Genomic DNA, 56,045 nt, shown 5'->3' on the forward strand with positions numbered 1-56,045 from the left:
TATAATGATCTATACAAACAGGCAAGACCGATCGAACCGGATGAGCCCAGAATGAGCGCCAGCGACGACGTGCCGATGACGGCCCCTCTCGATGCGGGCCTGCCTTCCGCCGATCCGCTCGACGACGTCGCGCGCGGCACCGGCGTCGCGCTGTGGAAGCAGATCGTCGAGCGCATCGAGGCCGACATCGCCGACGGCCGGCTCGCACCGGGCGTGCGGCTGCCGCCCGAGGTGGAGCTGGCCGAGCGTTTCGGCGTGAACCGCCACACGCTGCGCCGCGCGCTGGCCATGCTCACCGAGCAGGGACTGATCGAGGCGACGCCGGGCCGCGGCACCTTTATCAAGGAGCCACCCCTGCGCTACCCGATCGCCGCGCGCACCCGCTTCTCCGAGATCGTCTCGCGCGAGGGGCGCGCCCCGGGCGGCAAGCTGGTCGGCTCGCGCATCGAGGTGGCGACGCCCGAGATCGCCGAGGCGCTGCGCCTGCCCCCGGGCGCGGAGGTGCTGCGTGTCGACATGGTACGCGAGGCGGACGGCGTGCCGCTCACCGTCGGCAGCCACTGGTACGACGCCGAGCGATGCCGCGACCTCGACCTCGTGGTGGCCGCCACCGGCTCGGTGACGCGCGCGCTGGAGACGCTCGGCCTCGGCGACTACCGCCGGCTCGAGACCCGCGTCACCGCCCGCCCCGCCGACGAGGAGGAGCGCCGCCTGCTCAGCCTGCCGGCCGGGCGCACGGTGCTGGTGGTCGATTCGATCAACGGCGATGCGCAGCGCCGCCCGATCCAGTATTCACGGGCTCGCTTCGCCGCCGATCGGGTCCAGCTCGTGGTGAAGAACTGAAGGGGGTCCCATGGCGCGCATCACCAGCCTCGACGAGCTTCGCACCCGCTATGCCGCGCCGCGCGAGCGCAGCCGGCTGAAGGTCCTGCCCGCGCTCGATACGCATTGCCGCCACTTCGTCGGCCTGTCGCCGCTGGTGATGATGGCGAGCTTCGGCGCCGACGGGCGGGCCGACGTCACCCCGCGCGGCGACGCGCCGGGCTTCGTCGCGGTCGAGGACCCGCACACGCTGCTGATCCCCGACCGGCCCGGCAACAACCGGCTCGACACGCTCATCAACCTGCTCGCCAACCCCTCGCTCGGCCTGCTCTTCCTGGTGCCGGGCGTCGACGAGACGCTGCGCGTCAACGGCACCGCCGAGATCCATGACGACGATGCCCTCGCCGCCCGGTTCGAGGTCGAGGGCCGGCGCCCGGCGACGGTGCTGCGCGTCACGGTCGAGGAAGCCTATCTACACTGCGCCAAGGCGTTCATGCGCTCGCACGCCTGGGACCCGGCGCATTTCACGCCGCGCGCGAGCCTGCCCAGCATAGGCGAGATGCTGCGCGACCAGCTCGGCCTCGCCACCGCGGAGACGCAGGCGGAGATGCTCGCGCGCTACCGCGAAACGCTCTACTGAGCCTCGCGCCACAGCACCTGCGGGCCGATCTCCTGCAGCCGCGCGCAGCCGGTGAGCACCATCGCGATCTCCAGCTCGCAGCGCAGCAGGTGCAGCACATGGGCGACGCCCGCCGGCCCGGCGACCGCGAGCCCGTAGAGGCAGGGCCGCCCCACCAGCACCGCCGAGGCGCCGAGCGCCAGCGCCTTCAGCACGTCCGTGCCGCGCCGGATTCCCCCGTCGAGCAGCACCGGCACCCGGCCCGCCACCGCCCGCGCGACGGAGGGCAGCACGTCGAGGCTCGCCGGCACGGTGTCGAGCACCCGCCCGCCATGGTTGGAGACGATGATCCCGTCCGCCCCGACCTCGATCGCCCGCACGGCGTCCTGCGGGCTGACGATGCCCTTCAGCAGCACCGGCAGCCGGGTGAGCGCGCGCAGCCGGGCGATGTCCTCCCAGCGCGCGGTGACGTCGAGAAAGCCGCGGAACATCAGGCTTTCGCCCAGCGGCGCATGGGCGACGTAGTCCGTGTGCAGCCCGCGCAGATTCGCGTGCTCGGAAAGCTTGGGCGGCGTGTAGCCGGCGCGCTGCTCGCGGTTGCGCAGGCTGTGCACCGGCGCGTCGACCGTGACCACCAGCGCGCCATAGCCCGCCGCCTCGGCCCGGCGCACCAGATCGGCGGTGAAGCCGCGATCGTGCTGGATGTAGAGCTGGAACCAGAGCGGGCCGCTGGCGCGCGCGGCGATCTCCTCCAGCGTGAAATCGGATTCGGTGCTCGCCACCATCCCCGCCTTGGCCCCGCCGGCGCCGATCACCGTGCCGAGCTCGCCCTCGGGCGCGGCAAGCGTGTGATGCGCGGTCGGCGCGACCATTATGGGATGGGCGAAGGACTGGCCGAACAAAGTCAGCGCGGTGCCGCCGCCCGCGAAATCGGCGAGCACGCGCGGCACCAGCGCGTGCCGCTCAAACGCCTCGCGGTTCCAGCGCAGGCTCACCTCGTCCGCCACGCCGCCGGCGAAATAGGCCCACGCCTCGGGGCTCAGGCGCTCGCGGGCGAGGCGCTCATAATCCTCCAGCGCCACCGCGTCCTGCGGGATCTCGAAGCTTCTCGCCATATGCTCGCTTTCCCCCGGCCCGGCTCCCGCACGCTTCTTAGCGGCGGCCGACGGCGCGCACAGCCCTCACCGTGCGCGAACCGCCCATTAACCGCCGCAGTGTTACCATCGTTTATGCGGATGACGCTTGAGGCCGGCGCACGGATGCCGGGATTCGGGCGCCGGGATTCGGGGCGGGGGTTTCCACCATGGACGATGCCGACCGCACGCGCGGCGACGCGACCGGACTGTCGCTTCGCGAGGCGCTGCGCTCCGCGCGGCAGGAAGCGGCAGAACGCTCCGGCGTGATCGTGGAGCTGCGCGACGCCAGCCTGGCGCGACTTTCCATGCTCAACGAGCTGCTGGACCCGATCTTCGCCGAGGTGCCGCCCGAGCATGCCGACCTGTTCGACCGCGGCCTGATGCCGGGCGAGACCCCTCGCCTGTTCGTCGACATGGTCGCCCATATCGCGTTGGGGCGCGACCGGCGCACCTATCGCTTCCTGCAGGACACGCGCGCCGGGCGCCGGGTGCTGGCGGAGAGCGCCGACCCGCGCGACATCGCCGAGGCGGTGACGCGCTATGTCGCCCGCCGCCTGGTCGCCCGCGAGCAGGCGCTGGTGGCGAGCTCGGCACCCGACGACATCGCCCCGCGCCCCGCACCGCACCACCCCGCGCCCGCGCCCTCCCCGGCCGAGCCGGCGCGCGGCGGGCGCTTCGGCGTGTTCGTGCTCGGGCTCATTCTCGGAGCGATCGCCTTCGCCGCGGCGACGGCGCTGGGCGTCAACGTCACGCTGCGCTGAGGGCGTCGCGCCCGCAGGTTCAGGAGGCGCCGGTAACGGAGCTGAGCACGCGGACGGTGCGGGTGTCGACGTCGACCTCGCCGCTCTTGAAGCCGCGCGCTTCCATGGTGCAGCGCCACGGGAAGCTGGCGTCCGGCAGCCGCTCGATGCGGTAGAGATTGTAGCCGCCGGGCCAGTGGCGATCCTCCGGCCCCGCCGCGAAGGACGGCGCCTCGACCACCGGGATCAGGCCGCCATTGGGGCCGGGAAGCATCTCGACCATCGGCACATGGTCGTGGCCGCAGATGACGAGCTCCGCGCCGTGCCGGGCGAGCACCGCGCGCACCTTCTCGCCGTCGATCAGCCGCTTGTGCGCCCCGCGCAGGCCGCAGGGCGGATGGTGGATCAGCACGACCCGGAACAGTCCCTCCTGGGCGAGCCCGTCGAGTATGTGGCCGAGCCGCTCGCGCTGGCCGGTGCCGACCCGGCCGGTCGCCATGAAGGGATGCGTCGGCACGGCGGTCGAGACGCCGACCAGCGCCACGCCGTCGCGCCGGCGCACGAAGGGAAAGGCGTTCTGCGCCGTGACGTCGCCATTGACGCCGTCGCCGCGCATGTAGTCGCCCCAGTTCAGCAGCGCGTGATGCGCGGTGGAGCGGACATAGGCGTCGTGATTGCCCGGCACGACGGTGACGTCCTTCCCCTCGCCCAGCGTCTTGAGGAAGTTGAGCCCGGTCTGGAATTCGGCGGCGAGGCCGACATTCACCAGATCGCCCGTGACCGCGATATGGTCGGGCGCCATCGCCTTGATGTCGGCGACCAGCAGATCGATCGTGGCGATGTTGAATCGGTGCTGGCGGCCGCGTCGCCAGTTGATGACGCCAAGCGCGCGCTTGCCGGCGAGCTCGGCGAAGCGGGCGCGCGGCAGGGGACCGAGATGGGCGTCGGTGAGATGGGCGAGAACGAACACGAGGGTTTCCTTATCAGCCCCACCGGGCCGGAGGAAGGCCGCCCGCTTGCGCCTTTGCGTGAGGCGGGTTCGGCGGCGCCCGCCCCGGCGCTGGGACCGCGCTGGGGAAGGCCGCGCCTGTTCACCCGGGTCGTCCATGGCTGGCGCCGCCTCGCCCATGGCATCACGCTCGGCGTGCGCGCGGTGGTGGTCGACGAGGCGGGCCGGGTCCTGCTGCTGCGCCATTCTTATGTCGCCGGCTGGCACCTGCCGGGCGGCGGCGTCGATGTCGGCGAGACCGCCGAGGAGGCGCTGGCGCGCGAACTGCTGGAGGAGACGGCGGTGACGATCGCCGGCCCGGTGCGCCTGCACGGGCTGCTGCTCAACACAAACCTCGCCGGCCGCGACCATGTGGCGGTCTATGTGGTGGAGCACTTCGTCGCGGGCACGCCGCAGGTGCCGAACCGCGAGATTGTGGAGGTCGGCTTCTTCCCGCCCGACGCCCTGCCGGAAGCGACGACCGGCGCCACGCGCCGGCGCATCGCCGAGGTGCGCGCGGGCGATCCCGCCTCGTCGCACTGGTGAGGCGTGTCGCGGGCGGGCGCGGAAAGCCGGCGGACGCGCCGCCCGCACGCGTCGACGGCGCTTGTCCATGGCACGCGTCGCCTCGACCGACGCCAAGGGCGTGGGCATCGCGCGCACGCGCCTTGACACCGTCCCGGCCCATTCCTTATATCGCGCCACTTCGCGGATCGGCCCCGGCCGGTTCGTCGTGGCGGGGTAGCTCAGCTGGTTAGAGCACGGGAATCATAATCCTGGGGTCGGGGGTTCAAGTCCCTCTCCCGCTACCAAGTACCCTCCTCGGGCGTCCCGGACGGGGGAGTATGGCGCGCCGGTGCCTTTGGCAGTGATCGCCGGCACCTTTGGCAGCCCCATCAGTAGACGTCCGTCATGTCCGCTCCCTCATGGTTGCCGTGCGGATTTACCGCTGCCATAACGAGCCGCCGGCGCGGGAGGCGCACACGCGCCATGATTCCTGCCCGGCGAAAAGGCATTCGTTCTCGCGGTTGGCGAGCAACGAAACACCGGCGTTGGCGTTGTCTAGCGATGCGCAACTTGGCGCATCGTTCTAGTTGGGAGGGTATCGTCGATGAAAATCCTGTCGGTACTAAAGGTCGGGCTTCTCGCATTGGCGACGCTCATCGGCGCCGCATCCTTGGCGAATGCCGCTGAAGGCTCGATCAGCATTCGTCTCGTGAAGGCCGGCTTCGTGGTCGGCGGATCGGCCGGAGACGGCGTGCTGACGTTTCAGGGCCGCAAATATCCGCTCTCGGTCGGAGGGCTGAGCTATGGCTTCACCTTCGGCGCTTCGGAGACTCGCCTGCACGGGACGGTCAAGAATATCCGACGCCCGTCTGACATTGCCGGTGTCTATGCCCAGGGCGGCGCCGGCGCCGCGCTCGGGAAGGGCGCGCAAGTCGTCGTCCTGACCAACCAGAACGGCGCCATTCTGGAGCTGAGCGGCGAGCAGAAGGGCGTCATCGTCAGCCTTGATCTGAGCGGACTGGCCTTGTCGCTGAAGTGAGGTTTTCGATGGAGTTTCGGCGCGGCGACGAACGCCGCGCACGTCTTCATCCGCCCAGCGACATCGCCCGCCGGTCGCCTCCGCGGCCGCTACTCACCCACAACGGTCGCGCGGACTTCTTTCGCGCGACCGCCATGGCGTATAGTCCCCGCGAAACTCGATCAGCCAAGTGGGGACATGTCCATGGCGAAGGCCTATTGGGTGGCGACCTATCGCTCCGTCAGTGATCCCGATGCACTGGCCGCCTATGCCAAGCTGAGCGGTCCCGCGATCGTCGCTGCGGGCGGGCGGATCTTGGTGCGCGGGGTGCCCAGCCACGTCTATGAAGACGGCCTGCAACAGCGCACGGTGGTGATCGAGTTCGATTCCGTCGATCACGCCAGGGCAGCTCACGACGGCGCTGCCTATCAGGAAGCGTTGAAGGCGCTGGGAAATGGCGCCGAGCGCGACATTCGAATTGTCGAAGGCGTCTGAGCGGCGCGGGCCGTCATAAGTCCCGAATCCTGCTAGCGGTATACGTCGCGCACCCGCGCGCCGACGGGGCGTTATTTGAGGTCGATGACCACCTCGTCGATGCCGCCGGTGAAGCGGAAGGGCGGCTGGTAGCTGTTCGCCACGGGCGATCCGCTGTCCTCGCCGATGCCGAACGTTTCGATGCCGAAGCGGCCGGGCACCGTCTTGTGCACGGGGCCGCTGCCGACCTGCCGGTCGTTCACATGGAGCGTCACGGTCCCGCCCTTCCCCGTCTCGCCCGAAGCGCCGTCATAGGCGAAGTCCATCCGGACGGTGGACTTGCCCGCGGGCACCGGCTCGGCCGAGACGATCTCGCTGCGATCCTCGTCGAACCAGTTGTAGTGGTAGACGAGCTTTCCTTCGCGCACGAACAGCGCAAAGCCGGAGGAAATGCCGCCTTCCGCGACGATGATCCCTTCCGCACCGTCCTGCGGCACCTCGATCCCGGCCGTAATGGTGTGCGACTTGTTCTTGGTGTTGGGCGCGGCGGTCTCGGCGAGCCGCGTGGCACCGGCATAGAAGACGAAATGCGTGCGGCCGGGGTCCGAGGGCGTCGGCTTGGGCTCGAGGAGCCGCTGGGCGCCGCGGTCGTCGAGGGGATAGACGTGGTATTTGTCCGCCTCCTCCCTGAAGAGTGCCTTCATCTCCTTGAGCTTGTCCGGCATCTCGGCCGCCAGATCGACGGACTCGCTGTAGTCTTCATTGAGGTTGTAAAGCTCCCAGCGATCGAGATTCCAGTTGCCGGGCGCGTAGTCCTGGCGCCAGGGCAAGGTGTGCTGGGCATTCGCCTTCCAGCCGCCGTCATAGATCGACCGGTTGCTGAACACCTCGAAATATTGCCGGGTCCGCACCTCCGGCGCCTCGGCGCTCTCGAATGTCGAGAGGAACGACACGCCATCCATGGGCTTCTGCTCGATTCCGTCCACGCTCTTCGGCGCCGGCAGGTGCGCCGCCTCCAGCACGGTCGGCAGGACGTCGATCAGATGGGTGAACTGCGGCCGGATTCCTCCGGTATCGCGGATGCGCGCGGGCCAGGAGACCACCATCGGATTGCGGGTCCCGCCGAGATGGGAGGCGACCTGCTTGACCCACTGGAACGGCGTGTTGCCTGCCCAGGCCCATTCCACCTGATAGTGAGGCTCTGTCTTGGGGCCGCCGAGTTCGTCGAGATGCGCGGCGATCTCGGAAAGGTCCTGCTTGGCGAAGCCGTTGAAGATCTTCACCTCGTTGACGGTGCCGTCGAACCCGCCCTCCGAGCTCGCGCCGTTGTCGCCGACGATGTAGATGACGAGCGTGTTGTCGGCGTCCGGCAAGGCGTGGATGGCATCGACCAGCCGGCCTACCTCATGGTCCGTAAAGGCGAGATAGCCGGCATAGTTCTCCATGAACGCGGCATAGACCTTGCGCTGGGTGTCGGTCAGGCTGTTCCACGGCCGCGCCCAGTCCGGGCGCGCCGTGAGCCTGGTCCCGGGCGGGACCACACCCAGGGCGAGCTGGCGCTTGAAGGTCTCGTCCCGCATGGCGTCCCATCCGGCGTCGAACTTCCCCTTGAACTTGTCGCGCCACTCTGTGGGCGGCTGGTGGGGCGCGTGGGCGGCTCCCGGAGCGAAATAGAGGAGGAACGGCTTCTGCGGCGCGACCGACTTCGAATAGCGCATCCAACCGATGGCCTTGTCGGTCATGTCCGTCATGAAATGGTAGCCCTGAGCGGGCGACCTGGCCGGCTCGACCGCGGTCGTGTTCTCGAACAGGACGGGATAGTACTGGTTGGTCTCTCCACCGATGAAGCCGTAGAAATAGTCGAAGCCGAGGCCGGTGGGCCAGCGGTCGAACGGCCCGACGACGCTGCTTTCCCAATCCGGCGTGTTGTGGTTCTTGCCGAACCACGCGGTGGAATAGCCGTTATACTTCAATATCGAGCCGATCGTCGCGGCGCTGCGCGGGATCAGGTTGTCATAGCTCGGATAGCCCGTCGCCCATTCCGCCAGGAAGCCCGATCCCGAATTGTGATGGTTGCGTCCCGTGATCAGCGACGCGCGGGAGGGCCCGCAGATGGCGGTGGTGTGGAACTCGGTGAAACGGAGCCCCTCGGCGGCGAGCGCATCGAGGGAGGGGGTCGGCACGGGTCCGCCGAACGTGCTCGTCTGCCCGTAGCCGACATCGTCGAGCAGGATGAGCACCACATTGGGCGCCCCTTGCGGCGGCGTTGGAAGCTTCGGCCAGTCCGCCGTCGATTCCTTGTAGGTCTCGCCGATGGTGCCGCCAAATGGCGGAAGCGGCATCGGCAGCACCGTGCGGTCCGGTTGAAGTGTATCGGAACCCGTTCCCTGAGCGCTCGCGCCCGTCGCGCCGAAGCTGGCGAGTACGAGGCTGACCGCGAGACAAAGCGTCTTCATAACACCCCCCGTGGAGATGCCGCGCCTGTTGTCGGCTCATTCTTCGCGCCGACAGCTTATATCCAAATCGAACCCGCGAAAATCTCTAAACGTCCGGGTGAATACGAGCGCTATTACCGGACTTACCGGGCGGAGATCTCACCACGCCTCCAGCGTCCGCTACGGCAGATCGGGGCCATTCTCATCGCTGTCGCCGATATGTCTGCCTGTCCCGCCGCGCGTCGGCCAACCCCTTCCGGATAATCGGCTTCGGCGGACGAAGCGGGCCGCCTCGCTCGGCAACCGGTGCGCTCGCATGCGGGCATCCGGACCGAGGCCGCGTGCGGATGGCTCCTGGAGATCGTCATGCGCGCCCGCAAGCACGCTGCCAGCCTCACGTGCCGCGCGGCGGGTCGATTCCCCAGGCTCTAACGAAGCCCAGACCGCATTCCAGGGATGGCAGGTGACTCGCCGCCCCTTGCGGCGTCGAGCGCGCGCGAAGGGGGCGTGGCGGGTGGGCCGTCGGGAAAGGGAGAAGGCGCCGCGACGATTCCCGCGAGGCCGGTCATTGTCAGTCAGCGCTGCAGCCGGCGGAATTCTTCCATTCGTTCGCGCGTGTCAGGTGGCGGCGTCGGTCCTCTCGGGTCGACCGCACCGCCATTCATCTCAATCGCGACAGCCGGCCACAGGCGTTCCACCAGGGCAGGTATGTCCGCTTCCGCAACGCGGGCGCGTCGCAGGTCGAGCTCGCACTGAGCCCGAGCCCGCTGCTCGGATTTGTCCATTGTTTCAATCGAAGCGTTGCCGCCGGCGAGCGCCCGGCGTGGGTAGGTGAGCCCGATGCACGGCTACACGCCCGGCGGGCGCTTCGTCACGGGCACGGCAATCGGCCGCTACCGCCCTCCGGGCCGCCGGCAGAACTGCCGGGCCGGGTCCGCCGCGTGGTCCCGATTGGAGGCGGGACGATCGATCACGGCCGGAAGAAACAACGTTAACACGATACCCGATGTCTGCCTAATGCCGGATGCGCGAGCGCACCTCGGCCCGGACATCGTATTCCGCCTCCCGGGCGTCGAAAGCCCGGACGGCGCAAGGGGCGGAGATCATTGCGTCCGCACCACGTGGCGGTAGCGCTCGGTGAGGTGGTCGATCTCCTCCGCCGAGAACGGCCATTCGCCTTCGACGGTCTGTCCCTGGTAGATCTCGGCGGCGATAACCGGCCAGTACTGATCGACGAGAGTCGCCAGTTCCTCTCCCGAATAGCCCACGCCCTGCAAATCGACCGCGCACAGGGCGCGGGCTGTCGCTTCAATCCTCTTCATTTCGTGAAGATTAATTCTTTCGTCGCACCCTCACTGCCCACTAGTGCGCATAAGGGCGGCGATATTCTACCGCCCGTCCTTTTCCCGCGAGAGCCGCTCGGGATGGAGCAGGCGGAACGTAAGTCCGGCCGGGGTGAGATCGCGAATCTCGATCGGCGCCGAGCGCTCGGAAGCCAGCACCAGCGTGGCGCGGCGCGCGGCGCGCGCCTCGATCATGATCGTCACCTCCGCCCGCAGCACGCCCTCGGCAAAGGAGGGGGCACCGGCCGTGTCGGGACGGCGCAGGGTGATCTCGTAATCGGCAGTCGAGGAAGCGAAGGCCGTGCGCAGCCATCCGCTCCCGGCCAGCACGGTGGTAGGCATGGGATGTCTCCCGGAGACGGTCCCGATGGATTCGGGCCGATTTGTTTTCGTTTTGAAGAAGGCAAACGCGGGACCCTGGTCCTTGTTCCGGGCGCGCAGGACGAAATGAAAGTACCGCTCGCCGGCACGCGCGAGCCCTCGCCCGCGCTTTGGCCGCAAGGCGCGCATCGCCCGTTGCCGGGGGCTGGACGAAGGCCCGGCCGCCCCGCTCGAGCTTCGAGCCCGAAGATGGCGGGGCCGACCCTGCCGACCGCCTCAATAGGGCACGCGGTCGACCTTGTTCTTGTACTTCTTCCACACCTCGACCGCCTCGGGCTGCATGATCTGCACGCAGGTGATGGAGCGCTCGGCGGTGGGCTTGCGGAGCTCCTCGTAGATCATGCTGTCGTCGAAGTCGCCGTATTCCAGCGCGTCCGCATTGGTGGAGGCATAGAAGACGCGCTCGATGCCGGCCCAGTAGCAGGCCGCCATGCACATCGGGCAGGGTTCGGCGCTGGTGTAGAGCGTGGAGTTGGGCAGCTTGAAGCTGCCGACCTTCTTGCAGGCCTTGCGGATCGCTTCCATCTCGCCGTGCCAGGTCGGGTCGTTCTCGGCCACGACGCGGTTCGCGCCCTCGCCGATGATCTCGCCATCCTGCACGATGACGCAGCCGAACACCCCGCCGGCGCTGTCGACCAGCGCGGTCTTTTCGGAGAGCGCGATGGCCCGGCTCATGAACTTCTCGTCGTCGGCGGTCATTTCGGGTTCCTCGTTGACAGGGGTGCTGCACGTCCGCGCCGTGATCCTCACAGGAACAGCAGCGACATCAAGCCCAGTTCGCCGGCATAGATCGTCAGCACCGCCGCCGCCCCCAGCGCCTCGATGCGCGCGCGGTGCCCTTCCGTGGGCCGCAGCCACCATCCCATGCCGGCGCGCGCCAGCCCGACCAGCGGCCAGGACACCAGCGCCACGCTGATCGCATTGCCGACGAAGGTCGCCACCGCGACGGGAAGACCGGCCAGATGCGGGGCGAGGAAGCGGATCTCCAGCATCACCACCGGAAACAGCACCATCAGCACCAGCGCCGTCTGCTTCCATGCCGGGGCGCCGCCGGCCTGCGGGGAGAACCACTCGCCGAAGCCCGCCGCGAGGCGCCGGCTGTGCCAGTGCGACATGGCGGGGTCGGCCCGGCCGAGCAGCGCGCCGCGCTCGGGCGAGTTCATCCAGCCGTCGAGCGCGGCCGGCGTGTCGAAGCGGACCAGGGCGGTCCAGCAGGGGATTTCGGATGAGAGCGGGGCCTGCACGAGCGTGCCCATATAGCCGGGAAAGCGCGCCTGCGCGGCCTGCATGGCCTCGCTCCAGCCGAGGAACTCGGCCTCACGCCCCGGGGCGACGGTGGTGGTGATGACCTCCGTCACCGCGGCGGCGGCGTGGAAGTCCGGGGCCGCCTCCTCGACGATCGGCACGTCACCGTCCTCGCCCATCGGCGCCAGGCCGGCGAGGAGCGCGACCCGGCCGGCATCGCCCATCCAGCCCTCGAGCGCGGCATGCGTGCGGAAGCGCTGGATCACCTGCCAGCGCGTCGCGCGGGCATAGGCGGGAATGAACTCGATGCTGAGGAAACCCTCGAAGGACGAGGCATGGCGCGCGAAGGCGGCCTGCCAGTCGGCGAACGGCGCCTCGGCGCCCTCGCGCAGCGCGACGCGGGTCGCCACCGCGCTGACGGCAGCGCGCGCGAGCTCGGCCGTCATCCACCTTCCCCCCGCCCCCGGCAACGGCGTCGCCGCGCGCGTCATAGTGCTGGAGAAAGGCCTCATCCCGCAATGGCCTTGTCGGCCGCGGGCGGACGTTTCACACAGAAGGCAAGGCACCCTCCCGACATGGCTGGAGCCCGGCGGGAACCGGGCTCCAGTGTCACGTCAATGACGGGTTCGGGCGATCGCTCAGTAGGGCGAGACGCACTGCTGGCGCGGCCCGTTATAGGGCTGGAACGTGTTGTCCGAGACCCGGTAGGAGCGATAGCGGTTCTCACACCACGCGATGTGCGCATTGCCGCCGCTGGGCGCCGCATAGCGCGGGGCCGCAGCCGCCGCACCGAGCGCCCCGCCGATCACCGCACCGGCGGCGAAGGCGCCGGCCGGGTACCACCAGCCATTATAGCTGCGGTAGCCGGGACGGTAGTAGTTGTACCCGCGATATCCGTTATAATAATGACGGCCGCCGTGGTAGTAATAGCCACGCCCCCGGTGAGGACCGGGAGGGCCGTAGCGTACCGCTCGGACCTTTTCGATCTGGGAAGCGGGTGCCGCAACGGCATTCAAGCCGAACGATGCCGCGGATGCAGGAGCTAGACTTGACGTAACGGCAATCACGCCAGTCGTCAGCGCAATCATGATCTTCTTCATTGTATTAAACCTCCGAAGATACGACCCATGCTTTAAGGCTACCGAGGTGCAGATGAATGCGGCCTGAATGGATTCTGTTCGAGTCATGGCGGGTCGTTTGCCGGTCTTCGCAAGATAACTCCGCAAGGGGCCCGTCGGTTTCATCACGGCTTCACCAAGTCCCGACACGGTCGGTGTGAGTGCCCGGAGCAAGACAATATGCGCATTTCCATCGTCATCCCTGCCCTCAACGAAGCCGGCAACATCGGCCGGCTGGTCAGCGAGACGTTCCAGACCGTGCCGGCGGACCAGCTCGGCGAGATCATCGTCGTCGACGACTGCAGCGACGACGGCACCGGCGCCGAGGTGAAGGCGCTCGCCGCGACCCGCGACGGGCTGCGCTACCTGCGCCACGCCAGCCGCGCCGGGCAGAGCGCGGCGCTGCGCACCGGCATCCTCGCGGCGCGTTTCCCGGTCATCGCCACCATGGACGGCGACGGGCAGAACGATCCGGCCGACATTCCTGCCCTGCTCGCCCGCCTCGCCGCGCCCGGCACCGATGGCCCGGCGCTGGTGGGGGGCATCCGCGCCAAGCGCCGGGCCACCGGCTCGCGGCGCGTCGCCTCGCTGCTCGCCAACCGGCTGCGGGACTTCCTGCTCAAGGACGACTGCCCGGACACGGGCTGCGGCATCAAGGTGTTCTGGCGCGAGGCCTTCCTGCGCCTGCCCTTCTTCTCCGGCATGCACCGCTACCTGCCGGCGCTGTTCATCAGCTACGGGCGCGAGGTCGCCTATGCGCCGGTCGGCGACCGGCCCCGGCTCGCGGGGCAGTCGAAATACACAAATCTCGGCCGCGCCCTGATCGGCATCTACGACCTCGTCGGCGTATCCTGGCTCAGGAAGCGCACCATCGTCCCGCTGATCGCCGAGGACAGCGGCGCGGCGATCCCGCTCAGGAATGGCGCCGCCCAGCCGAATGACGGCCACGAGACCGCCGGGAGCGACACCCGCGCCAGCAGCAGCAGGACGGCGGCGAGCACGGACGATGCCGCCGCGCCCACCGGCACGAGCTGAGCGCCCAGCGCCGCTCCGCCGCGCTCCAGGCCCCGGCCGACGCCGGAGAGCAGCGCGGCGAGCGCCCGCGCATGGGCGGACCTGTTCGCCCGCCATTCCAGCCCGATCCGCGTCAGCTCGGCCTCCAGCCGCTCATTGGAGAAGAGCCCGGCGTGGTCCTCGTGGAAGATCCGCCGCAGCGCGACCGCGAGCGTCAGCGTCAGGCCGATCGAGATGGTGATGTCGGACATGAAATGGGCGCCGGCCACCACCCGGTTCATCGACACCACGGCGACGGCGACGACCAGCATCGCTCCCACCGGGCGGCGCCAGGGGCGCGGCGCGTAGAGCGCGAGCGGCAGCAGGCAGGTGGCGATCGCCGCCTCGCCGGAGACGAAGGAGCGGTTCACGAACAGGTGCTGGCCCATCGACCAGGCGTCGACGAAGGACAGGTCGCCGCCGAAATCGGCGACGTTCTTCGGTCGCGGCCGGCCCCAGAAGGTCTTCAGCACGCCGTTCACCAGCAGCGCCGGGCCGAGCAGGTAGAGGCTGACGAAATAGAGCGAGAAGCGCGGGGGGAACAGGCACGGGCGCAGCGGATAGACCAGCTTCATCCCCAGCCCGATGCCGAGCACCGCCACGAAGCCGACCGAAAGGTCGCTGGCCGCCGAGCGCAATTCGCGCAGCAGGCCGATATGGGCGAGCGGGAAGCCCTCGCCGGGAACGTAGAACTGCCGCGTGACCGTGAGGTCGACGCAGGGCGCGATGATGAACAGCGCCGAGAGGCCGATGGTGAGATAGAAGACGACCAGCGCCGTGTTGTCGCGACAGAAGTCGTGGACAGCCCCCACGACCGCCTTCAGCACGCTCATCCCGCCTCTCCGCACAGCCGCCCGACCCGGGGCCAGAGAAGGGCATGCGGATGAAGCGCCGATGAAAGATGGATGAAGCGGGGATAAAGGCCGGGGTTTTCCCCCGGGCGCGTCATTCGTGTCGCAGCGCGCTCCGGATCGGCAGCCTTGCGGGAATCAAATGCCGGGTTCGGCGCCGGCTTCCTCGACGGTGCGGCCGGCGCGCTCGCGCAGCACGAAATAGATGTTGCGGGCATAGATCAGCAGGCCCGCTGCCTGCCCGACCATGAACACCGGGTCGCGGCGGTAGATGGCGTAGGCGAGCAGCGTCAGCCCGCCCGCGAGCGAGAAGCCCCAGAATGCGACCGGCACCACCGAGCGCCGCGCCCGCTCGCTGGCAATCCATTGCACCAGGAAGCGCATGGTGAACATGGCCTGGCCGAGAAAGCCGATCAGCAGCCACGGCGTGAGGGAAAGCGACATGATGCTCACGGCCCTTTCGTGCCGGCGCCGTCGGGCGCGACGAGAAGATCGAGTGTCAGAAGGCGGCCATTGCCGAGATTGAGGCCCTTCACCGTGTCGAGCGTGCGGGCGGCGTGGCCGAGCTCGGCGAGCCGCGCGTCGAAGCCCGGGCGCTGGCGCTCATCCACCACCGCCACCCGACAGCCGGGCCCGGCGAGGAAGTCCGCCGCCTGGGCGCCGCCGCCGGTCTGCGTGCCGGTGCCGATATCGAACAGCAGGCTCGCCTCGGAGAAGCCCGCCACCATCACCTGCGGATCGGGGCAGGCGACGTCGGCGGCGATGGCGGCGGCGAGGCGCGGCGAGGTCCACAGCAGGTCGAGCCGGGGCGCCACCACGCCGAAGCCGAGCGTGTAGAGCACGATCGCCTGCGCCAGCAGCACGCGGTAGGCGCTCGCCATGCCGGCGCGAACGGCCTGCCAGATCACGATCGCGCCGATCGCCGCGGCGAGGATGGCGAGCACCACCGCCTCAGCCGGCACGCGCGATTCGAACCAGTAGAACGCCGCCGCCAGCGCGAGGCCGGACACGATTCCCCCCACCGCTGCCATCACCACCAGCGTGCGCATCCACCAGGACGGCCGGTCGAGCCGGCCGGAGGCGAGAGCCGCCCCGGCGAGCAGCGCGATCGCCGGGTAGGCCGGCAGCGTGTAGTGCGGCAGCTTGGTCGCGGTCAGCTCGAACACGATCCAGAACGGCACGATCCAGGCGAGGCAGAAACGCACCGCCGGTTCGCCCCGGTTGGCCCACACCCACGGAATCGCCGAGACGGCGAGCGCAGCGCCGGGCCAGAAGATGACGAGGAAGGCGGCGAGATGCGCGCCCGGCGGTGCGCCATGCGATTCCTGCCCGGCCGCGACCTTGCCCAGCAGGTCCTTGCCGATGGCCTCGTGGAAGAAGTCGGCGCCCGAATGCGCGGCGATGGCGATCAGCCACGGCAGCACGATGGCGAGCATCAACGGCACGCCGACCAGCGGGCGCAGCCCCTTCAGCCAGCGCCAGTCGCGGTCCCACAGCGAGACGCCGATGGCGGTGAAGGCGGCCAGCATCGGCGCGATCGGCCCCTTGATCAGGATCGACGCGCCCATCGCGCCCCAGAACAGCAGCGGCCAGCCGAGGGCGAGCCGTTCACCCCGAGCCAGATAGAGCCGCGCCAGCACGAACTGGCCGGCGAGCGCGCAGGCGAGCAGCGTCGCGTCGGTCTTGGCGAGGCGCGATTCGCCGCCGAGCACGATGCAGGCCGCGAGCAGGCTCGCGCCCCAGAAGGCGGCGCGGGCCCCGAACAGCCGCAGCCCGACCGCATGGGTCAGCAGCACGGCGAGGCAGGCGGCCAGCAGCGAGGGGATGCGGTAGGCCCAGATCGGCGCCTGCGCGCCCATGCCGGTCATCTCCACCGCCGCCGCCTGCAGCCAGTAGATGCCGATCGGCTTCTTGTAGCGCGGCTCGTCGCCGAGGCGCGGCGTGATGAAGTCGCCGCTCTCCACCATCTGGCGCGTCGCCTGGGCGAAGCGCGCCTCGTCGCGGTCGATCACCGGAAGGGTGAAGAAGCCCGGCAGCACGCAGGCGAGGAAGAACAGCACCAGCAGCAGCCGGGCGCGCCAGACATGCGCCTCCTCGTCCACCCGGATCGCCGACGGCACGCGCCCGCGTGCCCGCGCCTCATCCGCGCGCGGACCGGACTCACGCGCCCCAAGCTGCGCAGCTTCGCTCATTGCCTCTGCGACCCCGAAAGCCCTTCGCGCACTTGTCCGCCCCACCGGCGCGCAGTCTAACCGACAAAGGGCTTCCTTGCTGGCTTCGCGTGACCACGGTGTGACCGCCGCGCGGCACAAACGCGGCGGAGACCGCGGCACCGCCCCGCAGGCCGGCGCCGCAGTCGCCCGAATTGAGTGCGGCGCGCGTCAGTCGGCGCCGGGATCCGCCGTGAAGCCGGCCGCCGCGATGCCCGCGCTCGCCGCCGCTTCGTCATTGTCGGAGGTGTCGCCGGAAATGCCGACCGCGCCGAGCAGCGCACCGCCGGCGTCGCGGATCAGCACCCCGCCCGGCACCGGCACCAGCGCGCCGCCGGCGACATGGCTCACGGCCGCCACGAAGAAGGCCTGCTCCTTGGCGCGCTTGAAGATCGAGCGCGAGCCCATGCCGAGCGAGAGCGCGCCGAAGGCCTTGCCGTGGGCGACCTCGAAGCGCTTGAGGCTGGTGCCGTCCTCCGCGGCGGCCGCCTTCACCGCGCCGCGCGCGTCCAGCACGACCACGGCCATGGGCTTGAAGTTGCCCTTTCGGCAGTGGTCCAGGGCGGTGGAAAGAATGGTCTGGGCGGCGGCGAGGCTGAGGTCAGACATGCTTTTTTCCTATCTCGGCAGGCGTCGTTGAGGGCCCCGAATGTCTCTTTCGTCCCTCATGCGTCAAGTCTCGCCTTGCCTTCCGCGCGGATTTTTGCATTCATAATTAGTAGTGCGGAATGAGCGTCACCGTCCCGAGGGGATTCACGCCGTCCACGCCACACAACGAGACCGGAGGAAATCCGGCCCGTCGAGGAAACCAAGAGGAGCTTGTCATGATCCGCTTCGCGCGAATCGTGTCGGCGGTTGCCGGCACCGTTCTGCTTGCATCCGCCGCGACTGCAGAACCCATCGAGATCAAACTCGGCCATGTCGGCGAACCCGGCTCGCTGTTCGACCAGACCGCCCAGGAATTCGCCAAACGCGCGAACGCCAAGCTGGGCGATGAAGCCAAGGTCGTCGTCTACGGCTCCAGCCAGCTCGGCAACGACAGCGAGCTGCTGAAGAAGCTCAAGCTCGGCACGGTCGATCTCGCCCTGCCCTCCACCGTCATGACCACGGTGGCGCCGGAATTCGGCCTGTTCGAGATGCCCTATCTGGTCAAGGACCGTGACCACGCCGCGAAGATCCGCGAGGCGATCATCAAGCCGGTGCTGGTGCCGATCGCGGAGAAGAAGGGCTACACGATCCTCGCGACCTGGGAGAACGGCTTCCGCCAGATCACCAACAACACGCGCCCGATCGTGAAGCCCGAGGACCTCAAGGGCATCAAGCTGCGCGTGCCCAAGGGCGTGTGGCGCGTGCGCATGTTCCAGGCTTACGGCGCCACGCCGAGCCCGATGGCGCTCTCCGAGGTCTTCGTCGCGCTGCAGACCGGCGTGATGGACGGCGAGGAGAACCCGCTCGCCCAGATCTATCCCTCGCGCTTCCAGGAAGTGCAGAAGTACCTGTCGATGAGCGGCCACGTCTACACGCCGGCCTACCTCACCGCCGGCCGGAGCTGGTCGCGCCTGCCGCCCGACGTCCAGAAGAAGATCGCCGAGACCGCGGTCGAGATGGAGCCGGTCGCGCTCGAGATCGCCGCCAACCTCGACAAGGAGCTGCTGGGCAAGCTCAAGGAGGCGGGCATGCAGGTGAACGAGGTCGACAAGCCGGCCTTCATCGCCGCCAGCAAGCCGGTCTACGAGGAATTCGCCAAGGAAGTCCCGGGCGGCCAGAAGCTGATCGACGACTCGCTGGCGCTCGCCAACGGCTCCTGATCCCGCTCGCCTGACAATTCCGGCGGGGGCGACGCCAGTGCGTCCCCGCCGCCTTCCGCCGTCCCGCCGCGGCGCGACCGGCGGGCGTTCGACGCCACGGCCCATGGAAGAAAAATATGCATGCAATCAGAAGGATCTATGACCGGATCCTGGAAGTGATCGCCGCGCTGCTGATGGCGGGCTTGACCGTCATCATCGTTCTCGGCTTCGTATTCCGGACCCTCGGCATCTCGCTCGTCTGGTATGACGAGGTCGCCTCCATCGGCTTGTGCTGGCTGACCTATTACGGCAGCGCGCTGGCCGCCCTGCGTGGCGCCCACATCGGCTTTCCCGGCATCGTCAACGCCTTCCCGCCGGGTCTGCGCGTCGCAGCGACCATCTTCTCCGAACTGGTGGTGCTCGCCTTCTTCGGCATCCTCGCCGTCACCGGCTACGAGGTGCTGGACATCCTCCAGGGCGACACGCTGGTCTCGCTTCCCTCCGTCTCGCTGGTGGTGACGCAGTCGGTCATCCCGATCACCGCCGTGCTCATCATCATCGCCGAGCTCCTGCGCTTCCCCGATGATCTCGCGGCCGCGCGCGGCGCCGGCTTCGAGGACCACGAGCTCAAGGAAGCCCTCGAAACCCTCAACGAGCCCACCCCGGCCAGCACTGGAGCCGCCCGATGACCGGCACGATCGGCCTCATGTTTGTCGGCCTGTTCGCGATGGTTCTGCTGAACGTGCCGATCGCCATCGCGCTCGGCATGGTTGCGGTGATCGCGATCTGGCTCGGCCAGGGCGTGGACATGCTCCCCAACGTCTCCCTCGTCATGTTCGAGGGTGCCACCAACTTCCCGCTGCTCGCGATCCCGCTGTTCATCCTCGCCGGCGGCATCATGAACTCGTCGTCGATCTCGCAGCGGCTGATCAACCTCGCTTCGGCGATGCTGGGCTTCATCCGCGGCGGCCTCGCCATGGTGACGATCGGCTCCTCGATGTTCTTCGCCGAGATCTCCGGCTCGGCCGTGGCCGGCGTCGCCGCGCTGGGCTCGCTGCTGATCCCGGCCATGAAGAGCCGCGGCTACAGCAAGGAGTTCGCGGCCGCCATCTCGTCCTCCTCGGCGAGTCTCGCGATCATCCTGCCGCCCTCGATCCCGATGATCCTCTACGCCGTCATGGCGCAGGTCTCGGTGGTGAAGATGTTCATCTCCGGCCTGCTGCCCGGCCTGCTGGGCGGCGTCGGGCTGGCGGCGGCGAGCTGGTACTACGCCGTCAAGAACGACTTCCCGGTCGAACAGCGCTTCGCCTTCAGCCGCCTCGTCACCGCCTTCCGCGAGGCGCTGTGGGCGCTGATGCTGCCCGTCATCATCCTCGGCGGCATCTTCGGCGGCATCGTCACCGCCACCGAGGGCGCGGCGGTCGCGGTGCTGGCGGCGCTGTTCATCTCGGTCGTGATCTATCGCGAGCTGAGCATGAAGGCGCTCTACCGCTCGCTGATCGACAGCGCGCTGCAGACCGCCGTGGTCATGCTGCTGGTCGCCGCCTCGGCGCTGGTCGGCGTGTTCCTGACCGAGAGCCGGGTGCCGCAGGCGCTCGCCCACTCGATCGCGCAGATCACCACCAACCCCTACATGGTGCTGCTGCTGCTGAACGTGCTGTTCCTGATCCTCGGCATGTTCCTGCACTCGGCCGCGGCCATCATCCTGACCGTGCCGATCGTGCTGCCGCTGATCCAGCAGGTGGGTATCGACCCGGTGCATTTCGGGCTGGTGCTGACGCTGAACCTGGCCATCGGCCAGCAGACCCCGCCTGTCGCCTCGGTGCTGATCGCCGCGTGTTCGATAGCCAAGGCCGACATATGGCAAACGACAAAGGCCAATGTCGGCTTCCTGATGGTGCTGGTCACGGTGCTCCTCATCTGCACCTACGTGCCGTGGCTCGCCCTGGCGCCGACCCAGTGGTTCTACGGCGACCCGACGATCGGCGTGATGCCGGTCAACTGACCCGTAAGGGTGACTGCCCTTCTTGCCCGCCTCCCCGGCCACCGTGCCGGGGAGGTTTTTTTTATGTCTGAAGCAGCACGGGCTGCCGGGTCGGCCGGCGTGGAGTGCTCTTGCTGGGCCTAGCGTCGCCTCGCGGACGCGAGTGAGAGCGCTCCCGGGCATCGCGCTGACGACCCGTGGCGTCCTCGGCAAATGTCACAGGACACGCGCAGCGGCGGCATGAGTGCCGCTCTGGACAAGAAGTGGGCGCCGGCGGTGAGGCGCCATTTCCAAGCTGAACGCGAACGCAGCGGTGACACCCATGTCCGTGACCCGCGAGGCGCCACGGAAATGGTCTGCCCCGGTCAGGGGCCCGCAACGCCCACACGAAAAAGGCCGCCGGCGAAACCGGCGGCCTTCAGCCAGGAACGATGACGGCCGGGCCGAGCCCGGCCGGCCGCGTTACTCCGCCGCCTGGAGCTCCCGCTCGGCGACGCGGGCGGCGGCGAGGCTCTTCGCCAGCACCTGCACCACATGGACCGCGTCGCGGTCCGCGCCGTCGTGGATCTGGTGCCGGCAGGAGGTGCCGTCCGCCACCACCAGCGTGCCCGGCTCGGCCTTGCGCACCGCCGGCAGCAGCGAAAGCTCGGCCATGGCGATCGAGGTGTCGATGGTCTCCGCGTGATAGCCGAACGCCCCGGCCATGCCGCAGCAGCTCGATTCCACCGTCTCCACCTTCAGCCCGGGCACCAGCCGCAGCGCCTTCTCCACCGCGCCCATGGCGCCGAAGGACTTCTGGTGGCAGTGGCCGTGCAGCAGCGCCTTCTCGGCGATCGGGGCGAGCGGCAGGTCGAAGCGGCCGGCGTCGATCTCGCGGGCGATGAACTCCTCCAGCAGCAGCGCATGGGCGCTGAGCCGCTGGGTCTCCTCGCCCGGCAGCATGGAGGGCAGTTCGTCGCGGAAGGCGAGCAGGCAGCTCGGCTCCAGCCCCACCACCGGCACGCCGCGGGCGATGAAGGGCGCGTAGGTCTCCACCACCCGCGCCGCCTCCGCCCGCGCCTGGTCGACGAGGCCGGCGGAGAGGAAGGTGCGCCCGCAGCACAGGGCGCGGTTCTTTCCGTCCACCGGGCGCGGCATGTGCACCCGGTAGCCGGCGGCGATCAGCACCTCCAGCGCGGCGACGATGTTCTCCTTCTCAAACCAGCGGTTGAAGGTGTCGGCGAACAGCACCACTTCGTGGCCGCCCTCCGGCCCGAACACGCTCTGGTGCTCGTGGAAGGCGTCGGCGCGCCAGCGCGGCAGCGAGCGGCGGGCGCTGAACTGGGCCACCTTCTCGGAGAGCCTGGCCGCGCCGGGAAGCTGGTCGCGCAGGTTCAGCAGCCACGGCACCTTCGAGGCCACCGCCGCATAATGCGGCAGGTAGGCGACGAGGCGCTGGTGCAGGCTGATGCCCTTGGCCTTCGCCCGCGCCGCCAGCGCCTCGATCTTCATCTTGGCCATGTCGACGCCGGTCGGGCATTCGCGCCGGCAGCCCTTGCAGGAGACGCATAGCTTGAGCGTCTCCATCATCTCGTCGGAGGCCAGCGCGTCCGGGCCGAGCCGGCCGGAGATGGCGAGCCGCAGCGTGTTGGCGCGCCCGCGCGTGACGTCGCGCTCGTTGCGGGTGACGCGGTAGCTCGGGCACATGACGCCGGCCACCGCCTTGCGGCAGGCGCCGTTGTTGTTGCACATCTCGATCGCGCCCTGCAGGCCGCCGCCCTCGCCGGAATAGCCGGTCCAGTCGAGCGCCGCCTTCATCGGCGGAACCTTGTAGTCGGGTGCGTAGCGGAACAGGCTGCGATCGTCGAATTTCGGCGGATGGACGATCTTGCCCGGATTGTAGAGCCCTGCCGGGTCGAACCGCTCCTTCACCTCCTCGAAGGCGCGCACGAGGCGCGAGCCGAACATCTTCTCGTGGAACTCGGAGCGCACGATGCCGTCGCCGTGCTCGCCCGAATGCGAGCCCTTGTACTCGCGCACCATCTCGAACGCTTCCTCGGCGATGGCGCGCATCGCCTTCACGTCCTTCTCGAGGCGCAAATTGAGCACCGGGCGCACATGCAGGCACCCTTCGGAGGCGTGCGCGTACCAGGTGCCGCGGGTGCCGTTCTTCTCGAACACCTCGGTCAGGCGCGCGGTGTAGTCGGCGAGGTGCGGCAGCGGCACGGCGCAGTCCTCGACGAAGGAGACCGGCTTTCCGGCCTGCTTCATCGACATCATGATGTTGAGGCCCGAGGTGCGCACATCGGCGATCGCGGCCTGCAGCCCCGCCTCGCGCACCGGCACCACGCCGCCCCACTTCGCGCCCGGGCGGTCCCAGCCGAAGCCGAGGTCGCCCATGGTTTCCTCGAGCAGCTTGAGGCGGCGCTCGTTCTCCGCCTCGTCCTCGGCGAACTCGACCAGCAGGACCGCGTCCGGCGTGCCCTGCACGAACTGCTTGAGCGTCGCCTGGAACATCGGGATCTCGCTCGCCAGCGCGAGCAGCGTGGAATCGACCAGCTCGACCGCGATCGGCTTCAGCTTCACCAGGTGCTGGGCGGCGTCCATCGCCTGGTAGAAGCTGCCGAAATGGCAGGCGCCGATCACCTTCTTGCCGATCACCGGCCAGAGCTTCAGCTCGACGCGGGTGGAGTAGGCGAGCGTGCCTTCCGAGCCGACGAGGATATGCGCGAGGTTGTAGCCGCGCTCATTGGGCACCAGCGCGTCGAGATTGTAGCCGCCGACGCGGCGCTGCACCCGCGGGAAACGCTCGGCGACCTCGCCGGCCTCGCGCGCGCCGATGTCGAGCAGGTCGCGCGCCAGCGGCGCCAGCGGCGAGTCGAAAGGCAGGCCCGACAGATTGTGGTCGACCTGGCCGAAATGGGCCTTCGAGCCGTCGGCAAGCATGGCGTCGATCGAGATCACATTGTCGCGCATCGTGCCGTAGCGCAGCGAGCGCCCGCCGCAGCTGTTGTTGCCGGCCATGCCGCCGATGGTGGCGCGGCTCGCGGTCGAGACGTCGACCGGGTACCACAGGCCGTGCTGGCGCAGCTGCCGGTTCAGGTCGTCGAGCACGATGCCCGGCTCGACCACGCAGCGCCGGCCCTCGAGGTCGAGCTCGAGGATCTTGTTGAGATGCTTCGAGCCGTCGATCACCAGCGATTCATTGATGGTCTGGCCGCATTGCGAGGTACCGCCGCCGCGCGGGGTGACCGGAATCCCTTCCGCGCGCGCGAGCGCGATGGCGCGCTCGGCCTCCTCGGCATTGCGCGGTACGACGACGCCGAGCGGCATGATCTGGTAGAACGAGGCGTCGGTCGCGTAGCGGCCCCGGTTGAACCGGTCGAACCACACATCACCCGAGACTTCTGCCTTCAGGCGCCGCTCCAACCCGGGCGCCAGACGTGCAGCCATGATGCTTTCCTTCCCTGCATCCCACCGGTTCGCCGCCGCGCGGTCCCCGGTGGACTTAATCGCATTTTGCATTCATAATTCATTTATGCAAGATCAAGGGGCCGACGGCGTGTCGCCCGGCCGTGGTCTCCGGCGAGGAGCGACCACGCGACACGGACCACGCAGACGGATCACTTGCAGGTCAGAAACCGGACGCGATCGACGACCGCGCCGCCAAGGGAGAGAACCTATGTCCACCAATGCCGCCCGGGTCGCGGGTCGCCACTTCCTGCAGATCCCGGGCCCGACCCCGGTGCCCGACCGTATCCTGCGGGCGATGGACATGCCGACCATCGACCACCGCGGGCCGGAGTTCCAGAAACTCGGCCGCCGCGTGCTCGAGGGCATCAAGACCATCTTCAAGACCGAGAACCCGGTCATCATCTACCCGGCTTCCGGCACCGGCGCCTGGGAAGCGGCCCTCGCCAACGTGCTCTCGCCCGGCGACAAGGTGCTGATGTTCGAGACCGGCCATTTCGCCACGCTGTGGAAGAACATGGCCATCAAGCTCGGCCTCAAGCCCGACTTCATCCCCTCCGACTGGCGCATCGGCGCCGATGCCGAGGCGATCGAGGCGAAGCTGCGCGAGGACAAGAATCACGAGATCAAGGCGGTCTGCGTGGTCCATAACGAGACCTCGACCGGCTGCATCTCGCTCATCCCCGAAGTGCGCAAGGCGATGGACGCCGCCGGCCACCCCGCGCTGCTGCTGGTCGACACCATCTCCTCGCTGGCCTCGATCGACTTCCGCCACGACGAGTGGGGCGTCGACGTCACCGTCTCCGGCTCGCAGAAGGGCCTGATGCTGCCGCCGGGCCTGTCCTTCAACGCCCTGTCCGACAAGGCGCTGGCCGCGGCGAAGAAGTCGTCCATGCCCAAGCTGTTCTGGTCGTGGGAGGAGATGCTCCCGCACAACGAGAAGGGCTTCTTCCCCTACACACCCGGCACCAACCTGCTCTACGGCCTCGCCGAGGCGGTCGACATGCTGCACGAGGAGGGCCTGGAGAACGTCTTCGCCCGCCACGACCGCCATGCCGAAGCCACCCGCCGCGCCGTGCGCGCCTGGGGCCTCGAAGTGCTGTGCCGCGAGCCGAAGTACTACTCGTCCTCGCTCACCGCCGTGCTGATGCCCGAGGGCCACGATGCCGACGCCTTCCGCGAGAAGACGCTGGCGCATTTCGACATGTCGCTCGGCACCGGCCTGACGAAGCTGAGCGGCCGCGTGTTCCGCATCGGCCATCTCGGCGACACCAACGACCTGACCATCCTGGGCGCGCTCTCGGGCGTCGAGATGGGCCTGTCGCTGGCCGGCGTTCCGCACAAGAAGGGCGGCGCCCAGGCGGCGATGGACTATCTGACCGAGCGTGCGGCCAAGCCGATGAAGGCCGCCGCCTGAGGCGGACGGCACTCCTCGGTGTGAGTGCTTTTGTCCCGGCCGGCTTGCCATTGTTGCCGGCCGGGGCGATTTAGGGTCGAATTACGACTGGTTCACCGCCGCAGCGTGCGGCATCGGAGTTCCCGCCGGATGGCGATGTCGGATACGGCCATAATTCGTCGGCGCAGCCTGCATGACGAGCTCGCCGCGCAGCTCCGCGACATGCTCGTCAGCGGCGAGCTGCGGGCCGGCGACAAGATTTCCGAGCAGAGCCTGTGCACGCGCTTCGGGGTCTCGCGCACGCCGCTGCGCGAGGCGCTGAAGGTGCTCGCCAATGAGGGGCTGCTGATCCTCTCGCCGAACCGCGGCGCCAGCGTCGCCCGCGTCAGCCCGGAAGAGGTCGACGAGCTGTTCCCGATCATGGGGGCGATGGAGGCGCTGGCCGGCGAGGCCGCTTGCGCCCGCGCCACCGATGCCGACGTCGCCACCGTCCAGGCGCTGCACGACGAGATGATCCGGGCCTACCAGGCGGGCGACGCGGTCGCCTATCTGCGGCTCAACCGGCAGATCCACGAGACCTTCTTCGACATCGCCGGCAACCAGGCGCTGTTGCAGCTCTATCACACGCTGATGGTGCGCATTCACGCCGTGCGCTTCATCGCCCAGAAGTCCAGCGCGCGCTGGCGCGAGGCGGTGGAGGACCACGAGGCGATGATGGCGGCACTGAAGGCGCGCGACGGCGTCCGCCTCGGCGCCATCCTCAAGGAGCACCTGCGCCACAAGGCGGCCATGGTGCACGAATCGCTCGGCCCCGCCGGCAGCCAGGCGGCCGAATAGCTCGGCCTGCGAGCGGCCTCCTCCGCCCGGCCCTTGCCGCGCTCCCTGCGGCGCCGCCCGCGGGCACCCTTCTCTCCCCTTTTGTGCTACCTTCGCGCGTGGTGGACATAACGTCCGCCGGCGGCGCCTCCGCTGCGCCGGCCTCGCCGGGCGATTTCCCGCGCGCCTTGAACCGTCCTTTTCCGGATCCCATATCTAATTATTGATGCAATCACCCCGATCGGTTAGGTTGCGTTCGGAAGCAGGAAGGTGGCCTTTCCCGCCCGGAACGTTCGACCGAGCGGCTTTCCGGGGCCGGCGATTCCCGTCTATCCTGCCTGAAGGGAACGCACGGCTCGCAGAAGCCGCCGAGGAAGCAGAGAATGCCGAGTAGTCCGCTCGTCCGCCATTCACTTCACGAATCGCTCGTGGCCCCGCTGCGGGAAATGATCCTGCAGGGCGAGCTGCGCGCGGGCGAGAAGGTCCCCGAGGAACAGCTCTGCGAGCGCTTCGGCGTCTCGCGCACGCCGATCCGCGAGGCGCTGAAGGTGCTCGCGGCGGAAGGTGTGCTGCAGATCCTGCCGCATCGCGGCGCCATCGTCTCGCGCATCACCGAGGAGCAGATCGACGAACTGTTCCCGATCATGGCCTCGCTGGAGCGCCTTGCCGGGCTTCTTGCCTGCGAGCGGGCAAGCGACGCCGACATCGCGCGCGTGCGGACGCTGCACGAGCGCATGATGGTGCATTTCCAGAACGGCGAGGAAGTCGAGTATCTGCGCCACAACCGGCTGGTCCACGAGGCGCATTTCGAGATCGCCGGCAACGCCACGCTGTCGGCCTTCTATCAGCAGATCCTGACCCGCATCCATGCCTGCCGCTTCGTGGTGCGCAAGAGCCGCGAGCACTGGGCGGCGGCGGTGGCCGAGCACGAGAAGATGATGGCGGCGCTGGAAGCCCGCGACGGGCCGCGCCTCGCCGCGCTGCTCGAGGGCCATGTCACCGGCACCACCTCCGGCATCGCCCGGGCCTTCATCAACCGGCTGAACGAACAGCAGCCCTCCCCCGCCCCCTCCGACCGGATGGGCGCGCGGGCCGGCACGCGTGGACGCAAGACCCAGAGTTCGCTCAGCGTCTGAGAGGCATCCTCCCTAGCGGAGGAAGCCAAGTTTTGCGTCCGTAATTATTGATTGTGAATTCGGGTGGATGGGCTGCGGCCCCGAGGCCCACGTCTAGAGAGGAAAGCCCATGAGCGATGTTCTGGACCAGACCCGGGACAAACCCGAGGCAGCGCCCCAGCGCCAGACCGATTCCGCCACCGCCGGCCGCCCGCTCCCGCTGGCGGGGGTTCGTGTGCTCGACGTCAGCCAGGTGATGGCCGGCCCGTATAGCTGCATGCTGCTCGGCGATCTCGGCGCGGACGTCATCAAGATCGAGCCGCCCGGCACCGGCGACCAGACGCGCGGCGCCATGGGGTTCAAAATGAAGGGGCCCGACAGCATGGGCTTCCTCAACATGAACCGGAACAAGCGCTCCGTGGCCATCAACCTCAAGACCGATGCCGGCCGCGAGGTGTTCTACGAGCTGGTGAAGTCCGCCGACATCATCATCGAGAACTACCGCCCCGGCGTGATGAAGAAGCTGAAATGCGACTATGACACCGTCGCCAAGTTCAATCCGCGCCTCGTCTACGCCTCCATCTCCGGCTTCGGCCAGACCGGCCCCTGGGCCACCCGTCCCGGCTTCGACCTGATGGCGCAGGCCATGTCCGGCGTGATGAGCGTCACCGGCCATCCCGGCGGGCCGCCGGTCAAGGCGGGCGTGCCGGTGGCCGATATCGGCTGCGGCCTGTTCGCGACCTATGCCGTGCTCGCCGCCTATATCGGCGCCAAGAACACCGGGCAGGGCCAGTATATCGACGCCTCGCTGTTCGAGGCCGCGCTCGCCTTCTCGGTCTGGGACATCTCCGAATATTGGGGCCGCGGCACCCAGCCGGTGCCGCTCGGCACCGCCAACCGGATGACCGCGCCCTACCAGGCGGTGAAGTCGAAGGACGGCTATTTCGTCATGGGCGCCACCAGCCAGAAGCTGTGGCTGCAGCTCTGCGAGACCATCGGCCGGCCGGAGCTCGCCGAGGACCCGCGCTTCAAGACCATTCCCGACCGCCTCGACAACCGCGAAGTGCTGATCGAGGAGCTGGAGAAGAGCTTCGTCACCCGCACCTCGGACGAGTGGGTCGAGACGCTGCTCGGCGTCGGCATTCCCGCCGGCACGATGTACACCTATCCGGAAGCCTTCGAGAGCGAGCACGGACGGCACCGGCAGATGCGCATCGAGATCGATCATCCCAATGAGGGCAAGGTCTCCAATATCGGCTTCGCGGTGAAGCTCACCGGCACGCCGCAGCAGGTGCGCCTGCACCCGCCGCTGCTCGGCGAGCATACGCAGGACGTGCTGAAGGAGATCGGGCTCGACGCCGCCGCCGTCGAGGGCTTCACCGCGCGCGGAGCCTTTTCCTGATGAACGTCGCCGCGAAAGCCGAAGCCGCCGCCCCGAACGCGAAGCCCGCGGCCGACCAGGGCCGCGTGCATCTGGCCATCGACGGGCCGGTCGCCCGCATCACCTTCGACCGGCCGGCCGCGCGCAACGCGATGACCTGGCGCATGTACGAGGAGCTTGCCGAGGCCTGCCGCACGGTCGAGGCCTCGCGCGAGGTTCGCGCGGTGGTGCTGCGCGGCGCCGGCGGCAAGGCGTTTGTCGCCGGCACCGACATCGACCAGTTCCGCGCCTTCTCCTCCGGCAATGACGGCATCGCATATGAGGAGAAGGTCGAGTCCTTCGTCGGCGCGCTCGAGGGGCTCTCCGTGCCCACCATCGCGGTGGTGGAGGGCTGGGCGGTCGGCGGGGGCATGGCGCTCGCCAATGCCTGCGACTTCCGCCTCGCCACGCCCGGTGCGCGCTTCGGCGTGCCGATCGCCCGCACGCTGGGCAACTGCCTCTCCGCCTCCAACGTGCAGCGCCTCGTCGCCACGCTCGGCCTCGATCTGGTTCGGCGCATGCTGCTGCTGGCCGAGATGCCAAAGGCGGAGGAGATGCCGGCCGGCTATGTCAGCATCGTCGAGCCGGAGGAGATCGACGCCCGCGTCGACGAGCTGTGCGCGCGGATCGCCGGCAACGCGCCGATCACCCTGCGCGTGACCAAGGAGCTGATCCGCCGGCTGGCCCACGACCCGCACGCGCCCGACGCCGACCTGGTGCGCCTCACCTATGGCAGCGCCGACTTCCACGAGGGCGTCGAGGCCTTTCTCGCCAAGCGTCCCCCGGAGTGGCGCGGCGAATAGCCCTCTCTCGAAGAGCAACTGAAAAGGCCGGCACCCCGCCCGGGATGCCGGCCTTCCTTTTTCGCGGTGCCGCTAGGGGCGATCAGCGGATCGGCGGCGCGTACTGGATGCCGCCGGCGCTCCAGAGCTGGTTGATGCCGCGCGGGATGCCGAGCTTGGAATTGGCGCCGATGTTGCGCTCGAACACCTCGCCGTAATTGCCGACGTTCTTCACGATGCGCACGGCCCAGTCCTTGGTCAGGCCGAGCTGCTCGCCATAAGTGCCGTCGGTGCCGACGAAGCGCTTCACGTCAGGCTTCTCGGACTTCAGCGCCTCGTCGAGGGTCGCCTGGCTGACGCCGAGCTCCTCGCCGTTCAGCATGGCGTAGAAGCTCCACTTGACGATGTTGAGCCAGCGGTCGTCGCCCTGGCGCACCACCGGGCCGAGCGGCTCCTTGGAGATGACGTCGGGCAGCACGATGTAGTCGGCCGGCTTGTCGAGCTTCAGGCGCAGCGCGTAGAGCTGCGACACGTCGGTCGTCAGCACGTCGCACTTGCCCTCGTTATAGGCCTTCACCAGCTCGTCGAGGCTCGACAACTGGGTCAGCTCCATCGCCATGTTGTTGGTCTTGAAGTAGTCCTGCCCGTTCAGCACGCTGGTGGTGCCGCTCTGGATGCAGACCTTGGAGCCGTCGAGCTCGAGCGCGCTCATCACGTTCTTCGACACAGGCACCATGAAGCCCTGGCCGTCATAGTAGGAGACGGCCGCGAACATCAGGTCGAGCCCGGCCTCGCGGCCGAGCGTCCAGGTGGAGTTGCGCGAGAGCAGGTCGATCGTGCCCTTCTGCAGCGCCGGGAAGCGTTCCTCGGCGGAGAGCGGCACGTAGTCGACCTTGGAGGCGTCGTCGAAGATCGCCGCGGCGACCGCCTTGCACATGTCGACGTCGAAGCCGGTCCACTGGCCCTTGTCGTCCTTGGAGGCGAAGCCGTCGAGCCCCTGGTTGACGCCGCATTTGAGCACGCCGCGCTCCTTGACGTCGCTCAGCGTGTCGGCATGGGCGAGCCCCGCCAACAGCGTGCCGGCTGCGGCCAGCGTGAGTGCAAGCTTTTTCATGGTACCCCCGAAATCCCGGTCACGGCCGACGCTCAGAGCGTCGGCGCCTGACGGATGACTACCTTGGTGCCGACCGGCACGCGGTTGTAGAGATCCTGCACGTCGCCATTCACCAGGCGGAAGCAGCCCGACGAGATCGCCATGCCGATGGTCTGCGGCATGTTGGTGCCGTGGATGCGGTAGACCGTGCCGCCGAGATAGAGCGCGGCCGCGCCGAGCGGGTTGCCCGGGCCGCCGGCCATGAAGCGCGGCAGGTAGGGCTGGCGCTCGATCATCTCCGCCGGCGGGCGCCAGTCCGGCCATTCCGCCTTGCGGGTGATCTTCTGCAAGCCCGACCACTGGAAGCCGTCGCGCCCGACGCCGATGCCGTAGCGGATCGCGCGGTTGTCGCCCTGCACGAGGTACAGGAAGCGCTCGCTGGTGTGGATGACGATGGTCCCCGGCGGCTCGTTGGTCCGGAAATAGACCGGCTGCCGGCGATAGGCGGGATCGAGCTGCTCCTCGGCGGCGCTCGGCACGTAGCCGGGCTGCTCGGGCACATCGACGATCTGGCTGCCGACCGACGCGGCCGGGCGCATCTGCGCCTCGGCGGCCGAAACGGACAGCGCGGCAAGGGCCACCAGCGCCGCCCCGACGAATTTCGCTCTCATTCTCGACTTCCCCTCTCGCGGCATCGCCCGGAGGCGACGCGGCCTCCCGGTGGCGGACCCGCGGCGGTTCGCGGACGGGTCCCCGCCGGGCGGCGATTCAATGATCGCTCCCGGCGCCGATCGAACGGGGGAAATGACGTGAAGTCAATCTCCGAAAGGCTGGATGCGACCTCCCGCGGGGCGCGCGGGGCTGGCCGCGCGGGAGGCCCCCGTCGCCGTGCGTCAGCGGAAGTAGCTGCTGACCAGCGTTTCCAGCCGCTCCTGCCGGCCCGAGCGCGGCTGCGGGTCGAGATCGTCGGCCTCCGCGCGGGCGGCGATGGCCTCGAGCGAGGCGCCTTCGCGCAGCATCGCCCTGTTCTGCGGCTCGTTCCAGCCCGCATAGCGCTCGTCGACCGCCTTCTGCAGCGCCCCGTCCTCCAGCATGTCAGCGGCGATCAGCAGCGCCCGGGCGCACACGTCCATCGCCCCGACATGGGCGAGGACGAGGTCCTCCGGGTCGATCGACTGGCGGCGGATCTTGGCGTCGAAATTGGTACCGCCGGTGGTGTAGCCGCCCGCCCTCAGGATCTCGTACATGGCGAGCGCGGTGTCCTCGACATTGGTCGGGAACTGGTCGGTGTCCCAGCCGGACTGGGCGTCGCCCTTGTTCATGTCGATCGAGCCGAAGATGCCGAGCGCGGCCGCCATCGCGATCTCGTGCTCAAAGGAGTGGCCGGCGAGCGTGGCGTGGTTGGCCTCCACGTTCACCTTCACCTCCTTCTCGAGCCCCGCGCGGCACAGCAGGCCGTACACCGTGCCGACGTCGAAATCGTACTGGTGCTTGGTCGGCTCCTGCGGCTTGGGCTCGATCAGGATCGTGCCCTTGAAGCCGATCTTGTGCTTGTGCTCGACCACGAGGTTGAGGAAGCGCGCCATCTGGTCGAGCTCGCGCGGCAGGTCGGTGTTGAGCAGCGTCTCGTAGCCTTCGCGTCCGCCCCACAGCACGTAGTTCTCGCCGCCGAGTTCGTGGGTCACCTCGAGCACGTTCTTCACCTGCGCCGCGGACCACGCGAACACGTCCGGGTCCGGGTTGGTCGCCGCGCCCGACATGAAGCGGCGGTGGGAGAACAGGTTGGCCGTGCCCCACAGCAGGCGGACCTTCGAGCTCTCCATCTTGCGGGCGAAGATCTCGGCGATCGCCCGCACATTGGCGTTCGATTCCTTCAGGTTCGCCCCTTCCGGCGCGATGTCGCGGTCGTGGAAGCAGAAGAACGGCACGTCGAGGATACGGAACAGCTCGAACGCGACGTCGGCCTTGGCGCGGGCGAGCGCCATCTCGTCGGCGCCGTGCATCCACGGGCGCAGGAAGGTCTCGCCGCCGAACGGGTCGCCGCCGGGCCAGGTGAAGCTGTGCCAGTAGGCGACGGCGAAGCGCAGATGGTCCTCCATGCGCTTGCCGAGCACCAGCTGGTCCTTGTCGTACCAGCGGAAACCGTAGGGGTCGCGGCTGAGCGGGCCGACATAGCGCAGCGGCTCATCCGCCGGGAAGAAGCGGGCGGGGGCATTCATGACTTCACTCCCTTCATTGCGGGATAGAGCGCGCGGTAGAGCGCGTGGCGTTCCGCATAGGCGTGCTGGAGGGCGGGATCGGGCGCGATGGTCTCGATCCGTCGGGGCGGCAGGCAGATGTCGGCCGGCGCCTCGCCGGTCGCCGCCATGCGCGCGAGCCGGGCGGCGCCGAACGCCCCTCCCCGCTCGCCGTCCTCGATGCGGTTGATCGGCAGGCCGAGCACGCTCGCCAGCACCGCGGTCCAGAAGCGCGAGCGCGAGCCGCCGCCGATCACGTCGGCCTGCGACAGGTGCGTGCCGGCGGCGGCGAGCGCGTCGAGGCAGTCCTTGAAGGCGAAGGCGACGCCTTCCAGCACCGCCTGCGTCAGGTTCTCGCGCGTGGTGTCGTGGTCGAGCCCGACGAAGGCGGCGCGGATAGCGGTGTCGTTGTGGGGGGTTCGCTCACCGGAGAGATACGGCAGGAAGGTCGCGCGCGAGGGCGCGGCCGGCGCGTCGCCGAGCGGGGCCAGCAGGTCGGCGGGCGAGGTCTTCGCCACGCCCGACCACCAGCCGAGCGCCGAGGCGGCGGAGAGGATCACCCCCATCTGGTGCCAGGTGGCGGGAATGGCGTGGCAGAAGGCGTGGACGCTCGATTCCGGGTTCGGCGCGTAGCGGTCGGTGGTCGCCCACAGCACGCCCGAGGTGCCTAGCGAGACGAAGGCGTCGCCGGCATTGATGGCGCCGAGCCCGATCGCGCCCGCCGCATTGTCGCCGGCGCCGCCCGCCAGCACCGGCGGCGTCTGCATGCCCCAGCGCGCGGCGAGGTCGGCGGTGATCCGGCCGGCGGCGGCGCTGCCCTCGACGAGGCGGGGCATGTGCGCGCGGGTGAGATGGGTCGCGGCCAACGCCTCGTCCGACCAGTCGCGCGCGCCGACGTCGAGCCACAGTGTGCCGGAGGCGTCCGACATCTCGTCGACCATGTCGCCGGTGAGCCGGTAGCCGACATAGGCCTTGGGCAGCAGCACCTTGGCGGTTCGCTCGAAGATCTCCGGCTCGTGCTTCCTCACCCACAAGAGCTTGGGCGCGGTGAAGCCGGGAAAGGCGAGATTGCCGGCGACCTGGTGCAGCGCGGGAAAGCGCTCCTCGAGCTCGCGGCATTCGAGAAAGGAGCGCCCGTCGTTCCAGAGGATCGCGGGGCGCAGCACCGCGCCCTCGCGGTCCAGCAGCACCGCGCCGTGCATCTGGCCGGACAGGCCGATTCCGCGCACCGCGGCGAGCTCCGCCGGCTTCTGCACCTTCAGAGCGTCGATACTGGCGAGCGTCGCCTGCCACCAATCCTCGGGATTCTGCTCGCTGAAGCCCGGCTGCGGGCGCGAGATGGCGAGCGCCGTCTCGGTGGTGGCGACGACCGACTGTGCGTCGTCGACGAGCACCGCCTTGACCGCGGAGGTGCCGATATCGAGGCCGAGATACATGCCTCAAACCTTCCGAACTGAGAGAGTGGAACGGGTCACGGGAGGTTGTCCCGCACGAAGATGTCGATGCGGATACGCTCCTGCTCGTTAAGCAGCGGTTCCCCCGCGCAGTGCGCGAGCAGGACCCGCGCCGCCGAGCGCGACTGGTGGCCGGGGTCCTGGTTGATCACCGCGTCCATTATGCCGCGCAGCAGGAAGCGGCGCGTATCGTCGGTCAGGTCGTGGCCGATGAAGACGAGGTCCGAGGCCCGGTTGGCGGCGCTGATGGCCGCCGCGACGCCGCGATTGCCGGCGCCGACATTGTAGAGGCCGACGAGGTCGGGCACGTCGCGCAGCATGCCGGCGACGATCGCCTGGGTGCGCTCCTCCTCGTCGAAGCTCTCGCGGGCGGGCAGCACCTTGAGGGCCGGATATTCGCCGGCCAGAACCTGGGTGAAGCCGAACTGGCGCTCGGCATGGTCGCGCAGCGCCGGCGTGCCGACGATCAGCCCGACCGAGCCGCTGCGCCCCGCGGCGAAGCGGCCGAGCAGTGTGCCGGCGGTCCGGCCGGCGGCGATGTTGTCGATGCCGACATAGCGCAGCCGGTGTGAAGCCGGCACGTCCGACACCAGCGTCACCACCGCGACGCCGGAGGCGACGAGGTCGTCGATCGCCGAGCGCACCCGCGGATGGTCGAGCGCCACCACCGCCACGCCGTCATAATGGCCGATCAGCCCCTCCAGCGCGGAGGCCAGCGTTTCCGGCGCGAACACGTCGACGCGCAGCGTGTCGATATAGGCGTTGTTGGCGGCGAGCCAGCTCGCCGTGTTCGTCACCTGCTCGCCGAGCATCCGCATGAATACGTTCGAGCCCGCCGGCAGCACGAAGCAGAAGCGGTAGGTCTCGCCCCGCGCCAGCCGCGCCGCGGCGAGGTTCGGACGGTAGCCGAGGCGGGCCACGGCGTCCTTCACCCGCTCGGCGGTGACGTTGCGCACGCCGGTGCGCCCGTTCAGCACCCGGTCGGCCGTCGCCAGCGAGACGCCGGCCTCACGGGCGACATCCTGAAGGGTGATGCGCGAAACAACTCTGGACATGAGGTCATGTTGCCCACAAAATCTGAGGTACGCAACTCAAGCTGCGGAACGCCGTATTAGACCAAGTATGGAGCGCCAACGTGGAGTTGCCTTGCTAGCCTGCGCCAGAAATCCGTCCTAGATGATGGGTTCTGAAGGCCAGTCGACCTCTATAGGTCGATCAAGAACACGACGGACGAGGCCTGTATTGAGGTTCGAACGTCAAGCAAGGAGCCTGGCATGCGCGGCCCTCGAAGGATCGCGCCCAGCCGGCCGGCATTCGCGCAAAGCATCCTTGATGGGAGGAAAGCATGAAGTTGAAACAGTCCGCCGCCGCAGTGGCCTTCGCCACGCTGGTGGCCATGGGCGCCGCCCATGCCCAAGACGTCGTGGTCGGCGTGAGCTGGTCGAACTTCCAGGAGGAGCGCTGGAAGACGGACGAGGCGGCGATCAAGAAGGCGCTGGAAGCCGCCGGCGCCAAGTACATCTCGGCCGACGCCCAGTCCTCCGCCTCCAAGCAGCTCTCCGACGTCGAGGCGCTGATCGCGCAGGGCGCGAACGCCCTCATCATCCTGGCCCAGGATTCGGACGCCATCACCCCCGCCATCACCAAGGCGGAGAATGAGGGCATCCCGGTGGTCGGCTACGACCGGCTGATCGAGAATCCCTACGCCTACTACATCACCTTCGACAACAAGGAGGTTGGCCGGCTCCAGGCGTCCGAGGTGCTGAAGATCAAGCCGAAGGGCAACTACATCTTCATCAAGGGCTCGGCCGCCGACCCCAATGCCGACTTCCTGTTCTCCGGCCAGATGGAAGTGCTGAAGCCTTCCATCGACAAGGGCGACATCAAGAACGTGGGCGAGGCCTATACCGACGGCTGGCTGCCCGCCAATGCCCAGCGCAACACCGAGCAGCTCCTCACCGCCAACAACAACAAGATCGACGCCGTGGTCGCCTCGAACGACGGCACCGCCGGCGGCGCCATCGCCGCGCTCGCGGCCCAGGGCCTCGCCGGCACGGTGCCGGTCTCCGGCCAGGACGCCGACTTCGCGGCGCTGAACCGCATCGCGCTCGGCACCCAGACGGTCTCGGTGTGGAAGGACAGCCGCGAGCTCGGCAAGCGCGCCGCGGAGATCGCGATCGAGCTCGCCAAGGGCGCCGATCCCAAGGCGATCGAAGGCACGACCACCTTCACCGGCGGGCCGAAGGGCGTTCCGATGAACTCCACCTTCCTGAAGCCCGTGCCGATCACCAAGGACAATCTCGACGTGATCATCGAAGCCGGCTGGGTGCCGAAGGCGACGGTCTGCCAGGGCGTGAAGCCCGGCACCGTGAAGGCCTGCGACTGACATCCCGGTAATTCCGGCGGCGGGGAGACAACCTCGCCGCCAACCGCCGGGCGCGCCGCCCCGCGCGAGCACCCCGGGGGCCATGGAGGACGCTCATGAGCGATACCACGACGGCCACCACGCCGGTTCCCTCCTCGCAGCCCAAGCGGACGGCGAGTTCATTCATCGGCGCCCTGGAGATCGACGTCCGCTTCCTCGGCATGGTCGGCGCCCTCGCCGCCATCTGGATCGTGTTCGACTTCCTCGCCGACGGCACCTTCCTGACGCCGCGCAACATCTGGAACCTGTCAGTCCAGAGCTCGTCGATCGCGGTCATGTCCACCGGCATGGTGCTGGTGATCGTGATGCGCCACATCGACCTGTCGGTCGGCTCGATCCTCGGCGTCACCGGCATGATCATGGCGGTGTTCCAGGCGAGCTACCTCACGCCGGCCTTCGGCTTCAACAACCCGGCCGTGATGGCGCTGACGCTGGCCGCCGGCATCGCCGCCGGCGCGCTGATCGGCGCGCTGCACGGCTTCATCATCGCCTATCTCGGCGTGCCCGCCTTCATCGTCACGCTGGGCGGCCTGCTGGTCTGGCGCGGCGCCGCCTGGGCGGTTGCGGAAGGCAAGACCATCCCGCTCACCGACGACAATTTCAAGCTGCTGGGCGGCGGCGCGAGCGGCTCCATCGGCGCGACCTGGAGCTGGATCGTCGCCGTCATCGCCTGCCTCGCCATCGCCGCCGCCACGCTACAGGCGCGGCGCCAGCGCCAGCGCTTCCACTTCCCGCTGAAGCCGCTCTGGGCCGAGGTCGTCACCGTCGCCGCCGGCTGCGCCGCGGTCATCGCCGCGACGCTGGTGGTCAATGCCTACGAGCTGCCCGCCGCGCTCGCCCGGCGGTACGCCCAGGCGGCCGGCATCACCGTGCCGCCGGAAGGGCTCCACATCAGCTTCGGCTACGCGGTGCCGGTGCTGGTGGCGCTGGCGGTCGGCATCATCATGACCTTCATCACCACCCGCACCCGCTTCGGCCGCTACGTCTTCGCCATCGGCGGCAACCCGGAGGCGGCCGAGCTCGCCGGCATCAACACCAAGCGGGTGACGCTGATGGTGTTCTCGCTGATGGGCGCGCTGGCGGCGATCGGCGCGGCCATCTCCACCGCCCGCCTCAACTCGGCGACCAACGCGCAGGGCACGCTCGACGAGCTCTACGTCATCGCCGCGGCGGTGATCGGCGGCACCTCGCTCGCCGGCGGCTCGGGCACCATCGCGGGCGCCATGCTCGGCGCGCTGGTGATGCAGAGCCTGCAGTCCGGCATGGTGCTGATGCGCGTCGACACGCCCTATCAGAACATCGTCGTCGGCGCCGTGCTGGTGTTCGCGGTGTGGATCGACACCGTCTACCGCAAGCGGTTCAAGTGAGGGCGCGACCATGAACACCGTCACCATGACCCAGCCGGCCGCGCCGGCCCGCAGCGGCGAGCCGCTGGTGGAGATGCGCGACATCCGCATCGCCTTCGGCGGCATCCACGCCGTCGACGGCGTCTCGATCGACCTCTATCCCGGCGAGGTGGTCGGCCTGCTCGGCCACAACGGCGCCGGCAAGTCGACGCTGATCAAGATCCTCGCCGGCGCCTACCGGCCCGATTCCGGCGAGATCCGCATCAATGGCGAGAAGGCCGAGATCGGCAATCCGCGCGACGCCAAGCGCTACGGCATCGAGACGATCTACCAGACGCTGGCGCTGGCCGACAATGTGGACGCCGCCGCCAACCTGTTCCTCGGCCGCGAGCTGATGACCCCCTGGGGCACGCTCGACGACGTCGCCATGGAGGCGGCGACGCGCGAGGTGATGGGCCGGCTCAACCCGAACTTCCGCAAGTTCAAGGAGCCGGTGCGGGGCCTGTCCGGCGGCCAGCGCCAGTCGGTCGCCATCGCCCGCGCCATCCACTTCAACGCCAAGATCCTGATCATGGACGAGCCGACCGCCGCGCTCGGCCCGCAGGAAACGGCGCAGGTGGCCGAGCTCATCAAGCAGCTCAAGGCGGAAGGCATCGGCATCTTCCTCATCAGCCACGACATCCACGACGTGTTCGACCTCGCGGACCGGGTGAGCGTGATGAAGAACGGCCAGCTCGTGGGCTCGGCCCGCACCTCCGACGTCACCAAGGACGAGGTGCTGGGCATGATCATCCTCGGCAATAGCCCGCCCGGCGCCATTCCCGGCCCCGGCGCCACGACGGACTGAACAACGTCGAGCGAACGGCGGGGCAGCGGCACTGCGCCGCTGTTCCGCGCGCCCTGCCGCCGTGCTAGAGCGTCGGCACGGGAGTACGCTGGGTAATGACCGACCAACGCCACATGTTGCGCCGGATGGCGATGGCCCTGGCCATAGCCTATCTCGTCGTGCTCCAGGCGTTCCTCGGCGGCGTGGCCTCCGGCGCCTATGCCGCGGCCGGCGCCGGCTATGACAGCTTCGCACTGGTCATTTGCCGGGGCCTGCACGGCACCTCTTCCGCGCCCGCAGCACCCGCCGATCCGCCCCACCATCTCCCCGATTGCTGCTCCACCGGCTGCCTCATGTCGGTCGGCACGCCGCTGCCGCCCGCCGCCGGCTTCGTGCCGGCCGTGCGCCCGGCGGTCGTCGTCGCGGCCGCGCTGCCGCCGGCGACGCACGCGGCCGTCATCGGGGTCGAACGCTCCCCCCGGAACACCCGCGCGCCTCCCCTCGCCTGACGCTCCGCGCCCCGCGCGCAGCCTTTCAACGTCAGTCGACATCGATGCCGGCCGCGAACCCGTCGCGGCGCGCCGGCGCAATGGGAGTGCCCATCATGATCCGCTTCACCCTGTCCCGTGTCCTGCGCCACGCGGAGGACCGCTTCGGCCTCGCCGTCCTCCTCGCCGCCCTCGCCCTGTTCGCCGCCCAGCCGGCCTTCGCCCATGGCTTCAAGATCGGCGAGCTGGAGATCGGCCATCCCTGGGCGCGGATGACGCCCGCCGGCGCCAAGGTCGGCGGTGGCTATTTCTCCGTCACCAATGACGGCAAGACCCCCGACACCTTCGTCTCCGCCACCGCAGAGGTGGCCGACCATGTCGAGATCCACGAGATGAGCGTCACCGACGGCGTCATGAAAATGCGGATGCTGAAGGACGGGGTCGAGATCCCGGCCGGCGGCGAGGTCAAGTTCGCGTCCGGCGGCTACCATCTGATGCTGATGGGGCTGAAGCATCCGCTGAAGCAGGGCGACAGCTTCAAGGGCACGCTGACCTTCGCCAAGGCGGGCACGGTCGACGTCGTGTTCAAGATCGAGGGCATGGGCGGACCGAAGACATCCGAGGATGCAGGCCACGACGCGCATGGCGACATGTCCATGCCGATGACCACGCCGATGAAGATGCCCGCGCCGAGCAACTGAGCTCCGCGCAACTGAGCTCCGCGCAACTGAGCGACGCGCATCCCGACCACACACGACTGAACGCCGGCGCCTGAGGCCGGCCGGCCCGGCTCCCCGGGCCCGGCCGCAGCTTCCAGCCGCCGATCCGCAGCAAACGCCCGCCCGGCCGCGTCGCCGGGCGCGGCCGGCTGCGCCCTCCCTCACCCCTTTTTCCGGACCCGATCCGATGAACGCCACCCCTTTGCCTGCCGCCTCCCCCCTTCCTGCCGGCTCCCCGGACACCACGCCCGAACGCGCGGCCAATCTCTACCGCGCGGTCTGGCGCTGGCACTTCTATGCCGGCCTCATGGTGCTGCCCTTCATGGTCCTGCTCGCGGTGACGGGCGGGCTCTACCTGTTCCACAACGAGATCGACGCCGTCTGGCACAGCGACCTGAAGGAGGTGGCGGACCGGGCGGCGCCGATGGAGGCGCCGAGCGCCTGGGTCGCGGCGGCGCTGGCCGAACGGCCGGGCACCGCGCTTAAGGTCGTCACCCCGGTCTCGCCGGAGAGCTCGGCCGAGGTGGTGGTGAAGACCGCCGACGGCGAGCGCCGCTCGGTCTATGTCGATCCCTATGACGCGCGCGTCCTCGGCGAGTTGCCCGATCGCGGCACGATCATGTGGATCGTGCGCCGGCTGCACAGCCTTGCCGAGTTCGGGCCGGTCGCCAACGGCATCATCGAGATCGTCGGCGGATGGTCGATCCTGCTGGTCGGCACCGGCTTCTACCTGTGGTGGCCGCGCCGCCGGCGCGGCGGCGTGGTCTCGGTGCGCGGCACGCCGGCACGCCGGGTGTTCTGGCGCGACGTGCACGCCGTCACCGGCGCCTTCGCGGGCCTCGCCATCGGCTTCATGGCGCTCTCCGGCATGCCGTGGACCGTGCTCTGGGGCGCCAAGGTGAACGAGCTCGCCAACAGCTCGAATTACGGCTACCCGGCCGGCGTCTACACCGACGTGCCGATGTCGGACGAGCACCTGGCCCACGCCACCGGCCCCACCACCTGGTCGCTGGAACAGGCACGGATGCCGGAATCGGCCCCGGCCGCCGCGCAGCCGATCGGCATCGACACCGCCGCCGCGATCTTCGAGCGGCTCGGCGTGTCGCCCGGCTACGCGCTGAGCCTGCCCTCTTCGCCCACCGGGGTCTATTCGGCCACCGTCTATCCCGCCGACCTGTCGAAGCAGCGCATCGTCCATATCGACCAGTACAGCGGCACGCCGCTGATCGACATGGGCTATGCCGATTACGGCCCGGTGGCGAAGGCGATGGAGTGGGGCATCAACGTCCATATGGGGCAGGAATTCGGGCTCGCGAACCAGCTCTTCATGCTGGCGCTGTGCTTCGCCATCCTCGTCATGGCGGTCTCGGCCGGCGTGATGTGGTGGAAGCGCCGGCCGAGCGGCTCGCTCGGCGTGCCGCCGATGCCCTCGACACCCGCCGCGATGCGCGGCCTCGTGGCGCTCATGGCGGTGTTCGGGCTGATCTTCCCGCTGGTCGGCGCCTCGCTCGTGGTGATGCTGGCGCTCGACCTCGCCCTCGCCCGCCGTCCGCGGCGGCTGCGTGCCGCCTGAGCCGGGTTCCAGCGCGGCACCTCTTCGCCTAAAATCGCGACGGGGGAAGAGGTGCCATGGACCCGCAGGAAAGTGACGAGACCGACGACGCCGCGCAGCATCGCGACGGGCTGTTCATCCGCGTCTATTTCGGCGACGGGCGCCATCTCGGGCCGGGCATGATCGACCTGCTGGAGACCGTGCGCGCCGAGCGCTCGATTCTCTCCGCCGCCAAGAAGATGGGCATGAGCTATCGCCGCGCCTGGCTGCTGATCGACGAGGTGGGGCGCAATTTCCGCGAGCCGGTGGTCGAGACCCATCCCGGCCGGCGCGGCCACGGCACCGACCTCACCGCCTTCGGCGAGCGGCTGATCACGCTCTACCGCGCCATTGAGGCCAAGGGCGCCGCCGCCACGGCGAAGGAGACGGCGGAGCTGCGCGCCGCGCTCGATCCCGACTGGACGCCCGAGACGGTCGAGACCGCGACCCCGGCCAAGGGCGCCGGCCGGCCCTGAGGACGCGCGCTAGCCGCGTTTCCCGGACAGCCGCGCCAGCGCCTTCTCGCGCCCGATCAGTGGCAGCAGCGCCTTGAGCTCCGGCCCGCTCTCCGCTCCCGTCAGGGCGAGGCGCAGCGGGTGGAACAGCGCCCGCCCGGCCCGTCCGCTCGCCGGCTTCAGCGCCGCGATCCAGCGCGGATAGACGCCCTCGTCCCACGGCTCGGGCGGAAGCGACGCGGCGGCGACGGCGAGGAAATCGGCATCCTCGGGCGCGGTCACCGGATCGAGCGGCCCCTCGACCACCCGCCACCAAGCGAGCGCATCGGAAAAGCGTGCGAGATTCCCCCGCACCGCCAGCCAGAACGCCTCCCCACCGCCGACGCCCAGCGCCGCGAGCCGTCCGGCCACCGCCGCGAAGGGCAGGTGATGCAGCGTCGCCGCGCTCAAGGAGGTCAGTTCGGCGGGGTCGAACCGCGCCGGCGCACGCGAGATGCGGCCGAAATCGATCTTCGCCGCCAGCGTGTCGAGATCGGCCACCGGCTCCACCGCCAGCGAGGTGCCGGTGAGCACCGCCAGCGCCGCCACCGCCAGCGGCTCCTCGCCCGCCTCGCGCAGCGCCCGCAGCGAGAGATGGCCGAGCCGCTTCGACAGCCCCTCCCCGCTCGGCAGGGTGAGCAAATTGTGATGGCCGAACACCGGCGCCGCCGCACCTAGCGCCTCGGCGATTTCGATCTGCACGCCGGTATTGGTGACGTGATCCTCGCCGCGCACCACATGGGTCACGCCCATCTCGATGTCGTCGACGACCGAGGTCAGCGTGTAGAGGTAGCTGCCGTCCGCACGGATCAGCACCGGGTCGGAGAGCGTCGCGGTGTCGACCGCCTGCTCGCCGCGCACGAGGTCGGCCCAGGCGACGCGTCGCCCGTCCAGCCGGAAGCGCCAGTGCGGGCGCCGCCCCTCTCCCTCCAGCCGCGCCCGGTCGGCGTCGGTGAGCTTCAGGGCCGCGCGGTCGTAGATCGGCGGCAGGCCGCGCCGGCGCCGCGACAGGCGCTTTGTCTCCAGCTCCTCCTCGCTCTCATAGGCGGGGTAGAGCCGCCCCGCCGCCTTCAGCTTTTCCACCGCCGCGTCGTAGCGCGGCAGGCGGGCCGACTGGTGCTCGACGCGGTCGGGCGCGATGCCGAGCCAGGCCATGTCCTCGCCGATCGCCTGCGCGAAGGCAGCGGTCGAGCGGGCGGTGTCGGTGTCGTCGTAGCGCAGGATGAAGGTCCCGCCCTCGCGCCGCGCATAGAGCGCGTTGTAGAGCGCCGTGCGCGCATTGCCCACATGCAGCAGGCCTGTCGGCGAGGGGGCGAAGCGGAGGATCGGAGTGCTCATGGCGCGCGCTTATGGCCGAGGCGGCGGGTCGGGGCAATGGCGGCCCCGATCCCTCACGCGGTCTCGCGGAACCGGTTGGTGATCGGATAGCGCCGGTCGCGGCCGAAATTGCGCGCCGTCACCTTCACGCCCGGCGCCGCCTGCCGGCGCTTGTACTCGGCGATGTTCAGCATCCGCTCGACCCGCGCCACCAGCGCCGGGTCGAAGCCCTCGGTGGCAATGTCGGCGGCGGGCATCTCGCGCTCGACCAGCCGCTCCAGAATGGCGTCCAGCACCTCGTAGGGCGGCAGGCTGTCCTGGTCCTTCTGGTTCTCGCGCAGCTCGGCGGTGGGCGGCTTCACGATGATGTTCTCGGGGATGACGATGCCCGAGGCGCCCAGCGCGTCCGCCGGCTTCCAGCGGTTGCGCAGCCGGCACAGCCGGAACACCTGGGTCTTGTAGAGGTCCTTCAGCGGGTTATAGCCGCCGTTCATGTCGCCATAGAGCGTGGCATAGCCGGTCGACATCTCCGACTTGTTGCCGGTCGTCACCACCATGGCGCCGAACTTGTTGGAGATCGACATCAGGATGGTGCCGCGCGCGCGGGACTGCAGGTTCTCCTCGGTCACGCCGCGCTCGGTGTCGGCGAAGAGCGGGGCGAGCGAGGCTTCCAGCCCCTCCACCGCCCCGGCGATCGGCACGATGTCGTAGCGGCAGCCCAGCGCTTCGGCGACGCCCGCCGCGTCGGACAGCGACTCGTTCGAGGTGAAGCGATAGGGCAGCATCACGCAGTGCACACGCTCCGGCCCCAGCGCGTCGGCCGCCATCGCCGCGCAGAGCGCGGAATCGATGCCGCCGGACAGCCCCAGCACGACGCCGGGAAAGCGGTTCTTCTCCACATAGTCGCGCAGGCCTATGACGCAGGCGGCGTAATCCGCCTCGTCGTCGAGCACCAGCGGGGCGCGCGCGCCCTCCTCGCAGCGCCATCCATCCGCCCAGCGCTCCCAGCGGGTGAGGCGCACCCGCTCCTGGAAGTTCGGGAACTGGACGGCGAGCGAGCGGTCGGCGTTGAGCACGAAGGAGGCACCGTCGAACACCAGCTCGTCCTGCCCGCCCACCTGATTGACATAGGCGAGCGGCAGCCCGCTCTCCACCACCCGCGCCACCGCGACGTTCATGCGCTCGTCATAGACCGTGCGGCGATAGGGCGAGCCGTTGGGGATCAGCAGCATCTCGGAGCCGGTCTCGGCGAGGCACTCGATCACGTCCTCCGACCAGATGTCCTCGCAGATCGGCACCCCGATGCGCACACCCCGGAACGGGATCGGCCCCGGCATCGGCCCGGTGGCGAAGACGCGCTTCTCGTCGAACACGCCGTAATTTGGCAGGTCCACCTTGTAGCGCAGCGTCGAGATCGCCCCGCCCTCCAGCAGAGCCACGGCGTTGTAGAGCTTCCCGCCGTCGACCCAGGGCGTGCCGACCAGCATGGCCGGGCCGCCGTCGGCGGTCTCGGCGGCAAGCCGCTCCACCGCCTGCCGGCAGGCGGCCTGGAAGGAGGGCTTCAGCACCAGGTCCTCGGGCGGATAGCCGGAGATGAACAGCTCGGTGAACAGGACGAGGTCCGCCCCCTGCTCGGCCGCGAGCGCGCGGGCGGCGCGGGCTTTCTCCACATTGCCGGCGATATCGCCGACCGTGGGATTGAGCTGCGCGAAGGCGATGAGGAGCTGGTCGGCGGGAGCTTCGGACATGGGCGGTGGTTTAGCGCCAAGGCCTCTTCTGGGCAATCGATCGCGCGCGGCCCGGCGCCGCGATCTCAGGGCGCCTCGAGCGCGATGACGAGGTCGCGCGCGACGTCCTCCCAGCGGCGCAGCTCGACCCCCGCGACGTCCTTCTCGCGCGCGGCGAGATAGGCCCGGTCGCGGATCGGCCGCTCCAGCTTGGCCACCATGTCGTCGAGGTCGGCCGGGTCGAAATAATCCGCCGCCGGCCCGACCACCTCGGGGATCGACGTCGCGTTGGAGGCGACGCACAGCTTGCCGAACCACGCCGCCTCGCCGACCGGCAGGCCCCAGCCCTCGAACACGCTCGGATAGACCGTGAACAGGCAGTGCCGGTAGAGCGCGGTGATGGTCCGGTCCTTCGGGCGCTCGAGCAGCAGCACATGGGGCGCCAGCGCAGGCCGCGCGGCCATGTATTCCTCGAACTCGCGCGCCTTCTTGCCGTGCGCGCCGGCCAGCACCAGCGTCGGCAGCAGCTCCGGGCCGACCCGCTCCAGCAGCTTCTCCCACGCCTTGATGAGCATCCAGAGGTTCTTGCGCGGCAAAGCGAGCGGCGCGATCGAGAGCACGAAGCCGTTCGGGAACTCGGCCGGCAGCGGCCCCTCCTCGCTCACGTCGAACTCGTGCGCCAGCGGCACGCGGCGGATCCACTCCACCCGCCCGCCGAGCTTGGGCACGGTGGCGGCGACGTCCTGGCCGGTATAGTCGGAGATGACGAGGAAGCGCGTGGTGACGCCGACCACCTCGGCGAACCAGTCGGCGAATTGCTGGTTCATCTCGTGGATCGCGGGCGCGACGATGGGAATGAGGTCGTGCACCAGCAGCACCACCTCGACGTCGCCGCGCTTCTGCAGCTCGGCGAGGCGGCGGCTCTGGTCGCGCACGTTCCAGGCCATGCCGAGCAGGGCGACGCGTACCTTCTCCGCGCCGAGGTCCCACGGGCGCAGCGCCCAGCCCTTGGGCCGGTCCATCTTCGGCTCCGGCTCGCGCCAAAGCTTCGCCATGTGCTTGAGCCGGCGCTCGACCTTGTGGGTGAAGGCGCGCAGCGGGCGCTTGCGGTACTTGGCGTGGTTCACCGAGAACAGCACGCCACGCAGGTCGAGCGCGTTGTCGACCACGTCCACCCGCTCGCCGAGCGCGTCGAAGAAGAATTCGGGGTCGATGCCGACGAAGGCGCGCCGCCGCGGGTGGTAGAAGATGAACTCCAGCCGCCCGTCGACGTCATGGTCGCGGGCGTGACGCATCAGCCGCGTCACCACCCGCAGGATGCCACCGACATTGTTGCCGCTGTGGATCTGAATGATCACATCGGAAACGTCGAAGACGATACGCACCCGCCAGCCGCCCCTGCCTGTGCCCGCATCCGGTTCCCGTCAGGCCGTCACCGGCCCGACGGGAAAGTCTCACTCCGCCGCCGCGATCACCGGCCGCTCGCGGCCGGCGTGCTCCTGCTTCAGGAGCTCGGCGACCAGGAACGCCATCTCGATCGCCTGCTCGGCATTGAGGCGCGGATCGCAATAGGTGTGGTAGCGGTCCTTCAGGTCCGCATCCGAGATCGCCCGCGCGCCGCCGGTGCATTCGGTGACGTTGCGGCCGGTCATCTCCAGATGCACGCCGCCGGCATAGGTGCCCTCCGCCGCGTGGACGGCGAAGAAGTCCTTCACCTCGCCCAGAATGTGGTCGAAGGGGCGGGTCTTGAAGCCGGAGGGGGACTTGATGGTGTTGCCGTGCATGGGATCGCACGACCACACCACGGTGCGGCCCTCGCGCTTCACCGCGCGCACCAGCGCCGGCAGGTGGTCGCCCACCTTGTCGGCCCCGAAGCGGGCGATCAGCGTCAGCCGGCCGGCCTCGTCGTCCGGGTTCAGCGTGTCGATGAGGCGGATCAGGTCGTCCGGCTTCAGCGACGGGCCGCACTTCAGGCCGAGCGGGTTCTTCACGCCGCGGCAGTACTCGACATGGGCGTGGTCGATCTGGCGCGTGCGATCGCCGACCCAGATCATGTGGCCCGAGGTCGAGTACCAGTCGCCCGTGGTCGAATCCACGCGCGTCATCGCTTCCTCATAGCCGAGAAGCAGCGCCTCGTGGCTGGTGAAGAAATCGGTGGCGCGCATCTCCGGGTGGCTCTCCGGATCGACGCCGATGGCGCGCATGAAGTCCAGCGCCTCGGTGATGCGGTCGGCGAGCGCCTGATACTTGCTCGACTGCGGGCTGTCCTTGACGAAGCCGAGCATCCACTGATGCGCGTTGGCAAGGTTCGCATAGCCGCCGGTGGCGAAGGCGCGCAGCAGATTCAGCGTCGCCGCCGACTGGCGATAGGCCTCGAGCTGGCGGCGCGGATCGGGGATGCGCGCTTCCGGCGTGAAGGCGATGTCGTTGACGATGTCGCCCCGGTAGGACGGCAGCTCGACCCCGTTCACGGTCTCGGTCGGCGCCGAGCGCGGCTTGGCGAACTGGCCGGCGATGCGCCCGACCTTCACCACGGGCGAGGCGCCGGCATAGGTCAGCACCACCGCCATCTGCAGGAAGACGCGGAAGAAATCGCGGATGTTGTCGGCCGAATGCTCGTGGAAGCTCTCGGCGCAGTCGCCGCCCTGGAGGAGGAAGGCCTGCCCGTTGGCGACCTTCGCGAGCTCGCGCTTCAGGCGGCGGGCCTCACCTGCAAAAACCAGCGGCGGAAACGAGGCGAGCTGACGCTCCACCGAAGCCAAGGCCTCGGTGTTCGGATAGTCCGGGACCTGCTGAATGGGCAACGCCCTCCAGCTATCCGGCGTCCAGCGTTCAGACATTTTCGCCTCCTGATCACGGCACGGCCGCGCGGCTCCTCCCGCGCGGGAAAGGCCGGCCTTATACACCCAAGCCTCGCGCGAAAGCCAGCCATGCGGCGCGCGGCTGCATTGCACCGGCGCACGCGCGCTTTCGCATCTCGCGCGGGGCGCCGTTCGCCCCGGCGCCGGGGTGCTCAGATCGCCGGCGTCGCCTCGGCCGAGGCCTCGGGGATCGGGTCGCTGGAGCTGTGCCGGCCGCGCAGCGTCACCAGTTCCTCGGCCGAGGAAGGGTGCAGCGCCATGGTGCGGTCGAAGTCGGCCTTGGTGGCGCCGACATTCATCGCGACCGCGGCGAGCTGTGTCATCTCGCCCGCCGCCTCGCCGACAAGGTGCATGCCGATCACCCGGTCGTCCTTCTGGTCGACGATCAGCTTCATGAAGGTGCGCGACTGGCTGCCCGACAGCGTCGCCTTGAGCGGGCGGAAATCGGTCTTGTAGATGTCGAGCCGGCGCCCCTGCGCGCGCGCCTGCTCCTCGGTGAGCCCGACCGTGCCGATCTCCGGCTCGGTGAACACGGCGGTGGGAATGACGTCGTAGTTGACCGACCACGGGCGGCCGCCGAACACGGAATCGGCGAAGGCGTGGCCCTCGCGGATCGCCACCGGGGTCAGGTTCACGCGGTCGGTCACGTCGCCCACCGCGTAGATCGAGGGCACGTTTGTGCGCCCGGTGTCGTCCACCGTGATGGCGCCGTTCTCGGTGAGGTGGACGCCGACCTTGTCGAGGCCGAGCCCGGTCGTGTTGGGCGTGCGGCCGATGGCGAGCATCACCTCGTCGGCGAACAGGTCGCTTCCGTCATTGAGGCGCACGCGCTTGCGCCCGCCCTCGGCGTAGATACCGTCGATCGAGGCGCCGAAGGCGAAGTCGATGCCCCGCTGGGCCAGTTCCTCGGCGAGCCGGGTGCGGATCTCCTCGTCGAAGCCGCGCAGCAGCTTGTCGCCGCGATGCACCACCGTCACCTTGGCGCCGAGCCCGGCGAGCAGCGAGGCGAATTCGAGCGCGATGTAGCCGGCGCCCTGGATCACGATCGCCTCGGGCAGGCGCGCGAGGTTGAAGATCTCGTTGGAGGTGATGGCGAGCTCGCGCCCGGGCATGTCGAGGCCGAGATTGGGATGGCCGCCGGTGGCGATCAGGATGATGCGGGCGCTCACCCGCGTGCCGTCGGCGAGACGCACGACGTTGGGCTCCTCGACGACCGCGCGCTGGCGCACCACCTCGACGCCGGAGCGGTCGAGATTGGTGCCGTAGGCGCCCTCGAGCCGGGCGATCTCCTTGTCCTTGTTGGCGATCAGCGTCGGCCAGTCGAAGCGCGTGCCCTCCACCGTCCAGCCGAAGCCGGCGGCATCGGCGAATTCGTGGGCGAAGCGCGCGGCATAGACGAACAGCTTCTTGGGCACGCAGCCGCGGATCACGCAGGTCCCGCCGACGCGGAATTCCTCGGCGACCTTCACCTTCGCCCCGTGGTTGGCGGCGATGCGGGCCGCGCGCACGCCGCCCGAGCCTGCCCCGATGACGAACAGATCGACGTCGAACTTCTGCATGGCCCGGTTCTCCATCCTCGGCTCCCCGCCGGCGTTGCGGCTGGGTAGGGGGCATGTCGCCCCGCGCGGCGCCCGCGTCAAGCCGATGCATGGCTGCCGAGCGTTTCTCTTAGCCTTCCGTGGAACTCGACACCGCCGGTGCCGCGCTCTAGCTTCCCGAACTGCGTGAAGTAAAAAAGCGCGGTGTCGTAGCGTTCATCGCACCGCGAACATCCCTTGGAGGAAACGATGAAGCATATCGTCCGCGGAGCGCTGCTTGCGGCGGCGCTCGCCCTTCCGTTCGGCGCCGCCTCGGCCCAGGTCGACGAGCTCAAGATCATGGCGCCGGCCGCTCCCGGCGGCGGCTGGGACCAGACCGCGCGCGCCATGCAGCAGGTGCTGCAGGGCGAGAAGATCGTGTCCAACGTCCAGGTCATGAACGTGCCCGGCGCCGGCGGCACCATCGGCCTCGCCCAGTTCGTCAACGCCGACAAGGGCGACCCGAGCGCGCTGATCGTCGGCGGCTACGTCATGGTGGGCGCCATCATCACCAACAAGTCGCCGGTCACGCTCGACCAGGTGACGCCGATCGCCCGCCTCACCGGCGAGTACGAGGCCATCGCGGTGCCGGCGGATTCGCCGCTGAAGTCGATGGAAGACCTCGTCGCGGCGCTGAAGGCCAACCCGCAGAAGGTCTCCTGGGCCGGCGGCTCGGCGGGCGGCACCGACCACATCACCGCCGGCCTGATCGCCAAGGCGATCGGCGTCGACCCGACCAAGGTGAACTACATCGCCTTCTCGGGCGGCGGCGAATCGCTGGCCTCGATCCTCGGCGGCAAGGTGACGGTGGGCATTTCCAGCCTCTCCGAGTTCGACGCCCAGGCCAAGGCCGGCAAGCTGCGCCTGCTCGGCGTCTCCAGCGCCGAGCGCCTGCCCGAGGCCAAGGACGTGCCGACCTTCAAGGAGAGCGGCGTCGACGTCGAGATCCAGAACTGGCGCATGGTCGCCGCCGCGCCGGGCATCTCGCCCGAGCAGAAGAAGGCGCTCAACGACACCATCGCCAAGATGGTCAACTCGCAGGGCTGGAAGGACATGCTGGCGCAGAAGGGCTGGGCCAACACCTATCTCGCCGGCGCCGACTTCGAGGAGCAGCTCGCCAAGGACATCACGGCGACCAAGGCGATCCTGAAGGATATCGGCCTCGCCCAGTGAGCCGGCTTCCCGCCTGAACGCACGCCCCCTCCCCCGCGCCGGACCGGCCGCGGGGGAGATCGCCTCGGCTGTTGCCCGGAGATGCGCGATGAGCGATCCCAACACCCCTTCCCCTGACAGGTCCGCGCGCAGGGGCGCCGACAAGGCCGGCTTCGCCATCGCCTTCGGCCTCGCCCTGCTGTCGCTCGTGGTCGGCTGGGACGCCTGGCGCCTCTCCCAGATCAACGTCTATTCGGCCATCGGCCCCGCCGCCTTCCCGACCATCATCGCCGGCGGCCTCGCCCTGCTGGCGGTGGCGACGGCGGTCGAGGCCATCCGCGAGGGCGCGCTGGAGCGCCCGCGCGACGAGCCGGTGCCCATGGCCTGGGTGCTGGGCGGCCTGATCGGTCAGATCATCCTGCTGCCCTTCCTCGGCTTCTCCATCGCTACCGGCTGGCTGTTCGCGGCCACCGCGAAGGGCTTCGGCCGCGGCCCGGTCTGGGCGCATTTCCTCGCCGGCACGGCCATGTGCCTCGTCATCTACCTGATCTTCGCCAAGGGCCTGCAGCTCTCGCTGCCCGCCGGGCCGATCGAACGCCTGTTCTGAGGGCCGGCTGCCATGGAAACCTTTGCCGCCCTCGGTCACGGCGTCGTCGTCGCCCTGCAGCCGATGAACCTGCTCTTCGCCTTCGCCGGCGTCATGCTCGGCACCGCGGTCGGCGTGCTGCCGGGCATCGGCCCCGCGCTCACCGTCGCGCTGCTGCTGCCGATCACCTTCAAGCTCGACCCGGCCGGCTCGCTCATCATGTTCGCCGGCATCTACTATGGCGGCATGTATGGCGGCTCGACCGCCTCGATCCTGCTGAACACACCGGGCGAGAGCGCCTCCATCGTCACCGCGCTGGAGGGCAACAAGATGGCCCGCGCCGGGCGCGGCGGGCCGGCGCTGGCGACCTCGGCCATCGGCTCCTTCGTCGCCGGCACCATCGCCACCATCGGCCTCGCGCTGGTGGCGCCGACCGTGGTCGACGTCGCCATCTCCTTCGGGCCGGAGGACTATTTCGCGCTGATGATCCTCGCCTTCACCACCGTCTCGGCCGCCTTCGGCTCTTCGGTGACGCGCGGGCTCACCAGCCTGTTCATCGGCCTCGCCCTCGGCCTGGTCGGCATCGACCTGCAGAGCGGGCAGGCGCGGCTGTCCTTCGGCATCCCGGACCTGCTCGACGGTGTCGAGGTGACGACGCTCGCGGTGGCGCTGTTCGCCATCGGCGAGACGCTGTCGGTCGCCGCCGCCGGCCTTCGCGCCGAGGAGGTGATCGAGCCGGTGAAGGGCTCGGTGTTCATGAACCGGGAGGACTGGCGGCGCTCCTGGTGGCCGTGGCTGCGCGGCACCGCGCTCGGCTTCCCGATCGGCGCCATGCCGGCGGGCGGGGCGGAGATTCCGACCTTCCTCTCCTACGCGCTGGAGAAGCGCCTGTGCCGCAAGCCGGACGAGTTCGGCAACGGGGCGATCGAGGGCGTCGCCGGGCCGGAGGCGGCCAACAACGCGGCGGCGGCCGGCGTGCTGGTGCCGCTCCTGACGCTGGGCCTGCCGACCTCGGCGACGGCGGCGATCATGCTCGCCGGCTTCCAGCAATACGGCCTCAATCCCGGCCCGCTGCTGTTCACCTCCAACCCGGACCTGGTCTGGGGCCTGATCGCCTCGCTGTTCATCGCCAACGGCATGCTGCTCGTCCTCAACCTGCCGCTGGTGGGGCTGTGGGTGCGCCTGCTCGCTATTCCGCGTCCCTGGCTCTATGGCGGCATCCTGGTGTTCGCTACGCTCGGCACGCTGGGGGCGAATCCCTCGCTGGTCGAGCTCGGCATGCTGCTGATCTTCGGCCTGCTCGGCTATGTGCTCAGGCGCTACGACTACCCGATCGCGCCGGTCGTGGTCGGGCTCATCCTCGGCCCGCTGTCGGAGCAGCAGCTCCGCCGGGCGCTCGCCATCAGCGTCGGCGACCCGATCGTGCTGTTCCAGAGCCCGATCGCGCTGACGCTCTACGCGCTGTCCGCGCTCGCGTTGTTCGGGCCGCTGATCTTCTATCTCATCACCGGCCATCGCGCCCCGGTCGGCGCGGACGAGGACTGATCCTCGCCAAGACTGCCCCCGCGAGACTGCCCCCGCCAAAACAAAACGCCCGGCTCTCGCCGGGCGTTTGCATTTTTAGAGCGGGAACCCGCCTGGAATCGTCGTCAGATGGTGAAGCCGCGCTTCTTCATCTCCGCGCGCACCCGGCCCTCGACCTCCTGCGAGAGCTTGACGCTCCAGGCCTGGATGTTGCGCAGGCCGTCGTCGAGGATCTGCTGGCGCTTGGCCACCAGCTTGTGGCCGACCGGCGAGCGGTAGAAGGTCAGGAGCTGGTTCAGCTCGTCGACCGAGAACTGCGCCGCATAGGTGCGGGCGAGGATCTGAATGATCTCGGCGCGGCGGTTCTCATATTGCGGCACGAGCTGCTGGGCGACCTCGCGCAGGTCCCGGATCAGGTCCGGATTGGCCTGCACGAAGCTGCCGGCGGCCTGCTCGATGACACCGGGAATGAGCGAATCGAAGCTCGACGCCTCGCCATTGGCGACCAGAAGCTCGTTGGCGAGCTTGAGCTGTTCGGCGCTCGGCTCGGGCGCCGGAGCCGCCGCCGGGGCCTCGGCCTGCCCCATCTTGAACGGCGCGGGCTGCTGCGCCGCCGCCGGCGTCGCCAAGATGACCAAGGCGGCGAGGCCGGGACCGGCCAGCCACCGCGCGCCGCAACGTCCTGCAAAGGCAACCGGCATGAAATATCTCCCTGACGAATCTGTCACGCGCGGTCGAGGACCGTCACGCCGTCGGCGCCCGCGAGAATGACGCGGCTCGCCAGATTGATGAAGAGGCCGTGCTCCACGACGCCCGGCACATCGGCCAGACACGCGGCCAGCGCGGCCGGATCGGGGATGACGCCGAACGCGGCGTCGAGGATGAGGTGTCCCTGATCCGTGACGAAAACATGGCCGTCCGGCCGCCGCCGCAAGGTCAGAAGGCCCTGGCAGCCGGCACGGCGCACCGCCTTCTCGATCCCGCGGCGAATGGCGGCGACGCCGAAATCCACCACCTCGATCGGCAGCGGAAAGGTACCGAGCGTTGGCACCTTCTTCGAGGCGTCGGCGATCACGATCATCTGAGCGGCCGCCGAGGCGACGATCTTCTCGCGCAGCAGCGCACCGCCGCCGCCCTTGATCAGGGTGAGGTCCGGCCCGACCTCGTCCGCGCCGTCCACCACGAGGTCGAGCGCGGGATATTCGTCCAGCGTGCCGAGCGGCACGTCGAGGCTCTCGGCCTGCGCGCGCGTCGCCTCCGAGGTCGGCACGCCCACCACTTCCAGCCCCTGCGCCACGCGCTCGGCGAGCAGCTCGACGAAGTGCTTGGCGGTGGAGCCGGTGCCGAGCCCGAGCTTCATGCCGGAGCGCACATGCTCCAGCGCGCGGGCGGCGGCCTGGCGTTTCAGCGTCTCGGCGTCGGACATGGCGATCTGGCAGCTCTCGGTCGAACGGTTCTAGCCGGTGCTAGCGCCGAAACGCCGCCGCGGCAAGCCGGCGGCGACGCGGGCGCGGGCCGGAGGCGTCAGTGCGAGGCCTTGGTGCACACCACCGAGGGCTCGGTGCCCCCGCCTTCCTTCGGCATGTCGCGCACATAGCACACGCTCATCTGCCCGGTTTCGGCATTGACCCGGAAGATGCCGGTCTCGCCCGAATAGCGGGTGGAGATCAGGTCGTAGGTGCCGGTTTCGGACGGTCCGGCGCTGCTGTCGCGCGGGAAGCACTTGGTGACGCCGATGACGCTGCCCTCGGGCCGCTCGAACTGGCAGGCGCTGACCTCGCCGGTGCGCACGTTCACCGAATAGAGGCGGTTGGCCTGCGCCGAGGGGGGCGAGCCGAACACATAGGGCCCGGGCTCCATCCCCGGCCCCGCTTCCGCCGCGGCGGACGGGGCGGGATCGGGCGCGCCCTGCCCGGTCGAAGGGGCGGGCTCGGCCGGCGAGGCGGCGGTGGAGGGCGATTCGTTGCCGCCCGCGGGAGCCTGCGCGTAGGCGGACGGCGCAGCGGCTGTCATCACCGCCACGGCGAGGGCGATCGCCACTGTCGCGCAAAGGCCGTATCCGGCGCCATGAAAATGGGGTCGGGTCGTCGACGTCATTAAGATGCACTCCCGAAAGCGTCGCCTCGATTACCATCGGCTTCCGCCCCACGCATGCGCCCGATGGACGCGGCACGCTGGACAGCAAAAGCGGCAGGATTGTAGGCCATAGGACATAAGCCCGTTTCGCGGCCCGGGCATCCACCTTTTTTCGTTCCTCGATCCCGGATACCGCCATGACCTCACCTTCGGCCTCCACCCTCTCCTCCTCCCGTCCCGCCGTCATCGCCTTCGACCTCGACGGCACGCTGGTCGACACCGCGCCGGACCTGCTCGACACGCTCGACATCATCCTCGAGGTTGCCGGCGCCCCGCCGCTGCCGCGCGAGGAGACGCGCCGGATGATCGGCGCCGGCGCCAAGGCGCTGGTGCGCCGCGGGCTCGACGCCGCCGGCATCTCCGTGGAGCCGGAAGCGTTCGAAGGGCTCTATGCGCGCTTCCTCGAGCACTACGCCGACCACATCGCCGATTCGTCGCGCCCCTTTCCCGGCCTCATCGCCGCGCTCGACGAGCTGGAGGCGCGCGGCCACGTGCTGGCGGTGTGCACCAACAAGCTGGAGCACCTCTCGCGCCTGCTGCTCGACCGGCTCGACCTGTCGAGCCGCTTCAAGGTGATCGCCGGCGCCGACACCTTCCCGGTCTACAAGCCCGACGCCGGCCATCTCATCGGCACGGTGGAGCGCGCGGGGGGCGACGTGCGCCGCGCGGTCATGGTCGGCGACAGCATGACCGACGTGCTGACCGCCAAGAACGCCCGCGTGCCGGTGATCGTGGTTCCCTTCGGCTACACCGAGACGCCGGCCGAGGAACTGGGCGGCGACGCGCTGATCCGGCATTACGA

51 protein-coding genes, 1 tRNA gene and 1 pseudogene (1 of these 53 cut by a window edge) are annotated in these 56,045 nt (G+C 69.3%); 27 read left to right on the plus strand and 26 right to left on the minus strand.

Going from position 1 to position 56,045, the window contains the following annotated elements:
• Positions 1-51 precede the first annotated feature (51 nt).
• Positions 52-843: a phosphonate metabolism transcriptional regulator PhnF gene (phnF, locus tag NVS89_RS02105; RefSeq protein WP_258730821.1), complete on the plus strand. Its 792-nt coding sequence runs from the start codon at positions 52-54 to the stop codon at positions 841-843.
• 10 nt (positions 844-853) lie between these two features.
• Entirely contained in the window at positions 854-1,462 is a 609-nt protein-coding gene (locus NVS89_RS02110) for a pyridoxamine 5'-phosphate oxidase family protein (RefSeq protein ID WP_258730822.1), read from the plus strand.
• On the opposite strand, the gene NVS89_RS02115 is transcribed toward NVS89_RS02110, so the two are convergent.
• Positions 1,456-2,556 (minus strand): alpha-hydroxy acid oxidase, encoded by a 1,101-nt coding sequence (locus NVS89_RS02115; RefSeq protein ID WP_258730823.1) that lies wholly within the window; start codon positions 2,554-2,556, stop codon positions 1,456-1,458. The two genes, NVS89_RS02110 and NVS89_RS02115, sit on opposite strands and share 7 nt — an antisense overlap.
• A gap of 188 nt (positions 2,557-2,744) precedes the next feature.
• On the opposite strand from NVS89_RS02115, the gene NVS89_RS02120 reads away from it, so the two are divergent.
• On the plus strand, positions 2,745-3,338 hold the full coding sequence (locus tag NVS89_RS02120; protein WP_258730824.1) for a hypothetical protein: 594 nt from the start codon (positions 2,745-2,747) through the stop codon (positions 3,336-3,338).
• Between the two features lie 19 nt (positions 3,339-3,357).
• Here NVS89_RS02120 and NVS89_RS02125 read toward each other — a convergent pair whose 3' ends face one another.
• Entirely contained in the window at positions 3,358-4,287 is a 930-nt protein-coding gene (locus NVS89_RS02125; protein WP_258730825.1) for a metallophosphoesterase family protein, read from the minus strand.
• Between the two features lie 90 nt (positions 4,288-4,377).
• Between NVS89_RS02125 and NVS89_RS02130 the strand changes: the two genes are divergently transcribed.
• The 4 genes from NVS89_RS02130 (at position 4,378) to NVS89_RS02145 (ending at position 6,325) form a co-directional block, all read left to right on the plus strand.
• Complete coding sequence (locus tag NVS89_RS02130; RefSeq protein ID WP_374114521.1) at positions 4,378-4,851, plus strand: NUDIX domain-containing protein; 474 nt, start codon at positions 4,378-4,380, stop codon at positions 4,849-4,851.
• Between the two features lie 189 nt (positions 4,852-5,040).
• A tRNA-Met gene (locus tag NVS89_RS02135) sits at positions 5,041-5,117 on the plus strand.
• A 299-nt stretch (positions 5,118-5,416) separates the two neighbouring features.
• The gene (locus tag NVS89_RS02140) at positions 5,417-5,851 is read left to right on the plus strand and encodes a lipid-binding SYLF domain-containing protein (protein WP_258730826.1); all 435 of its coding nucleotides are present in this window, start codon (positions 5,417-5,419) and stop codon (positions 5,849-5,851) included.
• A gap of 183 nt (positions 5,852-6,034) precedes the next feature.
• Positions 6,035-6,325: a DUF1330 domain-containing protein gene (locus tag NVS89_RS02145; RefSeq protein WP_258730827.1), complete on the plus strand. Its 291-nt coding sequence runs from the start codon at positions 6,035-6,037 to the stop codon at positions 6,323-6,325.
• Between the two features lie 71 nt (positions 6,326-6,396).
• Here NVS89_RS02145 and NVS89_RS02150 read toward each other — a convergent pair whose 3' ends face one another.
• The 6 genes from NVS89_RS02150 to NVS89_RS02175 form a co-directional block, all read right to left on the minus strand.
• The gene (locus tag NVS89_RS02150) at positions 6,397-8,760 is read right to left on the minus strand and encodes an arylsulfatase (protein WP_258730828.1); all 2,364 of its coding nucleotides are present in this window, start codon (positions 8,758-8,760) and stop codon (positions 6,397-6,399) included.
• Between the two features lie 1,082 nt (positions 8,761-9,842).
• On the minus strand, positions 9,843-10,061 hold the full coding sequence (locus tag NVS89_RS02155) for a hypothetical protein (RefSeq protein ID WP_258730829.1): 219 nt from the start codon (positions 10,059-10,061) through the stop codon (positions 9,843-9,845).
• Positions 10,062-10,127: 66 nt separating this feature from the next.
• Positions 10,128-10,424: a hypothetical protein gene (locus tag NVS89_RS02160; protein ID WP_258730830.1), complete on the minus strand. Its 297-nt coding sequence runs from the start codon at positions 10,422-10,424 to the stop codon at positions 10,128-10,130.
• A 255-nt stretch (positions 10,425-10,679) separates the two neighbouring features.
• Positions 10,680-11,162: a nucleoside deaminase gene (locus NVS89_RS02165; RefSeq protein ID WP_258730831.1), complete on the minus strand. Its 483-nt coding sequence runs from the start codon at positions 11,160-11,162 to the stop codon at positions 10,680-10,682.
• 47 nt (positions 11,163-11,209) lie between these two features.
• Positions 11,210-12,154, minus strand: a complete 945-nt coding sequence (locus tag NVS89_RS02170; protein ID WP_258730832.1) for a putative antibiotic biosynthesis monooxygenase — start codon at positions 12,152-12,154, stop codon at positions 11,210-11,212.
• Between the two features lie 192 nt (positions 12,155-12,346).
• Positions 12,347-12,808, minus strand: coding sequence for a BA14K family protein (locus NVS89_RS02175; protein WP_258730833.1), 462 nt, complete (start codon positions 12,806-12,808; stop codon positions 12,347-12,349).
• A gap of 198 nt (positions 12,809-13,006) precedes the next feature.
• On the opposite strand from NVS89_RS02175, the gene NVS89_RS02180 reads away from it, so the two are divergent.
• On the plus strand, positions 13,007-13,861 hold the full coding sequence (locus NVS89_RS02180) for a glycosyltransferase family 2 protein (protein WP_258730834.1): 855 nt from the start codon (positions 13,007-13,009) through the stop codon (positions 13,859-13,861).
• Between the two features lie 173 nt (positions 13,862-14,034).
• Here NVS89_RS02180 and NVS89_RS22895 read toward each other — a convergent pair.
• The 4 genes and pseudogenes from NVS89_RS22895 to NVS89_RS02200 all read right to left on the minus strand — a co-directional run.
• Positions 14,035-14,712: pseudogene (locus NVS89_RS22895) on the minus strand (phosphatase PAP2 family protein); the annotation flags it as partial.
• A gap of 156 nt (positions 14,713-14,868) precedes the next feature.
• Complete coding sequence (locus tag NVS89_RS02190; protein WP_258731505.1) at positions 14,869-15,174, minus strand: lipid-A-disaccharide synthase N-terminal domain-containing protein; 306 nt, start codon at positions 15,172-15,174, stop codon at positions 14,869-14,871.
• A gap of 5 nt (positions 15,175-15,179) precedes the next feature.
• Complete coding sequence (locus tag NVS89_RS02195) at positions 15,180-16,922, minus strand: ArnT family glycosyltransferase (protein WP_258730835.1); 1,743 nt, start codon at positions 16,920-16,922, stop codon at positions 15,180-15,182.
• Between the two features lie 189 nt (positions 16,923-17,111).
• Complete coding sequence (locus NVS89_RS02200) at positions 17,112-17,549, minus strand: GlcG/HbpS family heme-binding protein (protein WP_258730836.1); 438 nt, start codon at positions 17,547-17,549, stop codon at positions 17,112-17,114.
• 215 nt (positions 17,550-17,764) lie between these two features.
• On the opposite strand from NVS89_RS02200, the gene NVS89_RS02205 reads away from it, so the two are divergent.
• From NVS89_RS02205 to NVS89_RS02215, 3 genes are all read left to right on the plus strand, one after another.
• The gene (locus NVS89_RS02205; protein WP_258730837.1) at positions 17,765-18,748 is read left to right on the plus strand and encodes a TRAP transporter substrate-binding protein; all 984 of its coding nucleotides are present in this window, start codon (positions 17,765-17,767) and stop codon (positions 18,746-18,748) included.
• Between the two features lie 116 nt (positions 18,749-18,864).
• The gene (locus NVS89_RS02210) at positions 18,865-19,416 is read left to right on the plus strand and encodes a TRAP transporter small permease (protein WP_258730838.1); all 552 of its coding nucleotides are present in this window, start codon (positions 18,865-18,867) and stop codon (positions 19,414-19,416) included.
• Positions 19,413-20,732 (plus strand): TRAP transporter large permease, encoded by a 1,320-nt coding sequence (locus NVS89_RS02215; protein ID WP_258730839.1) that lies wholly within the window; start codon positions 19,413-19,415, stop codon positions 20,730-20,732. Before NVS89_RS02210 ends, NVS89_RS02215 begins: the two co-directional genes overlap by 4 nt.
• 441 nt (positions 20,733-21,173) lie before the next feature.
• On the opposite strand, the gene NVS89_RS02220 is transcribed toward NVS89_RS02215, so the two are convergent.
• The gene (locus NVS89_RS02220) at positions 21,174-24,143 is read right to left on the minus strand and encodes an FAD-binding and (Fe-S)-binding domain-containing protein (RefSeq protein WP_258730840.1); all 2,970 of its coding nucleotides are present in this window, start codon (positions 24,141-24,143) and stop codon (positions 21,174-21,176) included.
• Between the two features lie 229 nt (positions 24,144-24,372).
• On the opposite strand from NVS89_RS02220, the gene NVS89_RS02225 reads away from it, so the two are divergent.
• The 5 genes from NVS89_RS02225 to NVS89_RS02245 all read left to right on the plus strand — a co-directional run bounded on the left by NVS89_RS02225 (position 24,373) and on the right by NVS89_RS02245 (position 29,711).
• The gene (locus NVS89_RS02225; protein WP_258730841.1) at positions 24,373-25,578 is read left to right on the plus strand and encodes a pyridoxal-phosphate-dependent aminotransferase family protein; all 1,206 of its coding nucleotides are present in this window, start codon (positions 24,373-24,375) and stop codon (positions 25,576-25,578) included.
• Between the two features lie 129 nt (positions 25,579-25,707).
• A complete protein-coding gene (locus NVS89_RS02230; RefSeq protein WP_258730842.1) occupies positions 25,708-26,394 on the plus strand; it encodes a GntR family transcriptional regulator in 687 nt (228 codons plus the stop codon).
• 362 nt (positions 26,395-26,756) lie between these two features.
• Positions 26,757-27,509 (plus strand): GntR family transcriptional regulator, encoded by a 753-nt coding sequence (locus tag NVS89_RS02235; protein ID WP_258730843.1) that lies wholly within the window; start codon positions 26,757-26,759, stop codon positions 27,507-27,509.
• Between the two features lie 109 nt (positions 27,510-27,618).
• Positions 27,619-28,890: a CaiB/BaiF CoA transferase family protein gene (locus tag NVS89_RS02240; RefSeq protein WP_258730844.1), complete on the plus strand. Its 1,272-nt coding sequence runs from the start codon at positions 27,619-27,621 to the stop codon at positions 28,888-28,890.
• A complete protein-coding gene (locus NVS89_RS02245; RefSeq protein ID WP_258730845.1) occupies positions 28,890-29,711 on the plus strand; it encodes an enoyl-CoA hydratase/isomerase family protein in 822 nt (273 codons plus the stop codon). The genes NVS89_RS02240 and NVS89_RS02245 overlap by 1 nt, the downstream gene beginning before the upstream one ends.
• Positions 29,712-29,793: 82 nt before the next feature.
• Here NVS89_RS02245 and NVS89_RS02250 read toward each other — a convergent pair whose 3' ends face one another.
• The 5 genes from NVS89_RS02250 to NVS89_RS02270 form a co-directional block, all read right to left on the minus strand.
• Entirely contained in the window at positions 29,794-30,804 is a 1,011-nt protein-coding gene (locus NVS89_RS02250) for an amino acid ABC transporter substrate-binding protein (RefSeq protein WP_258730846.1), read from the minus strand.
• A gap of 32 nt (positions 30,805-30,836) precedes the next feature.
• The gene (locus NVS89_RS02255; RefSeq protein ID WP_258730847.1) at positions 30,837-31,454 is read right to left on the minus strand and encodes a L,D-transpeptidase; all 618 of its coding nucleotides are present in this window, start codon (positions 31,452-31,454) and stop codon (positions 30,837-30,839) included.
• A gap of 222 nt (positions 31,455-31,676) precedes the next feature.
• A complete protein-coding gene (gene xylA / locus NVS89_RS02260) occupies positions 31,677-33,002 on the minus strand; it encodes a xylose isomerase (protein WP_258730848.1) in 1,326 nt (441 codons plus the stop codon).
• Positions 32,999-34,456 carry a xylulokinase gene (gene xylB, locus NVS89_RS02265; RefSeq protein WP_258730849.1) on the minus strand — a complete coding sequence of 486 codons (1,458 nt, stop codon included), beginning with the start codon at positions 34,454-34,456 and terminating at the stop codon, positions 32,999-33,001. The genes xylA and xylB overlap by 4 nt, the downstream gene beginning before the upstream one ends.
• Positions 34,457-34,491: 35 nt before the next feature.
• Positions 34,492-35,529 (minus strand): LacI family DNA-binding transcriptional regulator, encoded by a 1,038-nt coding sequence (locus NVS89_RS02270; RefSeq protein WP_258730850.1) that lies wholly within the window; start codon positions 35,527-35,529, stop codon positions 34,492-34,494.
• A gap of 290 nt (positions 35,530-35,819) precedes the next feature.
• Here NVS89_RS02270 and xylF point away from each other — a divergent pair, with 290 nt between their 5' ends.
• The 7 genes from xylF (at position 35,820) to NVS89_RS02305 (ending at position 42,345) form a co-directional block, all read left to right on the plus strand.
• Positions 35,820-36,860, plus strand: a complete 1,041-nt coding sequence (gene xylF, locus NVS89_RS02275; protein WP_374114509.1) for a D-xylose ABC transporter substrate-binding protein — start codon at positions 35,820-35,822, stop codon at positions 36,858-36,860.
• A 95-nt stretch (positions 36,861-36,955) separates the two neighbouring features.
• On the plus strand, positions 36,956-38,266 hold the full coding sequence (locus NVS89_RS02280; RefSeq protein ID WP_258730851.1) for a sugar ABC transporter permease: 1,311 nt from the start codon (positions 36,956-36,958) through the stop codon (positions 38,264-38,266).
• A 10-nt stretch (positions 38,267-38,276) separates the two neighbouring features.
• Positions 38,277-39,092 (plus strand): ATP-binding cassette domain-containing protein, encoded by an 816-nt coding sequence (locus NVS89_RS02285; RefSeq protein ID WP_258730852.1) that lies wholly within the window; start codon positions 38,277-38,279, stop codon positions 39,090-39,092.
• Between the two features lie 95 nt (positions 39,093-39,187).
• Entirely contained in the window at positions 39,188-39,580 is a 393-nt protein-coding gene (locus NVS89_RS02290) for a hypothetical protein (protein ID WP_258730853.1), read from the plus strand.
• A 95-nt stretch (positions 39,581-39,675) separates the two neighbouring features.
• Positions 39,676-40,260 carry a copper chaperone PCu(A)C gene (locus NVS89_RS02295; RefSeq protein WP_258730854.1) on the plus strand — a complete coding sequence of 195 codons (585 nt, stop codon included), beginning with the start codon at positions 39,676-39,678 and terminating at the stop codon, positions 40,258-40,260.
• A 205-nt stretch (positions 40,261-40,465) separates the two neighbouring features.
• Entirely contained in the window at positions 40,466-41,851 is a 1,386-nt protein-coding gene (locus NVS89_RS02300) for a PepSY-associated TM helix domain-containing protein (protein ID WP_258730855.1), read from the plus strand.
• Between the two features lie 56 nt (positions 41,852-41,907).
• The gene (locus NVS89_RS02305; protein ID WP_258730856.1) at positions 41,908-42,345 is read left to right on the plus strand and encodes a winged helix-turn-helix domain-containing protein; all 438 of its coding nucleotides are present in this window, start codon (positions 41,908-41,910) and stop codon (positions 42,343-42,345) included.
• Between the two features lie 9 nt (positions 42,346-42,354).
• On the opposite strand, the gene NVS89_RS02310 is transcribed toward NVS89_RS02305, so the two are convergent.
• The 5 genes from NVS89_RS02310 to gor form a co-directional block, all read right to left on the minus strand.
• Positions 42,355-43,701 (minus strand): glutamate--tRNA ligase, encoded by a 1,347-nt coding sequence (locus NVS89_RS02310; protein WP_258730857.1) that lies wholly within the window; start codon positions 43,699-43,701, stop codon positions 42,355-42,357.
• 53 nt (positions 43,702-43,754) lie between these two features.
• Positions 43,755-45,428 (minus strand): NAD+ synthase, encoded by a 1,674-nt coding sequence (locus tag NVS89_RS02315; protein ID WP_258730858.1) that lies wholly within the window; start codon positions 45,426-45,428, stop codon positions 43,755-43,757.
• Positions 45,429-45,493: 65 nt separating this feature from the next.
• The gene (locus tag NVS89_RS02320; protein WP_258730859.1) at positions 45,494-46,765 is read right to left on the minus strand and encodes a glycosyltransferase; all 1,272 of its coding nucleotides are present in this window, start codon (positions 46,763-46,765) and stop codon (positions 45,494-45,496) included.
• Positions 46,766-46,861: 96 nt separating this feature from the next.
• Positions 46,862-48,247 (minus strand): class II 3-deoxy-7-phosphoheptulonate synthase, encoded by a 1,386-nt coding sequence (locus NVS89_RS02325; protein WP_258730860.1) that lies wholly within the window; start codon positions 48,245-48,247, stop codon positions 46,862-46,864.
• A gap of 173 nt (positions 48,248-48,420) precedes the next feature.
• Entirely contained in the window at positions 48,421-49,827 is a 1,407-nt protein-coding gene (gene gor, locus NVS89_RS02330) for a glutathione-disulfide reductase (protein WP_258730861.1), read from the minus strand.
• A gap of 228 nt (positions 49,828-50,055) precedes the next feature.
• On the opposite strand from gor, the gene NVS89_RS02335 reads away from it, so the two are divergent.
• The 3 genes from NVS89_RS02335 to NVS89_RS02345 all read left to right on the plus strand — a co-directional run bounded on the left by NVS89_RS02335 (position 50,056) and on the right by NVS89_RS02345 (position 53,128).
• Complete coding sequence (locus NVS89_RS02335; RefSeq protein WP_258730862.1) at positions 50,056-51,018, plus strand: Bug family tripartite tricarboxylate transporter substrate binding protein; 963 nt, start codon at positions 50,056-50,058, stop codon at positions 51,016-51,018.
• An 88-nt stretch (positions 51,019-51,106) separates the two neighbouring features.
• Complete coding sequence (locus NVS89_RS02340; protein WP_258730863.1) at positions 51,107-51,604, plus strand: tripartite tricarboxylate transporter TctB family protein; 498 nt, start codon at positions 51,107-51,109, stop codon at positions 51,602-51,604.
• Between the two features lie 12 nt (positions 51,605-51,616).
• Positions 51,617-53,128, plus strand: a complete 1,512-nt coding sequence (locus tag NVS89_RS02345) for a tripartite tricarboxylate transporter permease (RefSeq protein WP_258730864.1) — start codon at positions 51,617-51,619, stop codon at positions 53,126-53,128.
• 104 nt (positions 53,129-53,232) lie between these two features.
• On the opposite strand, the gene NVS89_RS02350 is transcribed toward NVS89_RS02345, so the two are convergent.
• The 3 genes from NVS89_RS02350 to NVS89_RS02360 all read right to left on the minus strand — a co-directional run bounded on the left by NVS89_RS02350 (position 53,233) and on the right by NVS89_RS02360 (position 55,120).
• Entirely contained in the window at positions 53,233-53,808 is a 576-nt protein-coding gene (locus NVS89_RS02350) for a DUF2059 domain-containing protein (RefSeq protein WP_258730865.1), read from the minus strand.
• Between the two features lie 23 nt (positions 53,809-53,831).
• Entirely contained in the window at positions 53,832-54,533 is a 702-nt protein-coding gene (rpiA, locus tag NVS89_RS02355) for a ribose-5-phosphate isomerase RpiA (protein WP_258730867.1), read from the minus strand.
• Between the two features lie 98 nt (positions 54,534-54,631).
• Positions 54,632-55,120 (minus strand): hypothetical protein, encoded by a 489-nt coding sequence (locus NVS89_RS02360; RefSeq protein WP_258730868.1) that lies wholly within the window; start codon positions 55,118-55,120, stop codon positions 54,632-54,634.
• A 260-nt stretch (positions 55,121-55,380) separates the two neighbouring features.
• On the opposite strand from NVS89_RS02360, the gene NVS89_RS02365 reads away from it, so the two are divergent.
• Positions 55,381-56,045 carry the 5' portion of an HAD-IA family hydrolase gene (locus NVS89_RS02365; RefSeq protein ID WP_258730869.1) on the plus strand. Its footprint extends 43 nt past the window's final position, so 665 of the gene's 708 nt are visible here — the first part of the coding sequence; the start codon lies at positions 55,381-55,383; its stop codon lies beyond the right edge, outside the window.

This window comes from Ancylobacter mangrovi, from assembly GCF_024752355.1.
Taxonomy (GTDB): Bacteria; Pseudomonadota; Alphaproteobacteria; order Rhizobiales; family Xanthobacteraceae; genus Ancylobacter; species Ancylobacter mangrovi.

Bases quoted from the DNA above. Each gene is read 5' to 3' on its own strand.
- NVS89_RS02240 (WP_258730844.1), top strand. From the start codon at position 27,619: ATGAGCGATGTTCTGGACCAGACCCGGGACAAACCCGAGGCAGCGCCC.
- NVS89_RS02350 (WP_258730865.1), bottom strand. From the start codon at position 53,808: ATGCCGGTTGCCTTTGCAGGACGTTGCGGCGCGCGGTGGCTGGCCGGT.
- gor (WP_258730861.1), bottom strand. From the start codon at position 49,827: ATGCAGAAGTTCGACGTCGATCTGTTCGTCATCGGGGCAGGCTCGGGC.
- NVS89_RS02335 (WP_258730862.1), top strand. From the start codon at position 50,056: ATGAAGCATATCGTCCGCGGAGCGCTGCTTGCGGCGGCGCTCGCCCTT.
- NVS89_RS02245 (WP_258730845.1), top strand. From the start codon at position 28,890: ATGAACGTCGCCGCGAAAGCCGAAGCCGCCGCCCCGAACGCGAAGCCC.
- xylF (WP_374114509.1), top strand. From the start codon at position 35,820: ATGAAGTTGAAACAGTCCGCCGCCGCAGTGGCCTTCGCCACGCTGGTG.
- NVS89_RS02325 (WP_258730860.1), bottom strand. From the start codon at position 48,247: ATGTCTGAACGCTGGACGCCGGATAGCTGGAGGGCGTTGCCCATTCAG.
- NVS89_RS02315 (WP_258730858.1), bottom strand. From the start codon at position 45,428: ATGTCCGAAGCTCCCGCCGACCAGCTCCTCATCGCCTTCGCGCAGCTC.
- xylB (WP_258730849.1), bottom strand. From the start codon at position 34,456: ATGTATCTCGGCCTCGATATCGGCACCTCCGCGGTCAAGGCGGTGCTC.
- NVS89_RS02255 (WP_258730847.1), bottom strand. From the start codon at position 31,454: ATGAGAGCGAAATTCGTCGGGGCGGCGCTGGTGGCCCTTGCCGCGCTG.
- NVS89_RS02110 (WP_258730822.1), top strand. From the start codon at position 854: ATGGCGCGCATCACCAGCCTCGACGAGCTTCGCACCCGCTATGCCGCG.
- NVS89_RS02285 (WP_258730852.1), top strand. From the start codon at position 38,277: ATGAACACCGTCACCATGACCCAGCCGGCCGCGCCGGCCCGCAGCGGC.
- NVS89_RS02200 (WP_258730836.1), bottom strand. From the start codon at position 17,549: ATGTCTGACCTCAGCCTCGCCGCCGCCCAGACCATTCTTTCCACCGCC.
- NVS89_RS02250 (WP_258730846.1), bottom strand. From the start codon at position 30,804: ATGAAAAAGCTTGCACTCACGCTGGCCGCAGCCGGCACGCTGTTGGCG.
- NVS89_RS02360 (WP_258730868.1), bottom strand. From the start codon at position 55,120: ATGACAGCCGCTGCGCCGTCCGCCTACGCGCAGGCTCCCGCGGGCGGC.
- NVS89_RS02190 (WP_258731505.1), bottom strand. From the start codon at position 15,174: ATGTCGCTTTCCCTCACGCCGTGGCTGCTGATCGGCTTTCTCGGCCAG.
- NVS89_RS02295 (WP_258730854.1), top strand. From the start codon at position 39,676: ATGATCCGCTTCACCCTGTCCCGTGTCCTGCGCCACGCGGAGGACCGC.
- NVS89_RS02220 (WP_258730840.1), bottom strand. From the start codon at position 24,143: ATGGCTGCACGTCTGGCGCCCGGGTTGGAGCGGCGCCTGAAGGCAGAA.
- NVS89_RS02175 (WP_258730833.1), bottom strand. From the start codon at position 12,808: ATGAAGAAGATCATGATTGCGCTGACGACTGGCGTGATTGCCGTTACG.
- xylA (WP_258730848.1), bottom strand. From the start codon at position 33,002: ATGAATGCCCCCGCCCGCTTCTTCCCGGCGGATGAGCCGCTGCGCTAT.
- NVS89_RS02235 (WP_258730843.1), top strand. From the start codon at position 26,757: ATGCCGAGTAGTCCGCTCGTCCGCCATTCACTTCACGAATCGCTCGTG.
- NVS89_RS02215 (WP_258730839.1), top strand. From the start codon at position 19,413: ATGACCGGCACGATCGGCCTCATGTTTGTCGGCCTGTTCGCGATGGTT.
- NVS89_RS02165 (WP_258730831.1), bottom strand. From the start codon at position 11,162: ATGACCGCCGACGACGAGAAGTTCATGAGCCGGGCCATCGCGCTCTCC.
- NVS89_RS02300 (WP_258730855.1), top strand. From the start codon at position 40,466: ATGAACGCCACCCCTTTGCCTGCCGCCTCCCCCCTTCCTGCCGGCTCC.
- phnF (WP_258730821.1), top strand. From the start codon at position 52: ATGAGCGCCAGCGACGACGTGCCGATGACGGCCCCTCTCGATGCGGGC.
- NVS89_RS02345 (WP_258730864.1), top strand. From the start codon at position 51,617: ATGGAAACCTTTGCCGCCCTCGGTCACGGCGTCGTCGTCGCCCTGCAG.
- NVS89_RS02160 (WP_258730830.1), bottom strand. From the start codon at position 10,424: ATGCCTACCACCGTGCTGGCCGGGAGCGGATGGCTGCGCACGGCCTTC.
- NVS89_RS02225 (WP_258730841.1), top strand. From the start codon at position 24,373: ATGTCCACCAATGCCGCCCGGGTCGCGGGTCGCCACTTCCTGCAGATC.
- NVS89_RS02305 (WP_258730856.1), top strand. From the start codon at position 41,908: ATGGACCCGCAGGAAAGTGACGAGACCGACGACGCCGCGCAGCATCGC.
- NVS89_RS02195 (WP_258730835.1), bottom strand. From the start codon at position 16,922: ATGAGCGAAGCTGCGCAGCTTGGGGCGCGTGAGTCCGGTCCGCGCGCG.
- NVS89_RS02145 (WP_258730827.1), top strand. From the start codon at position 6,035: ATGGCGAAGGCCTATTGGGTGGCGACCTATCGCTCCGTCAGTGATCCC.
- NVS89_RS02150 (WP_258730828.1), bottom strand. From the start codon at position 8,760: ATGAAGACGCTTTGTCTCGCGGTCAGCCTCGTACTCGCCAGCTTCGGC.
- NVS89_RS02230 (WP_258730842.1), top strand. From the start codon at position 25,708: ATGGCGATGTCGGATACGGCCATAATTCGTCGGCGCAGCCTGCATGAC.
- NVS89_RS02115 (WP_258730823.1), bottom strand. From the start codon at position 2,556: ATGGCGAGAAGCTTCGAGATCCCGCAGGACGCGGTGGCGCTGGAGGAT.
- NVS89_RS02290 (WP_258730853.1), top strand. From the start codon at position 39,188: ATGACCGACCAACGCCACATGTTGCGCCGGATGGCGATGGCCCTGGCC.
- NVS89_RS02270 (WP_258730850.1), bottom strand. From the start codon at position 35,529: ATGTCCAGAGTTGTTTCGCGCATCACCCTTCAGGATGTCGCCCGTGAG.
- NVS89_RS02140 (WP_258730826.1), top strand. From the start codon at position 5,417: ATGAAAATCCTGTCGGTACTAAAGGTCGGGCTTCTCGCATTGGCGACG.
- NVS89_RS02155 (WP_258730829.1), bottom strand. From the start codon at position 10,061: ATGAAGAGGATTGAAGCGACAGCCCGCGCCCTGTGCGCGGTCGATTTG.
- NVS89_RS02210 (WP_258730838.1), top strand. From the start codon at position 18,865: ATGCATGCAATCAGAAGGATCTATGACCGGATCCTGGAAGTGATCGCC.
- NVS89_RS02340 (WP_258730863.1), top strand. From the start codon at position 51,107: ATGAGCGATCCCAACACCCCTTCCCCTGACAGGTCCGCGCGCAGGGGC.
- NVS89_RS02120 (WP_258730824.1), top strand. From the start codon at position 2,745: ATGGACGATGCCGACCGCACGCGCGGCGACGCGACCGGACTGTCGCTT.
- rpiA (WP_258730867.1), bottom strand. From the start codon at position 54,533: ATGTCCGACGCCGAGACGCTGAAACGCCAGGCCGCCGCCCGCGCGCTG.
- NVS89_RS02205 (WP_258730837.1), top strand. From the start codon at position 17,765: ATGATCCGCTTCGCGCGAATCGTGTCGGCGGTTGCCGGCACCGTTCTG.
- NVS89_RS02280 (WP_258730851.1), top strand. From the start codon at position 36,956: ATGAGCGATACCACGACGGCCACCACGCCGGTTCCCTCCTCGCAGCCC.
- NVS89_RS02180 (WP_258730834.1), top strand. From the start codon at position 13,007: ATGCGCATTTCCATCGTCATCCCTGCCCTCAACGAAGCCGGCAACATC.
- NVS89_RS02310 (WP_258730857.1), bottom strand. From the start codon at position 43,701: ATGAGCACTCCGATCCTCCGCTTCGCCCCCTCGCCGACAGGCCTGCTG.
- NVS89_RS02170 (WP_258730832.1), bottom strand. From the start codon at position 12,154: ATGACGGCCGAGCTCGCGCGCGCTGCCGTCAGCGCGGTGGCGACCCGC.